Genomic DNA, 57,671 nt, shown 5'->3' on the forward strand with positions numbered 1-57,671 from the left:
AGGGCGTCCCTAAGTCCCTAACATACCGCGCAAGCGTAATTCGAAGATTGGTAATGGCGATATTGACTGGTGTCTGTACAAATATCGCCATCTGGTTGAGAACGTGTTTGCCAGGCTAAAACATTACCGCTCAGTAGCAACAAGGTATGATAAATTAGCCCGGAATTATGCAAGTACACTGGCCTTGGCTTGCTGCCTTATATGGCTGCCAATGTGGGTTGGCTAAATTATGAACAGCAAAGATCAACAGGCCCTAAGCGAACACAGTAGCCGCGGAATACATTTCCCCTTGGAGTTGCCGCAGGGCGAATAGGCAAATTGCGTGAGTCTCGCCATGGATGGCGAGCTAGCTTTCGCAGGTGCAGGGACGCATCCTTCGGAAGCGATAGCAAATTTGCCAATGAGCACAAGGGGCTTTCAACTCCGTTGGGGGCGGCAAGGGAGATCCAAGAGGGAATTGCTGTTGATCCCCTCTTGGTCGGGTGTGGGTTGAAGACCCACGACCTTGATTCACCTCGGCCGTTAGGCCGCACTAACTCAACGAACTCAACGAACTCAACGCGAAACGGTTAACCCATAACACTCAGTACAGTGCTACAAACACAGAGCAACAAGAAAATAAGTGCCAAAGCATATTCACCAATTTGCAGGAGGAGTTGGGTATCTAAGAAAGAGAAAAGACACATCGTCCTGATGCAAGTGACTCGAATCGCGGGTACGCGATTAAAGCTCATCCTTGTTAAAAACCTAAGATAGCGACATAGTGTACACTTGTCTATAACTTTAGCATTACAAATCAAGTAATTAAGCAAGCACTGATTTAACAATGTTGATATGAATGCATGTGACTAAACCAATCGCCATCAAATAACACTATCTCTTGATCTTGCAGTGGCATGAAGTCTTGCCGTGACGGGCGGTTTGGTTTTGGCAAGCGAGCCAATTTCGACATGCAAATAAGCCCCAATTGAGCGCATTGCTCAAGGGCTCAGCGCAAAGAGCACTGAACAAAATTCAGCCATAACGTAACTGAGTTGAATCACAGTACGAACATCACTGCAGATGCCTGATAACACTGGGTTTACACTCTGATTTAGCTTGGTCAAAACTGCAACGATTAACCGCCTAAATTTGCATTTTCGGCCCTACATGCTAACGTGGCTAATGTAAATTTACATTCAGTGTTTATCAAAGCTATGTCGCAACAATCAATAAAAAGTCGATCGACAACAAGCTTATATCGGGCGATACCATGCAGCGCGGCTGATATTACACGGAAGCACAACTGAGGTTGAGATATGGAACCATCTAATACGTCACGCCGGACCTTTATTAAGCAATGTGTGATTGGCGGGGTTGCCGTATATTCGGCCCCTTTGTTGTGGGAAATGAGTCGCGCTAATGCGGCGATTGTCTCACCTGAACTGGCAGCCCAATGGCAAACTCAGGTTAATGGTCAATCCAAACCTAAGTTTCGTAACGACGGCATAGCGAAGGTCACAGGCCAAAAGGTCTATGGCCGTGATTACCGTGCTATGGACATGGAGGGCTGGCCCAAGCAGCAAGGTTACGCTTTTATTCTTCGCGCCGCCGATGCCTCCCATGTTTATCAAGGCTTTTCCCTCGACCACCTGCCCGCGTCGGCTAAGCCCTATAAAGTGATCACTGCGGCCGATCTGGCCCGTGATAAAATCAAGCTGCCCGATTTTTACGGTGACAACATGTTACTGGCCGAGGGTCAAACCGCCGACTACTTAGGTCATGCGGTGGCGATATTATTGTTCGACAGTTTTCCCGCCTTTAAGCAAGCTAAGTCCTTGCTGCAATTTGATCAAACCTTACTGCGTTTTGGTGAGCAAACGCCACTTGTGTCGGACACCAAAGACCCTTATGCCAGCTGGCGTTTGATTCGAGTAGAAGGTGAAAATGGCGCACGGGAAGATTTATATAGCCCGCTCCACGATGGGCTGTTTTTCCCTAGCGTAAAAGATCGCAAGCCTGAATGGTTAGGTAATCCGAATGCCAAAGGGACAGTGTCTGAGCGCGGGCTTTATTATGCGGGTGAGATAGATAAGCAGATTGCTAGCGCCCAAGCCAATCAACAATGGCAAGTGTTAGAGCGGGAATATCGCACCCAGATCATCGATCCTATGATGATGGAACCCGAAGCCTTTAACGGCTGGTATGACGCGGCTAGCCAAACCTTTCATACTGTGATTACCTCGCAGTCGCCGCAGGACTTTCAAGAGATGGCAGTGCACATGCTGTTATCTAGCCCACTGGCAGGCAAGGTAAAACATCTTGTGGTGCACTCGCCTTATATCGGCGGTGGATTTGGCGCGAAAGACCATTCGATATTTCCCTATTACGGCGTGATCGCGGCCGTTTATGCCAAAGGGCCAATCCGACTCGCCAATGACAGATTCGAGCAATTCCAGTCTGGCCTTAAGCGTCATCCGTTCATCATGAAAAGCCGCTTAGCGGTGGATAAATCGACCTTAAAAATCCAAGCCTTAACTTCGCAGATGACAGTCGATGGCGGCGGACGAGTCAACTTTACCCCGTCTGTCACTTCGGTTGGCGCAACAGCGATGCAAAGCATTTATTACACACCGCGCAACGATATTATCGCCACCGCCTATGCGTCGCGTAACCCAGATGCGGGCTCGATGCGCGGTTATGGCACGCTGCAATCGATGACGGCGATGGAATGCATGATCCACGAGATCGCCGACGAGTTAAAGGTTGATCCCTTTAAACTGCGCGCCGCCAACGTGATGGAGTCTGGCCAGCGCAATACTCAAGGTGCGATTCCTAACGGTACTTTACGTTACCGCGAAATGCTCGAGATGGCCGAGCAAGCTCCCGTGTGGCAAAACCGCGCGGTGAATAAAAAGGACTATGAGGCCAAACATCCGGGGATGCGTTACGGCGTCGGTTTTGGTATCGCCACCAAAGATTATGGTACGGGCGCAGCGGCGCCAAGTGCGGCGGTTCGCCTAGCTAAAGACGGTAAAATCACCCTAGAAATCGGCTTTATCGAAATGGGCACAGGCACGCAAACCTCGCAAGCCGTTGTGGTCAGCGATGCCCTTGGCAACTTTGCCGATGAAGTAAAACTCGCCGAAGTGGATATTTGGGATGCAATGCAATTAGTGCAAACCGATAATCCTTATATTATTTCGCAGCAACGCCAAGATGAAATGGCGGCTAATCCACGCTGGACGCCCGTTAAAGCCATGGCATCGTCGGCATCTATGTCGGCCTATTATCAAAGCCATGTCAGCCGCATCGCCGCCGATATTATCTATCGTCACGGCCTGTGGCCTGCGGCGGTATCAATTTGGAACGAGTTGTATTTTAACACTCCGATGGGCTCGACTAATTTGCATAACTCACGGGATGGTCGCTGGGTCGATGGCAAGCTAACTGCCTTGGGCTTTCCGCCATTGTCGCTGGATATTCTCGCTAAACGCGCCCACGACATGGGTTTAGTGGTCGGCGTGATGGGCCATGCCTTTAATCGCTGGGCTTGGGCTGAAGCCGATTTCGACATTCTTGGCACTAAAGAGCGTTTAGCACTCGATGCGCTGGCGCTGCAATACGGCGAAGGTAACGCGACGTTTGCGGCAACTTCCGATACGACTATGAGTATCAAAGCGCGTCAAGCCAGCATGAAGTCTAACGGCTATCACTTGATCGATCGTCAAGCCATGAGTTATCCCAGAGCCGAACTGAACAATGCCATGGTGACTTACTACGCCCCCTGCGCCACTTTGGTTGAAGTGGCCGTAAACGAAGGCAATGGCGAAGTCACGCTGCTGAGTTCTCATACTTGGTTAGAAGCGGGCAAAGTGATTGTTAAAGAGTTGGTCGAAGGGCAAATTCAAGGTGGCCTTGCGATGGGGATTGGCCATGCACTGCATGAAGGCTTACCGCCATTTGAAGCCGGCGCTGGCAATGGTACGTGGAACCTCAATCGCTATCAGGTGCCGTTAGCGCGGCATGTGGGCGTGTGGGATCAACGTCATACCATATTGCCACAGTTATCTGATAACGATCCCAGCCGTGGTATCGCCGAAGTGGTGATGATCCCTGTGGTCGCGGCGCTGATTGAAGCCGTGTATCAAGCAACCCATGTCCGCTTTTACGATTTACCTATGACAGCGAAAAAAATTAAGGAGGCCATGGCATGAGCCAGTCTATTAAACTGACCATTAATAACCAAGCCGTAGGCCCGATTGAAGTCGCCGATGGTGTGATGATGATTGAGTTTCTACATGAATACTTAAACCTCACAGGCACTAAGTTTGGTTGTGGCGCAGGCGTATGCCACGCCTGTACAGTGATCGTCGACGACGAGCAAGGCATGAGCGAAGTGGTGCGTACCTGCATCAATGGCGTCGAGCGTTTTAATGGTAAACGCGTCCGCACTGTTGAAGGTCATGCTAGACAAAACTCCCTTGGCGAAATCACCGCCCTGAGCCCAGTGCAAGAAGCTTTTTTGGAGCACTTCTCGTTTCAATGTGGCTGGTGTACCTCGGGCTTTGTCAACGAATCGACCGCACTGCTTGAGCGATTAGAGCGACAACCTATCGCTAAAGATCAAGTTGAAAAAGTCGTTGAAGATGCCTTGAGTGAACACGTATGCCGCTGTACTGGCTATGTAAAATACTATGCGGCGGTCAAAGATCTGATCCTCAAAACTAAGGGGCTAACCCTGTGATGACATCAGCCAATCTGCGCCATTTACCGCGCCATTTCTCGTATCTTAACAGGATAAAAAATCTGTTGAGTCACAATCTACTCCTGAGTTTAGGGCTAGGTTTGCTCGCCTGTTCCAGCAGCGTTGCCGATGAAGGCGGCAATACGAATAACGACATCGCACGCGGCGCGTATCTGATGAAGATAGGCGATTGCGTGGCATGCCATACTGCGGTGGGCGGGCGTGAACTCACGGGCGGTTTGCCGTTCGAAACCCCCTTTGGCGCTGTGTACTCGACCAATATCACCTCAGACAAAGAAACCGGGATTGGCAAATACAGTTACGAAGAGTTTTTTGACGCCATGCACCACGGTGTTGGCGTCAACGGCAACCTCTATCCTGCTATGCCTTACACGTCCTACAGCCTGCTGACGGACGACGACACTAAGGCGATTTATGCCTATTTGATGAGTACTAAACCCATCAAGCAGGCCAATCGCGACAATGATGTTTACTTTCCGTTTAACCTGCGTTTTGGCTTAAAAGCTTGGAACTTAGTCGCACACGATGCTAAGGAATTTACCCCGAGCAAGGAAAAAAGCGAACATTGGAACCGCGGCAATTACTTAGTCAATGCCCTTGGGCACTGCGGTGAATGCCACACCCCAAGAGACACGCTGTTTGCCATGGAGCAGGACAAGCACTTTGAGGGCGCGATTATCGAAGGGCTAGAGGCATCGGACATTCGCCCCGCTGAGCTTAACAGGCAGAACTGGACCCATGAGGATCTTAAGTCGCTGTTTACCGAAGGCTACTCCCGTAAAGGCACCGTCTTTGGCGGCATGTATCCCGTGGTGTATCACAGCTTTAGCCACTTAACCGATGATGATATGCGCGCGGTAAGCAGTTATCTGCTCGATAACGACGATGATCTTAAACCGGATCCGCTCACCTTTAACGGCCATAAACCTGAACTGCCAGGCTATACGCTCTACAAAGGTTACTGCGCCGGTTGCCATGGTCAAAATGGTGAAGGTCGCCCTAATGTCGCCCCCGCGATGGCAGGAAACGCCACCTTAGATAAAGCGAGTCCTCATAATATCGTCGCCGTAATACTAAAAGGCATTCAGAGCCAGCATTACAACGCTACCACCAGCTTTTATGCCATGCCGGGATATGCTGATGAGTTAAGCGACGAGCAGATTAAAGACTTAGCCAATTACCTAAGACTCACCTGGAGCACACAAGCTGGTAATCTCGATGTAAAAACCATCCAAAGCTTAAAAGAAGTGATCCTCGAGCACGACTAACCCACATAGGTATGTGGGAGATTTAAAATAAAAGCCGACTCTAGAGTCGGCTTTTGCTTGAATGATTTAGAGCACGAAAATCTGTCAGTCAACGGCGTTTATTCTCACTAACCACGCAGTCGAGTATCAAAAAAGGCTAAGCTGCGCGCCCAAGCGAGTTCGGCGGTGGCTTTATCGTATCGGCCAGTGGAGTCGTTATGAAAACCGTGATTCACATTCGGGTAAAGATAGGCGACGTAATCGGCTTTGTTGGCTTTTAGCTGGGTTTCGTACTCGGCCCAAGTGTCGTTTACCCGCTGATCGAGCCCAGCAAATTGCAACATAAGTGGCCCCTTTACTCGGCTACGCAGTTCTGCAGCCGCGGGTGTGCCATAGAAAGGTACGCCTGCATTGAGTTCATCGGGAATCGTGGCGGCCAGCATATTGACGATATAGCCGCCAAAGCAAAAACCTACGGCACCGAGTTTGCCATTGCTTTGGGGATGGGATTTTAAAAACTGCGCAGCGGCAATAAAGTCTTGCTCGATTTTGGCTCTGTCTAAACTGCTTTGCATGGCGCGGCCCGCATCATCATTACCCGGATAACCACCGAGGGAATAAAGCGCATCGGGGGCGAAGGCGATATACCCCTGCGCGGCTAATCGGCGAGCCACATCTTCGATATAGGGATTAAGGCCCCGATTCTCATGCACCACTAATACCACTGCGGCTTTTTTACTGAGATCTAAGGTTTTCGGCTCACCTGCTGCACTGCCCGCGAGCAATAACCCATCGGGCATGACTAAGTAGCCGCGCCCTTCACCGTAACCATTTGGCGAGGGAAACTTAACATAGCTGGCTTGAATACTGGGATCGTTAAAGGAGACTTGCTCGGCGACGGCATAGTTCGGCAAGAGTGCGCTCGTGAGCATCGTCATGGTGAAACCTAGCGCCACCAGCCCTGCGAGCCGCCCCATAAACTCACGGCGATCGATAATGCCATGGGCATATTCGTCATACCAGTCAAAGGCTTCCTGCGGTATCGGTTGTACTTTCTGGGCATGTATCTGACTTGTTTCTGCTAAGGCTTGCTTGTCTTGTTGTGTCATCGTTATTCCTCCATTGAACAAGCTAACCACAGGTAACACGTCTTCCCTAGCTTGTGGGTGTTAAGATTTAACTCAAGAGTAAAGTAAGAATCGCACTTAGGGCAACTGACTTTAACGTTTGCCGTTTGGTAAGTTTGTTTTGAAATAGCACACGATCGGCACAAACGGCTGTCGGTTAGGGCAAGGCTAGCTTAAAATAGCGATTTAGATTCTAGAGGGCCTAGCGTGATACAACATAGAGCTAGCCAGATGGTGATATTCCACACTCTGGTGACCAGTGGTAGTTTTACCCAAGCGGCGGCCAAGTTAAAAACCTCGACTTCCTATGTCAGCAAGCAGCTTGGCGCACTGGAAGCCGAGCTGAACTTGCTGTTAGTGCAGCGCACTACTCGCACCTTAGTGCTAACCGACGCGGGCCAACAGTTTGCCCATTACTGTGAGCAAGTGTTTGAAGCGACGCAAAATGCCGATGCGATTATGCTAGATGCCCGCGATGACATTAGCGGTACGATTCGTCTCGGTTCCTCCCAGTCCTTCGGCACCTTACACATCATCCCCGCACTGGAAGTGTTGCAGCAAAAATACCCCGAATTGCGATTTGAGCTAAGCCTGTTCGACCATAAAGCCGACATGCTAGAAGAAGGCCTGGATCTGTGGATCACTAACCATGAACAGCTGAACGAAGGTTATATCGCCCAGCACCTTGCCGAGACTAACTTTGTGGTGGTCGCCTCTCCCGATTATTTACTCAAGCATGGCGTGCCACACCATCCACAGGCGTTAGCGCAACATAATTGCGTTATCTATCAAAGCAAGAGCCGTAATTATGATCGCTGGAGTTTTGCTAAGGATGACCTAGAACAAACCGTGCATGTGGCGGGGAATTACCGTGTCGATTTAGCCGAAGCCGTGCGCAATGCGGTGATTGCCGGGCGCGGCATAGGCTATGTGGCCACGTATTTACTCAGTGATGAGTTTCAAAGCGGAAAACTGATCCAGCTCTTACCCGATTGGAAACCACTGCAACAGATGCCCGTCTATGTGGTTTACCCGAGGCGGCGCCATTTACCGACTAAGTACAAAGTGATTATCGAATGTTTAAAGTCCCATATCGGCCACCCGCCCTACTGGGATAAAAAGCTCAAACCTTGGTTAGGTAAGACAGTCACTTAAACTGCAGCCACTTAAGCTACTGTCATTTAAGCAACAGTCACTTAAGCTGCATTTCAAAAAAGTACTGACTACGACACCAGCCTAAAGTCGTCTGTGGCGTGATTTCGATTATTGCCACAGGCACAAATATTATTTCCTCTGGGCAACAGTAGCTAAAATAGCTTTTATTCTCCTGCATAAACAGCAACTTAAACTGTTGCTATTTTCGACTATTTTACCGTAACAGCCCAGTAACGCCCTCGACTTGCCCTTACTGCGACTCGGCCTACAATGCGCGGCTTCTTCCTTAACTCAAAAGAATAACCCCTTATGATCGCGATATTAGGCATGATTAGTATCTTGTTTTTTGCTTGGTTACTGTCAGTGAACCGCAAGAATATTCCCTACCGCACTGTGATTTTAGCCCTAGGCTTACAAATTATATTCGCCCTGTTAGTGCTCTACGTTCCTGCGGGTAAGGCCGTATTGCAGTCTGTTACGGCGGGCGTGTCGAGCGTGATAGCCTATGGCAACGAAGGAATTGGTTTCCTGTTTGGGGATCTCGCCACGGGTAAAGTCGGCTTCGTATTTGCAATCAATGTGTTAGGTATCATCATCTTTTTCTCGGCACTGATTTCGGCCTTATACCATATTGGGTTAATGCCTAAGGTGATCAACATTATTGGTGGTGGTCTTCAGCGTTTACTGGGCACGGGCCGCGCCGAGTCTTTATCTGCCACGGCAAACATCTTCGTCGGCATGATTGAAGCGCCGCTGGTGATCAAACCCTATTTAAAGCACATGAGCGATTCGCAATTCTTCGCGGTCATGAGCTGTGGTTTAGCCTCTGTCGCGGGCGGTACCTTAGTCGGATATGCCGCTTTAGGTGTCGATCTCAACTATTTGATCGCCGCGGCCTTTATGTCCGCACCCGCGGGTCTGTTGATGGCAAAAATCCTCATGCCGCCTAGCGACAATGACAAAAATAGTGCCGATGAAATTACCTCAGTCGAACTGCCACGCGCCACCAATGTGGTTGAAGCCTTAGCCGATGGTGCTATGTCTGGCATGCGGATTTCTGTCGGGATTGGTGCCACTCTACTGGCCTTTGTCAGTGTTATCGCCCTACTGAATGGCATGTTAGGCGCTGTGGGTGAATGGTTCGGTTACCAGTTAAGCTTCGAATTTTTACTCGGTTATCTATTCGCCCCTATGGCGTGGCTGCTGGGTATTCCTTGGCATGAGGCCATTACTGCAGGCTCACTCATTGGCCAAAAAATCGTAGTGAATGAATTTGTAGCCTTCATCCAGTTAATGAAAGTCGAAGACCAACTGAGCGCCCATTCTCAGGCCGTTGTGACTTTTGCCCTGTGTGGTTTTGCGAACATTTCAACCATGGCGATTTTGATCGGTGGGCTGGGTAGCATGGTGCCAGAGCGCCGCGAATTTATCGCCCGTAATGGTTTTCGCGCCATTGCCGCTGGCGTATTCGCTAACCTCATGAGTGCGGCAATCGCCAGCGTGATCCTCTCGCTGTAATCCATCAGCTTGGGCTTTTTTAGGCACTCATCTCACCATTGAGTTAACCACTAAGTTAGCCACTCTCGCGCAGCAAAGCCGCGATCAACACAAACCCAAATCAAGCAAGCTTGGTTTGGGTTTTCTTTTATGCCTCAGATATTTTTTGTGTATAATGTCGCCAGAAAAAGATTAATGAGTTTACATTTCAATAACATGCGTAGCCAAAGGAGTACGAATGGCCATAGTGAAATACAAGGCAGTTAACGCCGCAATCACACTGACAATGGCAGGTATAACACTCTTGTTAACCGCCTGCGATAACTCAACGTCACCCTCCAATTCAGTTAATACCAACATACCCACAGAGCGTGAATATCAGATTATCTCCACAATAAACCTCAATGATGGCTTTGAAACCCGCAAAGTGCTGCAGGCACGACTGCTGCTGGATTACCAATTACAGAATGCAGAGGGTAAGGCGACCAGCTTAACAACGCCGTTAACCCATAACGCCCGTTTTTTTATCCAACCTAATATGCTGCAAATTAGCGATTATGGCATGCCGATTCCGGTGAGTAATATCGACCCTAAAGGTAACTCTAATGAAATCTTTCAGTTGGTTAAAGATGGCTTTAATGTGGAATTTAACAATGGTGAAGTCCGCCAACTGACTCCCATTGCCAAGATGGATCAAAAAGATATCAAAGAATTATTTGACCACTGGGTGAATCTTAATAGCTTGTTTAAACAGGCTCCAACCTTACCCGTGGCGCTAGAGCCTAAGGTCGGTTATAGCATTAGCGCCCCCATGGACGCACGCCTAACTTGGACGGTTGAGGGAGTGACCGAAGATAAGTTATTTGCGGTAGTACAAGGTGAGAAAGACAACTTTAAGGCCTATGGCAAGTTCGAGCTTAACCGCAAAACCGGTTGGTTAGAGAGCATGGCGTTTTTTCAACAAGAAGTGCAGCAAGGCAGTACTCTCACCCGCCGCATCGCCATGGCGCCCAAGGATAGCCCTTATATTATGAGCATGCTTTGGCATGCCGACGCTCGCTACGATGCGGAGCGTGATATAGATGATCTGCAAAAAGAGCTCTACCCGATTAGCGATGTTCCGCGGGAATATAAAGCCCATGATAAGGACTTTATAAAATCCTTATTAGCTGATCAGCAAGGTATTCTTGATAATATTGGCCCATGGGGCGCTGACACGCCAGAAGTTCTGCAATTGCGCTTTGTGCATAATATGAGCCCGCGATATGTGGTTGCTAATGTGAATTATGAAGACTTAGCCGCCTTTGATGCCAGCGGAAATCCGATAGACATTCACTTCTGGCAGCACAGCAGAGGTGTGGCGATGAATTTCAACCGCTCGATTGAGTCTTCGGTGGATCTTATCGCCACAGGCTGGGACAACACCGCCAATAAACTCAAACTGATAGACCATATCACCGCCAAGCTGACCCTTATCCCCGAAAGCAATAAGATAGTCGAAAAGTCGTGGGATGAACTGGTCGCGAATCCTTACGCCTTCGGCGATGCGAGCCTCACCATTCAGGTGCTCGACGCCAAGGCAAAGCTATTTAAAGTCGTAACAAAGCAGAGTAACACTCAAAACATTAACCTTCCTTTTCAGCAATTTAAAGGAAAGATGGCCGAAGCCCGTCGCGATGGTGATTATCCCCAATGGTTAACAGTGACGGATAAGGAACTACTGGGGGAATTAATCGGTGTCGATGATCCTCATCACCTTAGCACCCGCGCCCTGTTACTTAAGCTAGATGAAATCCCTAAAACCGTTGTAATCGTAGAGAACCAGCCACAGCCGGAGTTAAGCCAAACCAAGAACATCCGCTTTGTGACCTTTACCGACTACAACCAAAATCTGGCCAATCCCTTAAGCGAGTTTGGCGATTCGAGCCTCAATAACTTCCTCTATCAAGATCTTGAGCCATCAAACGCCGAAATCAGTGCGATCCAAGGGATAAAACCTGAGACTGAAAATGGCCATAATCTGTATATTCCTATGTCAGCCGCATTAGCGAGTGCCTGTAAACCTGAAATAGAACAAGGTTTTAAAGAGGGGAAACACGAAGTCACTTGGCTGTTTGAGCATAATGCCCCAAACGGACCAGCCTATACCCTGATGACGCCCGACCGCGAGCGGCAGTTTTTCTACGATAAACACATCCAAGGAAAAATCCATTGCCAAGGTGATATCAGTTGGCAACCCTTAGAGCAGGCCGCGAATCCACGTCCTTGGTTAATCGATTTACAAGCTTGGCTAACAAAAACCGGTTATGGTGACGAGCCGAGTAAAGATCTTAAGAACTACTTTAAAGTCGAAGATGCCCAAGGCAATCTGTTAACCATTCGACTCCCTGAAAATACTGAGCAGCGGATTAACGAGGCGCTGGTCGATGGCCGCTATTTGAGTGTTGCGGGCCCTGCCGCTAAGGTGAGTTATATGACGCTCTCTCAAAACCCCGTCGACATCCCCTATGAATTCGCCTTTAAACCTTTGCCATAAGGAGCAGTTATGCGTCTATTTATATTAAAACTGCTCCTTGGAGCATTCGTACTTATCAGTGCTAATGCTAGTGCAGACAGTGTGCTACTCGATGCCCATTGGAAGGTTGTCAAAGATGAAAAACAGGCTCAATACTATCTAAAACAATCGACCGAAGTGATCGACGGCAATTATAAGGCTGAGGTTTATTACAAAAACAACGATATGCTTTTTTGCGCCAGTGCCCTCGCCGATAACAAAATCGGTAAAACCCTCACAAGCGAACAATTCCGCGGTGCTTATCAATGTTACTTTGAGGATGGCAAGCCGTACGAGCAAGGCTTTCGCAATGGGCAAGGTCAACTTCATGGCTTGCTAAAAAAATACATTGCCACCGGCCAATTGTATGTTGAATCCCACTATGAAAATGGTGTGAAGCAAGGCCTAGAAACTGCTTATTGGAATGGCGGCAATATCCGTTACAAAGTGAACTTTCAAAAAGGCAAAGAAGTCGGCATCAGCGAACATTTTAGTCCTGAGGGCGAAGTTACCGCAAAAATCTGCAATGACCCGACCTGTGTGAGCCAATATTTTAATCTTGGCAAACTCAACCGCGAAACACATCGCGTTGATGGCCTATTGCATGGCACTGAGACAACTTGGGGCCTGAATGGGCAAGTCATCTCGACCCAAGAGTTCGTTAAAGACAAAAGGCAAGGTGACTATTTTGAATATTTTGACAATGGCAAAGTCGAGCGTCACTACCAATATCAAGCTGACTATCAGGTCGGTGAGCAACTGACTTATTATGAAAATGGTCAGATCAAATTAAAGGAAGTGACCAACGATAAAGGGGATGCCCTCCAATCCATCGAATACGATGAGCAAGGGCAAATAAAAAAAACCACCGACAGCAAATACCAAGGTAATCGCTGGGTTTATCGTAAGCAGCAGCGCTTTAGCAAGGGCCAACTGATTGAGAGCACAGAAAACGACATACTCAAAAACTGGTCACTCAGCGAAGACTACCAGCAAGGCGAGTTAGTGAGTCGCAGCGAGGAACTCGATAAAAAATTGACTGGCTTACATATTAAATCCTTCGACCAAACTGATGTAAACACCGTTTCCCGCGAGTATTTTAACGAGGGCAAGCGTGAAGGCCCCTATGAAATGGTGAAAATCGACCATAAAACCGGTAAGCGTTGGGTGGCCGAGCAAGGTCAATATTCCAATGACAAGCCCACAGGCAAATGGAAGAAGCAGCAAGAGGATACCAGCCTCACCTTTAGCTATGATGACAATGGTGAACTCCATGGCGAGTTTCGTAATGAGACAAGTTCAGGGCAATTACTTGAATTAATCAACTTTAACCATGGCAACCCCGAAGGATTAGTACAACGCTACGCCACGAACGGCCAATTGTATGAAAAGGGCGAATACCGCAATGGGCAGCAGGATGGCGACTGGGTGTACACCCATGGTGAGTTCGGTTTTAACCCAAGGCCAAATCCTGAGAGACACTATTGGTACGGCCGCTTCGACCAAGGTAAACAAGTCGGCCACTGGGAACTGCGTAATACCGAAGACTATGTGCTTGAAATAGCTAATTATGACGAGCAGGGCAGGCTTCATGGTAAACAATACGAATTTAGGGATAATGGCTGGATAGAAGTGATCAATAGCTTCCATCATGGCGAGTTTTTAAATCGGGAAATACCGCCGCCGGTGATTACCTCGGACCATGTTTTCCCTATTTTTTAGCCTAAGCATATTCGCTTAATCGATTAACTTAACCCTTGGCGCTGTGCACTGTATATAAGTGCACAGCCCGATAAATAAACTCAACAGCAAAAAATTAGGATTCTTGTATAGGCTGCAAACCGCGCGGCCTTAAGACCCAGAACAGAGCAAGGAATCAGCATGTTCAATACGTCATTTCACTTTATCAGCCTCGCGATTGCGGGAGCCAGCTTAACCAGTGTCCATGTACAAGCAGCGCAAAATCTCTCCTCCATGATGGTAGAAATCCGCCAACAGGACGGAATTCCTAGCTATTACAATCTCGCCACTGGCATGCCCTTAAATGGCGATATCGCCATAGTGCGCGACAACCAAGGCTATACCTTAGGGCAGTTTTCCGAGGGGATCCCTAATGGTAAATGGCAAGTATTTCATACCAATAACAGCAAGCTAGTCGAAGGAAACTATCAGCAGGGTTATCAAGATGGCACTTGGCATATGTTCGATTTGAGCGGCGCCGTTACTGAGGAACAGCAATTTGCCAAAGGCGTGCCCACGGGCGAATGGAAGGAATACAACAGCAGCGGCCATCTCAGCCAAACGACGCGCTATAAAGACGGTAAAAAGGAGCAAGTAAAACGTTTCTATAACAGTGGCAAACTGCAAGCCCAAGAAAGCTACCTCGATAACCTGCGCCACGGGAAATGGGAAAGTTTCTATGAAAACGGTACCTTGTCCCAAAGCCAGAGCTATGCGAACAACCAACTCTCAGGTTCTTATTTAGAACAAAATCCCAATGGACAAGCCACAGTGACGGGCCGCTTCGATGCAGAAGGCCGTCGCCAAGGAGCATGGGAAACCTTTTTCGATGACGGGACTAAATCGAGCAGCAGCCAGTTTAATCTCAATCTGCTCGAGGGTGAAGAACGGACATTTTACCCCAATGGTGAACTCGCCAGCCGCTGTCAATATAGCGCTGGGCAACGCCAAGGGAAATGCCAGCAATATAATGATGCAGGTAAATTACAAGTTGAAGAACAGTATGTTAATGGTGCATTAGACGGGCCACAGCAATATTTTAATGCCGAGGGCATTCTCACCAGTGCTCTCAACTATAAACAGGATCAACTCGCCGGTACGCAAAAATATTTCCACAACAACGGCCAACTTAAAGAATTACGTAACTACCAAGACTCAAAGCAGGCTGACAATGGCCAATACCCGCTTCATGGACCATCGGAGCGTTATGATGCCGAAGGTCATCTGCTCGAAAAAAGCCACTACGACATGGGAATTAAGGATGGCCAATTTGAGCGCTATCACGCTGGCAAGCTGCAATCCTCCGAGCAATGGCGACAAGGGCAGCGTCACGGTGAATCACGCCGTTACCACAACAATGGCAAGCTGCGGACGCTAGATCAATACGTTGAAGGTAAACCAACAGGGAAATCAGAAACCTATTTTGACGACGGCACAGTGAGTGAGCGCGGCGAACGTATCGATGGCCAATGGGTCGGAAAATATGAGTCATTTTACGATAACGGTAAACCTCGGGAAATATCTCACTACGCACGGGATAAAAAAGACAATGCCAGTCGTTACCCTCTTGATGGCCATTTCGCCCGCTGGTATGCCAATGGTGATCCCAATGAAGAAGGCACATATCAAAACGGCAATAAAGAAGGCCTATGGATACAGTACAGCGAAGGCCTGAAACAACGGGAGCAAACCTTCGCCAATGGCAAACTTAATGGTAACTATGCAGAGTATTACCACGGACGCCGCCGTGTGACAGGGGAGTATCTGGACGACCAAAAAACCGGTCTATGGACGGATTATCGCTACGAAGAAAAAGACCCTACCTATGGCACAATCCCCGAGGGAAATATCCAGCAAAAAAGCCATTGGCAGGAAAACAAGCGCCATGGAATTCGAGAGTTTTACAGCTTTAAGCAAGTGGTTTACCGCTCAGAAACCTATGATAACAATGATAAAACTGGCCCGTATGCCGAGTACTATCCCAACAATGGCCAGCTAAAACTTAGCGGTGCTATGGATAAAGGTAATCAAACTGGATTGTGGGAAAGCTGGTTTGAGGATGGGATGCAAGCTGCTAGCACTGAGTTTTTAGAGGGTCAAAGCCATGGCCAAACGAAAGAATATTACAGTAACGGCCAACTCAAATTAGAGGCAATTTATGCTAAGGGTTCGCTTGATGGTCAAGTTAAGCAATATCACCAGAACGGTAAGCCAGAACTCGTTGAAACCTGGGTGAAAGGCCAAAAAGAAGGCGATGCCAGCTATTACCACAACAATGGCAAGTTAGCCGAACAAGGCACTTATCTTAGGGATCGCAGGGAAGGCCTATGGCAAAGTTTTTGGCCTAATGGTGAAAAACGCACTGAAGGCAGTTATCTCAGCGATCGAGAATCAGGGGATTGGAATCATTATGATCAACTCGGCAAGCTGATTAAAACAGAACACCATGGCTAGCTTAAAAATGGGGTTTTAGATTAAAAAGCGATCTAGTTCAAACATTTATCCTTAACTCCAAATCTAAAGGAAGTTTCATGCAAAGTGTGCCATAACCAGTGTCTATACTAACGGCCTTTTTTTTCGTTTAGGACAAATTGCCTATGAAGACATTTATGAAAGACGAGTTAGCCCTGCTACTGGGAATACTGACCTTAGTATTCTTTAAAACCGGTGGCGATAGCTTACTCGCCGATGGCACCGCCCTCTCGACCTATATTCCCGTTTCACTCGCCCTATTGGGTGTAGTGACTTGGGCCATTTTCTCTGTGGTACGCCACTCAGATGCACTAGCGATTAAGCTTGGCGATCCCTATGGCACCTTAATCTTAACTTTATCGGTCATTTCACTCGAAGTAGTGATGATCTCCTCCGTGATGCTGACCGGAGAACCCAACCCTGTCATGGCACGCGACACTATGTTCGCCGTCGTCATGTTGATCATCAATGGCTTAGTGGGCTTTACATTATTACTTGGCGGCTGGCGTTACCATACCCAGCATTTCAATTTAGATGGCGTAAAATCCTATCTCGTGGCGATTATTCCCCTCGCCCTACTCTGTTTAGTACTGCCCAATTTTACCGAAGGTGGCACTATTGGCGGCATGTCTAAAGCCATGTCTTGGATGCTGATCATTATTTCGATTCTGCTCTATGGCGTCTTTTTAGTGGTACAGACGAAGAGCCACAGCCATTTCTTTGTCGATGCCGATCATGAAGACCATGAGGAACACCACGGCATACTGCGCAGTAATGCTTACCATACGATTCTATTAATTGGCTACTTACTCGTAGTCATTTTGCTGGCAAAAACCTTAGCTATGCCCATCAATTACAGCGTAGCAACCCTAGGCGCTCCACAGGCATTAGGGGGCTTTATTGTGGCCTGCTTGATTTTATCCCCCGAAGCTGTGGGAGGCTTTAAGGCCGCGTTAAACAATCAATTACAGCGGGCGATGAATCTGTATTTTGGCTCAGTGCTCGCGACGATTGCACTCACAGTCCCCGCGGTATTAATTATTGGCAGCGTGATAGATCAAGAAGTCCATTTAGGCCTGTCACCCGCCGACATGGTGCTGTTAATTACCAGTTTAATGGTCTGTAAGGTAAGCTTTAGCAGCGGTCGCACCAATGCATTGCACGGCGCGACTCATATAGTCTTGTTTATCGTTTACTTGTTCTTAATGTTTGAACATGCCTAAACTTTATTAAATCCAAGGCCGAGCGTGATTTATTTGCGTCTCGGCTTTACGCTTTTCTCATCCAGATTGACCCGCAGTAAGAGTACAAACCAGACTAAAGCGCCAACAACAAACCAGATAAAAATCCACACTAACTTATAGCCATTACGAGCCTCAAATGGTTCAAATTTGGGCATAAAAATCGTTTGATGTTCAGCTTGATAAAGCGGACTTTTTTGTGCGGCGCTGAGCAACTCTGAACGAAGAGAGGATGGGGCTAATCGTTCAAGGTAAACAAAACTCTGGGGATCCAACTCATTGAACTCATTTAGGGATTTAGCCAAAAACGCTTTGAATTGCGCTTCTTTCTCATTGGGTTCAAGTCGATTACTGATCTCCTGCTGATAAACTTTACCATACCAAGCGAGGGCCTTAGCATGCCAACTGTCTGCACGCTCTGCAAAAATAGGCATAGCGATATACAGCGCCATATTTAAGTGACTACTATGTTTACCTGTAACCTCTAGGCTTCGCTGCAAACCAATTTGCGTCTTATCAATATAAGATTGCTGAAACTGATAATACTGAGTATTTTTATGGAGATACAATTCTTGTATCGATGCTAATTGCGTTAACTTCCCCGTGGTAGTCTTGAGATATTCCTGCGCAACGATGCAAGGAACAGCCATTAATTGCACCGCGATCAATAAATAGAAAAAGCGCGAATTATCTTTAACAAACTTGAGTCGTTTTAGCCTAGGCCTGATATAAATGATCGACAATAGCCAAGACAGTATCTGCGGCAGCCACAAATTAACGATATCTTCATCTAGGCTAAAAAACTCAAGGTTAACCAACAACAGCCAATGGACAAAACTGTAACCAGAAACAAATAACAGGCTGAGAAATAAGAAGGGAAAATAGATAAGTTGAATTTTTTTTAAAAATACATCCACACAAATGTCATCCTTGAGAACATAAAATAACGACTATGGTACGCTCAAATCCATCATAAATTTATCAAAATTGAGTAGAAACTCAAAGCGTTAAAACATAAAGGCCAGATTGATTGCTCATCTGGCCTTTATGTTTGTACTTTTATAGAGCTGCAACCGAGAAACTAGGTCTCACTCAACTTAGCTAATTGCTGCTGGCTACGTTGTTTCTTGTATTGCTTAGCTTCAGCAGGAATAGGAGTGACTTTGCCAGTCTCTAGCCAGTTACGTAAACGGTTAGCATCCGCAATATGAGTATATTTGCCGTAAGCATCGAGCACGACAAATGCCACTTGGCGTTTTGCCATTTCAGTACGCATCACAAGGCAGTGCCCTGCTGCATTCGTAAAGCCTGTTTTGGTTAGATGAATATCCCAGTTATCTTTATAAACCAAACGATTGGTATTACGAAAATCTAAACTGTATCTTGGGTTGGCAAAGGTAACCGTCTTCTTCTCGGTCGAACTCAGCTGGCCTAGCATAGGGTACTTTTCACTGGCCTTAAGTAATACAATCAGATCACTGGCACTCGAAACGTTTTTATAGGATAAACCTGTAGGTTCAACATAGCGGGTATTTTTCATTCCCAGCGCTTTTGCTTTGGCATTCATCGCCTTAATAAAAGCTTTATGACCACCGGGATAATGATGTGCAAGACTTGCAGCGGCACGGTTTTCTGATGACATCAAGGTCAGTAATAACATTTCTTTACGGCTGATTTCACTGCCGATACGAACTCGAGAATAAACACCTTTCATTTCTTTGGTATCACGGATGTTTACCGCAAGCTTTTGCTCCATAGGTAACTTTGCATCCAGCACCACCATAGCTGTCATCAACTTAGTGACAGATGCAATTGACATTACTGCATTAGGATTATTGGAATAAAGCACTTCATTGGTTTTTAAGTCCACGACTATCGCACTACGTCCTGCAATTTCTTGCTTTAATGGTGCTTGCTTCGTTTTTGCTGTCGATTGAGTTTTGGTGCTTTTATATGCGACAGAGGCCGAATCGGCTGAATGCGCTGTCGTGGCAACGGTGAGACTGCTGCACGCAAGAATAAAACTACTGAGCAGAAAACGGATCTTCATATAGATTTCACTGAATAGATAAGGGATCGATTGTGCTATGGCACAGGTTTTGGCTAAGTATAGGAGTTCTACAGTGAAAGAAATAGAATGCAATTAGACTTTTATCAGTAAGATCAGCACTTTCTTCTCAATTTTTTTATGTAACACCAGCTTAACCTGTTACCAATCAGGAACAATAAAGCATCTAGGCCTAGGCTCTTCAATTACAGTAGAGACAAAGTCTTAGAAATAGGCTTTTTTCAGTAGAATAATTTGAAATAAAAATAATGGGCGACTTTTTGCACTTTTAACAAAAGTCCCTGTACAACAGTGGTTTCAAGCATCTAAATACGTCATTTTAGCCGAATGAAAGCGTTAACATACGCCCTAAAATGTCACGTTATAGCATCTTATCCGCTAGCGTAAGACAAATTCGAGTAAAGCTTCAGTATCTTCACACTCTTGTATCAGTTGGTCTGTCAGCACAAAACCGTGTCTGAGCAGCACTCGCTGTGAAGCTAAATTATGTTTAGCCACATGGGCAAAGAGGGGTCTTAAACTGACTAAAGGCAAAAATTGCGCTAAGGTCTGTGTCGCGATACCTTTGCCCCAATATTCACGGTCAATCCAATACCCTATAAGCGCTTGTCCATCACTTTGCCAATGCCCAATATTGCCCACAAACTTGCCATCGACCACTATCGCCCTTGGCAATACATTTACTTGTCCCAGAATATTTTGATGCCAATGTTTAAAAAAATGCTTCTCGATCCCGAGGAGGAAATTGAGCAAGCTGGTTAGCAATGGGATCGCTTTGATGCACAAAAATAGCTTCAAGATCACTTTCAATAATCTGGCGTAAACTCACGCTGTATTGCGTGTTTGGCTGTTTATCTGACTTACTAGACATAGGTATCACCATTAATACTATGTATTTCAACTTGGTACAGCATGCCACATTTTATGAAGGTAAGCTCAAAAAAAAAGCGCATAACCGAGAAGGAGTTAGCGCTCGAAGAGGCAAATTCGCCGAAATTGAGGTGTGTAAATTCAAGCCATAAAACTCACACGATAGCATTCAAAGCCTAGATAAAAATCAATGCAAAAACGGGTGCGCCTAACACCATAGCGATACCAATAAAAATCATAGTCAAACTGGCGATAACGCCCTCTTGCTTGCCGATTTCATTGGCTTTTGCTGCGCCCGCACCATGGGCAGATGCGCCTAGAGCAACACCTTTACCTAACGAAGTACGAATACGCATAAATTTAAATAAGGGATCACACACCAAGATGCCAATGACGCCTGTAATTAACACCATCATGGCAGTCAACTCAGGCACGCCGCCAAAGGCACTGGTCGCCTCCATCGCAAAAGGAGTCGACACCGAACGTACCAGCAAACTCTTAGACAATTCCACCGGCAAGGGCACAAACTTCACCAACAGCCAAGAAGACATCATCCCCAGAAACAATCCGGCCGTTACACCTAACCCTATCGTCAGCGGATACTGGCGGATCAAGTTACGCTCACGATAAATCGGCAAAGCAAAGGCGATAGTTGCTGGCGCTAACATGGCCATTAACCAATGGGTGTATTCAAAATAGGTTGGCAGCGGGATTTTAAGATTAAACACCAATAAGGTAATCACTATTGGCGCTAACACTATGGGCGCTAACCACCAGACTCTATGGTACTTATAGAGACGCTTGGCGCCGAAGTAACAGAATATGGTCAGCAATAAGCTGAATAAGGCTAATCCCGTCTGCGACAACACAAAATCCACCACTCTTGAGTCAGTCATCATTAAGCCGCCTTAGCGTGGCGACGGGCTTGCTTTTTGATGTTCAGTTGGCGCTCAAAACGAAACACTCTATCGACCACAAAGCCTGTACCAAACATCACACACACACTGCCCATCACTAAAGTGAACAATATATTGGTGCCGTATTGCTCAAACAAACCTTCGTACTTAATAACGGATATCACTGGCGGGATGAAAAACAGCAATAACTCACCAATCAACCAAGCGGCGCCCAGTTGCACTGCATTTTCAGGAATGAGTTTAAAACCTAATAAAAATAAGAGTATGCCTAAGCCAATCACACTCCCTGGAATAGGAGAATGTGCCCAAGTGGCGAACCAGTGACATGCGAAGGACAGTAAACAGAAGAGGCCGATTTGGCTTAATAACAAAGCCCAATGTCGACACTGACGTATTGCGGCTTGTGGGAATGACATGATTTTCTCGGTTAGAACAAAGTTTTCTATAGGGCTATTCTAGGCTTGCCTATTTGATAAAAAAAATGAATATTAAGAATGTAATGCATGAATTTTAAGAATACATTTTAAGGTGAACCTTAATGGACCTCAAAGTTATCCGCTATTTTATCGAAATCGTCGATGCTGGAGGCTTCGGTAAAGCCAGCGAAAAAGTCCATCTCACCCAACCTGCACTATCAAAAGCCGTACGCCAATTGGAAGAGGAGCTAGACCTCATCTTACTCGAACGCGGTAAACGCGGCACCCAAGTCAAACTCACGCCCGCGGGCGAAGTTGTTTATCGACATGGCAAAGAGTTACTCGCTGGCCGACAACGCATGCTCGCTGAACTCACGGCCCAACGCAGTTTAACCGCGGGCGAACTCAATCTCGGATTGGCTCCTCTAGGTAGTGCCGAAATTTTTGCCCCGATTATTGCCAAATATCGCCAGCAATATCCGCAGATAGAGATGCACTTACTCGTCCGTGGCGGTGTAGAGCAAACCGCGGCAATCCAAAAGGGCGAAATTGAACTGGCCACTGGGATTATTGATTTTGATGAGGGTTATGACGGCATACGTGTGTTTAACGATCCTATGGTAGTAGTGCTGCCTAAGGAAAATCCGTTATCCACCCGACAGATATTGTCGTTTAGCGATCTCAGCGCCGATCCTCAAGTGATGTTCGAAACCGAATACACTCTCTACCAATTAGTGCTCAATGCCTGCCGACACGCCGGATTTGTCCCTAAAAACATTACCCGCGTTAGCCAAGCCGATTTCGGGATTGCCTTAGTCGCCGCGGGCACAGGGGTTATGGTATTACCGCGCTCCATCGCGCGGCGCTACAGCGTGTCAGGCGTCGTAAATATCCCGCTGGCGAGTGACGAGCTGCGCTGGGAGTTATCCCTCTTTTGGCGCAAAGACCAAGTATTGTCCTTCGCGGCTCAAGCCATGATCGCCTTAGTCGAGAAGCACTTAACCCATAAATAACCCTATTCTTACCAAGGAACCACTAAGCTTAAACGCACTAGCGTATCGCTATCCCATGGCAGAATAGGCAAATACTCAGCCGAGTTAACATCGACTTTGGCATAGTGGTCTAAATTGTATTGCGTGTGCTCAGCACTCAGCATTAACACGCTATTAGGCCGCCAAAAATCGGTTTGGTAACTCAGCTCAAAGCGATATTGATTCTCTAACCATTGGTCTTCGTCTTGCCAGGTTTGTGCGGCCACTTGCATATGTAGCTTAGGCGTCACATTAGCCCCTACACTTCCCATAAAGGTATAAGCAAACATACCATTCCCAAAATCGCCACGATCGTAACCTCGAGTTCTAGGCACATCGTCATCGATTTCGAGATAGTAATAACCCGCACCCGCCTTGAACTGAGCCTGTAATTGTTGCCCATCAAAGTTAGCTGTCAGCCCAGGAAATACCTTAGCTTGTTTCTCAACCGAGCTAACGGTATTACGCTTTCCCTGTAAATCGAACTGCCAACCGAATGAAAACGCGGGATTAACACGATAAAGTTCACCGCTCGCGGCATAGGCAGACTTAAACCACACAGGGATGTGGTCAGGGTCGAGTTTATCGACATCTACGTCTATATAGGCATCCAGCGCCGCCGTCAGCAAAATATCGCTTTGGGTTTTATGTTCTAACAATAGACTCGCATTCACCCCTAAGGTGTGAGAATCCTCGACCACAAAATCATGGCTGCCTAAGCTGTAATGCCACTGAGTTTGCTCTTCGGCCTGCAGTGCACTCGATAAGCACAGGGCTAAGCACACTAATGCTGAGTTGAGATAGTTCACTTTTGACTCCTGAAACATCGTTTCTAGCTTGATAATCAAATCAGCCAGAGGATTAAACTGCATAAAATAGGAATAACACCAACTAAGGTTGCCGTTAAAGAGCGGCTAAACTAGCCAATTTAATCAAAAAATAATAGGCGATAGTTCAAATTATGACACTCTCATTGAGAAGCCGCTAATAAACACCACAGAAGTATAGATAGCCAAAAAACTAACAGTAACAATAGTTACAGACCAAAGCACAATAATTCAACCCAGAAAAAACAACTTACACACAAATTTGTACAGGAAAGCAGCGCCCCTCAATCTTGCGACTGAAAACTGCAAAATAGAAATGAATTTTTAATCAAATTAACAGCATAATTATTGACACTTAATGCTCATCTGCCTATAGTCGCCACACTGATAGTGAAATCGAACAAGAGAGTCTTAAATGAAAAAGTCCATGTTATTAGGCGGCCTGACCTTAACTGCCACCTTGTTGTTAGCTGGATGCGGAAAAAGCGATGACGTGTTAGTCGTTGGCACCAATGCCGCCTTCCCTCCTTTTGAATATGTTGGCGGCCAAAGTGGCGATGAAATCAAAGGCTTTGATATCGATCTGGCCAAGCAAATCGCTAAAGATGCGGGCAAGACGCTGAAAGTCGAAAACATGAAATTCGATTCACTGATCGTCGCGCTTAATTCAGGCAAGATTGATTTTATCGCCTCAGGTATGACGATTACCGCTGAACGTCAAGCAAACGTAAACTTCTCTGAGCCTTACTACGAAGCGACTCAAGTCGTACTAGTCAACAAAGATAACGATAGTATTCATACGCTTGAAGATATTAAAGGCAAACACTTTGCGGTGCAGTTAGGCACCACCGCTGACATTATGTCGAAAAAATACACCCAAAATATCACCGCCTTTAATACGGGTTTCGAAGCCATTATGGAGCTTAAAAATTCAAAGGTAGATTTAGTGTTATTCGACAGCGAACCTGCCGCTAACTATCTGGCTAAAAATCCTGAATTAAAGATGATCAAACTGGATTTTCCTGCTGAGTTTTATGGTTTCGCCGTGTCGAAAGAGCAGCCTGAACTGTTGGCGAGCATCAATAAAACACTGGCTAACATGAAAGCTGACGGCCAATATCAGACGCTCGTTTCTGCCCATATAAAGTGATATCAGCATGATAGACGCAATTAATACCTCGCTGTTTAGCCCGATTGGCGAAGATGGCATGATAGGCATACTGCTGATATTAAATGGTTTGAAAGTGACATTAATCGTCACTTTCTTCGCCATGTTATTAGGCGCAGTGTTAGGCATTGGCACCACCTTTATGAAGATGTCGTCTAGGTGGTATATCCGCTTCCCCGCCAATCTTTATGTCGGTGTGATCCGTGGCACCCCAGTAGTTGTGCAATTAGTGATCCTTTACTTCATCGTGCTTTCAGCCTTAGATGTCGATAAGATCACCGCCGCTATTATCGCTTTTGGTCTCAATAGCGGCGCGTATATTTCTGAGATAATCCGCGCGGGGATTCAAGCCGTTGATAAAGGTCAAACCGAAGCGGCACGTTCACTTGGCTTGTCCCAAGCAATGACCATGAAGTCGATTATTCTGCCCCAAGCGATTAAGAATATTCTGCCCGCACTTGGTAATGAATTTATCGTGCTCCTCAAGGAAACCGCCGTCATTGGCTTTATCGGTGGTGTTGACCTTATGCGCGCCGGTGAAATCATCCGTAGCCGTACCTTCGAGGACAGTGTGCCCTTATTTACCTGCGCCCTTATTTACCTATTCCTGACCTACAGCTTCACATTTGTGCTGTCGAAATTTGAAAAGAGGTTGAAACAAAGTGATTAAAATAACCAACCTGCATAAAAACTTCGGCGATAACCAAGTGCTCAAGGGCATTAGCGAGCATATTCGTCAGGGTGAAGTGGTGAGCGTGATCGGCCCAAGTGGCAGTGGCAAGAGTACCTTTTTACGTTGTATTAATCTGTTAGAGCAGCCAAGCCAAGGCGATATCGAGATTGAAGGTCAATTGATCACAGCGCCAAACGCCTGCGTAGATAAACTGCGGCAAAAAGTGGGCATGGTGTTCCAAAACTTTAACTTGTTCCCCCATAAAACCGTCATCCAAAACATCACCTTAGCGCCCATCAGCCTAAAACTGATGACGCCAGCTCAAGCCGAGACCAAAGCCCTCGACCTACTGGCACAGGTTGGTTTAAGTGACAAAGCCAATGCCTACCCCGCCAGTTTATCAGGCGGCCAAAAGCAAAGGGTCGCCATTGCCCGCGCATTGGCCATGGAACCAGACTTGATGCTGTTCGATGAGCCAACATCGGCACTCGATCCTGAAATGGTCGGTGATGTATTAGACGTGATGAAAGATTTAGCGCTAAAGGGCATGACCATGGTCATTGTCACCCACGAAATGGGGTTCGCACGGGATGTATCCGATCGAGTGATCTTTATGGACGGCGGTTATGTGGTCGAATCTAGCCCACCCGATGAGCTATTCACTCACCCGAAAGAAGCCCGTACCCAAGCGTTTTTAAGCAAGGTACTGCGCTAGCTTAAGCAGCTTAAGTCCTTTCCCTCATGCTCACTGCAGTGACTTTAATAAGTGCCTGCAGTGAGTAAATGATTCAAATTAGGATCCTAACATTCAACGTTTATGACAAAGACTAAATTAAACAAGTCAGGATACAATCATCTTTCACAACACCATAAAAATTATGCCTTTGAATTAATAGGTATTGAACAAAAGCTAAATAGCCGTTTATCTGTTCAGGGAGTTTATTGTCATTGTGTCTCCAGCGACACGCCGTGAATATGTCCTTATAGGCTCGACGGCGACATCCATGTCGCCAACGGTCACTGGTGCCCCAATGCCAATTTTAACTACCAGTTTTGCTATATATACGTAAAAAGCTAGTAGACATAAATGGGTTAGAATTCTTGCTCTAATCTATGATTTTCGGATTAAATTTTCTATGGATTAACGCCGCGCTCTAGGACAAACCGAAGCGCAGCGTAGATTTGTCACAGAGCGCCTTGTTATGCGCTTGCCGCTTCACTTAAATCAATCTCCATTGGAATCTGATATGAATTTGTGTAAAGGCTAGCTTTAAATGATGCCCTCGGCGTGATCAAGACTTTTCCATCTTTTACTGAAATTGTACCGACCAGAGGAAATATATCCGATGGTCCCTTAAGATCAACAAACCTTTTAGTGAAAGTAGTACCTGTTTTGTGGTTAATGTATTTTACAAGCCCATGAGATGCTTCGCCATTTGGGCGCAATTTATATGAAACCAGAACCGAATATGACTTAGTATGTTTTGCCTTAACCGGAAGCTCGACCGCAGAACCAAATCTTTCCACCTCGTTTGAAGCAAGCTTGATTTTTTCGGTTTTTTCTATGCTCAACTTACAAAGGTGCTCAAGACACTCAAAGGTACTGCGAATTACAAATTGTTCAAGTTCGGACTCATTTAATGATTTTAATTTCTCAAAATTTACACCACAGTCTATATACCTAAGCCACTTTTCTGGTGTTCTATCGGAAAAAACCATCGTGCCTTCTGGAATAGCATTTGTGTAGTTTACATATAGGTGATCGAATTCTCCGAGGGATAATCCATTTTCACCAAGTATTGTGGCTATGCGAGCACCCCAGTAATGAAGCAGCTTAGGAAATTTGAAAAATCTAGAACAACTCGAAGGTAGACTCTTACCTGTCTCATATAGGGAGTCGCTAGCGTAATACCTAATATCTATTAATGCTTTTTCCATTTATATATCCGCTCTCTCTTCACGCATAGCCGCAAACAGCTGCTTTGTATTGGATTGTTTTGCGGTAGCGTAGCAAAACAAGGAACGAAAAAGCCATCAGGCTGGTTTGCATTGTTATGTGTTACTCACAGAATGGACAAAATAAGTTGTTCATGAAGTCTAGTGGATCAATATTGGAGCTAGGTAGTAGAACCGTAACTCTACCGTGCTTTTGACATTCTATTTCTTGGAAGCCACCTTCTGCTTTTAAAGTACTTATTTCCAGATCGCTCCAGCCGCACCAAGGGCAACATTTTATCTCAGCTTCAGTGATAGCAGCTATTTCCTGCTCCCAGTTACACTCTCCGCAATGGACTTTGCGAATCGTTCTGGCTTCTGTGAGGTTTATTACTTTGGGTCTTTCGATCATTAAGATTCCCTTACACATAACGTTGGGTATAAGCGGATCCGCGTTAGCGAATAATAAATCAAGCCATCCATTTTAAACCAACAACATAATGCACTTTTGGTTTGCCTTCAACCAGCGATGACTTTGTTAAGTAACTGAAATCATTAAGCTGTGTGCTAGGCTATATGCAGGGTGAACACTGGAAGCGAGATATTCCGATAATACCTATTCTTACTCCCAATTATCCCCTTCTCGGCGACAAACATAGTCATAGTAAAGGGTGGAACCAAAGGGCTGAAATTCCATCTCAATGCCGTTTTCGTAATACTGACCATTTTCGCAGTCCATTCTGTCATTAAGTCGTACTAAGGCATCATGAATACCACCATGTCTAGCATTAATAAGCATCTTGACGAGAGTCTCTCTTTGCTGGACAGTTAGTGACGTTAAGAACTCATTTATTTCTGAATTTTCCTGCCTGTTTGGATAGCTCCCTTCTTGCAAGACCCATTTTTCAAATACTCCATCATGTAACTGAGCAAACTCGTCAACAAAGCTTTTCCACAATTCAACTGAACTCATTTTTTCTCCTGAAAGCATAACGCAGTGCCCATGCGCGTAAACTTGTAAATGCCGCAGGCCTCGAATGCCTCACTCTGTTATATATCTGCTGCTTCATTAAACAAAATCCTGTTTGAAAACGGATCTGTTACAGTAAAGCAACGATCGCCCCAAGGCGCATCTTCAATACTAGGTTTGTTGTATTTATATGGCTTAGAAGTCACATGAGCAAATAATTTATCAAGTTCACTCACATTCACAAAAACCTTACAGCCAGGAGTACAGTCGCCTGAATGTTCACTCAAGTGCAAAACAAAATTGCCAAGTGAAACTTGTATATAAATCGGGTAGCCATCCTCAAAGCGATGTTCCCAATCTAATTCCATCCCCAGAAAGCCAAGGTAAAACTCTTTGGCTTTATCTTCATCAAAGATCCGCATAATTGGGATTGTCTGAAACTTCATGCCATCTACTCCATCACACATAAGCTTTGTCTAGTACGCATAAGCACCCAGTTTCAAATTTTTTTTGAAACTAATACCTGCCTTGATCACATTGTTTTTTACTTAAACCTGCTTAAAATGCTGCCATTGAATTTGTATTCCTTAATGATTTGGAGCCGTTACATGAGTGATTTAAGTTTCTTCGCCAAAAAGCGCTACACCACTAAGGCCTTTGATCCAACTAAGACGATTCCTGCGGATAAAATAGCAGAAATCAAAACCTTATTGCAGTACAGCCCATCATCGACTAACTCACAGCCTTGGCATTTTGTGTTAGCGAGTACGGCGGAAGGTAAAGCGTTAGTTGCCCAAGCGACCGAAAACTATGCGTTTAATACCCAAAAAATTCTCGATGCTTCCCATGTACTCGTACTCTGTGCTCGTGCTCAATTAGATGAAGCACACTTACTGCAAGTACTCGAGCAAGAAGCAAAGGATGGCCGTTTTGCTAATGAAGAAGCCAAGCAAGGCCAACATAATGGCCGCTCTTTCTTCGCTAATATGCATAAATTTGAGCTGAAAGATGCCCAGCATTGGATGGAAAAACAAGTCTACTTAGCACTTGGCACTTTAATGCTCGGTGCAAGTGTATTAGATATTGATGCGTGTCCGATCGAAGGTTTTGATGCCACTAAAATGAATCAAGTCCTAGGCTTAAGAGAGCAAGGTCTATGTGCCTGCGTGGTTGTCGCCTTGGGTTATCACTCAGAAAATGATTTCAACGCTAAATTGCCTAAGTCTCGCTTAGATCAAGAAGTGATCTTCACCGAAATCTAGTCCTTCACTCTATGTAAAAATAAGCATGCCCTTGATTTTATGTGATATAAACAAGGGCATCATGTCTAAAGCTAGCCCTCTCTTAACTACCTTCCCCTAAAACCTAACTGCTGTTAACGGCTTATTTACGCCGAGAAACCATCTAAAGTAGGAGTCAACCATCACGGTATTGCTCTAAAATTCATCTTTGCCTACACTTTGGCTCTGTGGCATAGTTTGCGGCTCAACTTAGTGAATGATCATTTATCATCGCCTTTCGAGTCATCTTTGTTGCAGCACAGCGGTTTTATCGGCGCATTGGTAACACTCACAATTTAGGATGGGACAGTCAGTATGTTATTTGCCAAACCCTCACTCACTGAAGAATCTCAATCGATTCGAGTTGCAAACACTAAGGGCGATAACCCACTGATTTGGCCGTTGCTTACGGTTTTACAAGCTTCAAATCAAAGTTGGAAAATCCATCACTTAGCCACTGAATTACAAACCCAAGGGCTGATCCACCAGCTTGATGAAAATCCGGGTAACGATTTATTCAAACGTAACTTCCTACTGATGAACGCCCTGTTTGAGCTACAAGAAATATTACTGCCCAAGCAATGGCTGCAAGTCAAAGCCATGGAAATTCAAATCTTCCGCTTAGTACCATCAAACGTTAACCTGCTGATAATGCAAGATACTTCCCTGCGTGAGTATTACCTCGATTGGAATAACTACGACACCAGCGAAAACGTAGTACGAGAATTACTTGAGGCATTCTGGAGCAATTATAAGAGCTATATTGGCTTAAATATCAATCTGATGAACAAAGGTAACGCGCTGCGAGTTTTCGAATTAGACGAGAGTGCTACCGCCCGTGATATCCGCAAGCAATGGCGTCGTTTAGCACTCAAATGGCACCCAGACAGACCCGATGGCGATGCGGCGCGTTTTCGCGAGGTGTGCGAAGCTTGGCAGTCGCTTAGGGATATTGCGTAAGAATTTAGCCAGTGATGATGCAGAACGGGGCTTTAATCAACATGCACCGACTTAGCGATGCGATCCTATCTACAGTCCTGCCAAATCTAAGGTAAAACTTCCATTGAGATCACAGATTTAGCCTACTAGCTTCATGCCAATTCAGTCATAATTAAGCCTTTCCATTTAACCTGAACCTATGTGTCAACGCTGCCATTTTGGCTAGCTTAACTCCTAGGTTGAAGCTCACTCTATCTCTTATGTTGACCGTTGAATATCAACGATAACAACGACTGACATTGTGAATTCAATCCCACCGAATTTGAGGAAACTATGATTAAACAATTAGCCTTGGCTGTAACCTTTGCGATTGCACCATTGAGCACCTTTGCCGCCAATTTTGTTGAAGGCACACATTACACTCAAATCTCGACCAAAGCGCCTAGCAGCGAACCAAAACTCACTGAATTCTATTCATTTTATTGCCATAACTGCTTCAATATGGAAACCAACTATTTGCCTGATATCAAGGCGAACCTCAACAAACAGATAAGTTTCGACAATAAGCATGTCGACTTTATGAATAGCGACATTGGCACCGAAGTGATGCGTTCATTAGCCGTGATCCAAAGCGTTGATAACAAAGACGCCTTAACCCATGCCATGTTTACCGCAATCCAAGGTGCAGAGGGCGCAAACGGCCACGATCATAGTGCACCTGGCCATCAGCACGAGCCGCAAATTAACAGCCGTGATGACATCAAAAAAGTCTTCGCCCAATTTGGTGTCGATGCTGCTAAATACGATGAATTAGCCAATAGCAAAAGCACTAATGAAAAGCTTTCCCTGTGGCGCACCCAGCAGAATGAATTCAAAATCGACAGCGTACCCGCCTTTATCGTGAACGATAAATATGCAGTAAATTTAAACAGTATCAAAACCTTAGATGAGTTAATTGGGTTAATTAACTACCTTGCAGTTGAGAAAGATGCCGCCCCCGCTAAAACCTCATCGGGTGGCAGTCTAGGCTGGTTATTTCTAGTCTTCACCGCCGCAATTGGTGTGACCCGTCAGCAACGTCTTAGCTAATTCAAAACAATCGTTGAAATAAAAAATGGCCACCAAATTAGGAGGCCATTTTTATACGTGTTCAATCCAAGTGATTGGTATAAGCGCTCGATATGGGTTCTGAAGTTTATTGCCGAATAAAATCAATAATATGGCTCGCAGCCAAGACGAGATGTAGGATCAAGAAACCAATAAAAGCCTGCGCAAAGACTTGATGATAACCACGCCATGCCAGTGTTGTTGGCGTCCCTTGAACGATAAACCAAACGAGGCCCGTAACCCCTGTAGCCACCAGCAACAGCATGCCAAGACCTTCTATGGCACTAAACAGCCCTTTGCCACCAGCGACGGGGAATTTGCCTTTAGCAAGTCCAACAATATCTTGCTTTAACTGTGCCCAATCGCCCGCCAACCAGCCAAAGTATTGGTGCCACTTGCCACGCAAGGTATTGCTGAGTAAGAAAAGAATCCCAAGCACAGTGCACACTAAACCTAAATATACATGCAAATAATCCCAAAAACTGGCGTTATCGGGTATCCGTCGGCCCATAAAAATCCACGGACTGGAACACACGAGTAAGATAGTCGACACGACAATCCACACATGCAGTTGCGCCATAATGACTCGGCACAAGGAGCGAAGTTTAGTCATCATACTGATCATATTTAATGCTCCTTTGCCCTTGTGACTAAGGCATACATACAGCTTGCAGGGCGCGAATAGAATAGGGCTAAATGAAGCACCGAAATTTGATATCAAGCTTAAGCGCTGTGGATCTGCTCACCAAACTCAGTCACTTTCTGCCAATCCGTGTATTCAACATTGGTAACAGGGTCAGTAGGTCCTTTAGTTAACCACATGATGAAACGGATAATATTTCTATCTAAAGCGTTATAGCCTTGGTAATTCAAGTTCCCCCCAAAAACGCGCAACAATTGTGGCCGCCAAGTGGTTTTACTTAAAAATGCCTGCATGTAAGGATTGGTCTCTGGGGTGTTTTTCTCGGGTTTACGTGCCACTAAGCTGACAGAGAAAAAACCACTGACCTTATCCGTCAATACGGCTTGATGCTTTTCAATAAACTCGTACAAACTTGGGTTATGTTTACCATGGCGAATACTGGCACCTATGATGATTTTGTCGAACTCAGTGAGCACTGGAGCGGCCTTGATATCGGCAGTAACCACTTCATTACCCAAAGCCATTAACTGCTGTGCGAGCTTTTTAGCAATCTTTTGGGTTTGGCCGTGAACACTAGAGTAAATGATAAGAATTCTTTTCAATTTAGCCTCGATTAATCCCAAGCAAAATAACAATAAGCAGCCTAGAAAAGACGGTGCAGGCGACTTAATTTCGACTCTCTATGCCCGTTTGGCATATCAAATGACATCACAACGCTCAGACTAAATGCGCTAAAAGTAGCAATGGACACCCAGAGTCATTGGCATTCCAGTGGAATTTAACTTGGTATGCAAAAGTAAAATGACAATTATGATATTTCATACTAGGTGATTTACCCGCCAATTTACATGAAATAGATCACAGGCTTAGCGCCAAACACCCCAAGTATATGCGGTAGTTTTAACTGCCTCACAAAAATAACGCCTTAGGTATATTCTCGCTTTAGCGTCTTTGTAACCGAGGGAGTTAATTCGCCTAAACATTGTTACAAAATTGAAAGGGATAAGTCACACCTTATATAGCCAACCTAAGAAAAAAGCATTAGCATTTGAACACTTATCGCCTGAGTCCCTTATCCATGAAAGCTATTCAAGCAAAAGATCCTAAAACACTCTTGCTGTGGATGACCTTTGTTATGTCACTCGTGTTTGCCGTTTGGCAGGCATTGCTCAACAACTTCGTGATTGAGAAAGCCCAATTCACTGGTGCTGAAATCGGCATGTTACAAAGCCTGCGCGAAATCCCCGGCTTCTTGGCTTTTACGGCAATTTTTGTGCTGCTGCTCATTCGAGAACAAGCCTTCGCCCTGCTCTCGCTCGCCATTTTATGTATCGGCGTAGCGGTAACAGGTTTCTTTCCTCAGGTCATAGGCCTGTATCTAACGACTGTGTTGATGTCTGTCGGGTTTCACTATTTTGAAACCATCAACCAATCGCTAACGCTGCAATGGGTCGATAAAAAAGACGCGGCTGGATTTATGGGGAAAGCACTGGCGTGGCGTTCGGCGGCCGCTTTAGTCGGTTATGCCAGCATTTGGCTAGTAATGACTTGGTTGAAGCTAGACTACCTGCATATGTATTTGATTATAGGCGTATTAGGTCTCATCATTGTGCTAACCATAACATGGTATTACCCCAAGTTTGAGACAACGGAAATACAACACAAAAAAATCATACTGCGTAAACGCTATTGGCTCTATTACCTGCTCACCTTTTTTTCAGGTGCGAGGCGGCAAATCTTTATGGTATTTGCGGGCTTTATGATGGTTGAAAAGTTTGGTTATAGCGTCAGTGAAATCACTGCGCTGTTCTTAATCAACTATGCCGTTAATCTACTGTTTGCGCCTGCTATTGGTCGTTTGATTGGACGTATTGGTGAGCGTAATGCGCTTACTGTGGAATATATTGGACTCATCTTAGTCTTTATCAGCTATGCCCTAGTCGAACAAGCCCATATGGCGGCAGCACTCTACGTCATCGATCATTTACTGTTTGCGATGGCAATTGCGATGAAAACCTATTTTCAAAAAATCGCCGACAGCAAAGACATTGCCGCCACTATGTCAGTCAGTTTCACCATAAACCACATAGCCGCAGTGATTATTCCTGTACTTTTGGGCTTATTATGGTTAACCGATCCCGCCTTTGTATTTTACATAGGGGCGGGCTTTGCCGTATGTTCGTTACTGCTAGCGCTGAATGTTCCGCGCCATCCTGAACCGGGTAATGAAACCTTATGGTCTTGGCCAACTAAAAGTGCGAAATCAATCGCTAAAGTCGTTAAATAAAACGGCATAATAACGAACCAAAGAATTGGCTTAACGAGATGCTCAAACTAAAGAGATGATCATCTAAAGTAAGCTACAACCGAATGTAAGAGTTCACTAAACCCTCACCTCAACCACAGTGTAGGCTCAAGGATTAATAACGCGATGAAGGATTCAGATATTTTACTGTTGGCAGAAGAAGGCGAGTCAGCATCCGAGGTATCCGCTCGCAAAAAAGCCCTGCTACTTGGTCGCCAATTAGGGCTCGCCAGTGAGCAAGAATATCGCCCTGCGAACGCCTCAATTGCCGAGCGAGCTCAACATAGAGCACGAAAGTTATCGAGCGAATATCAGGCCAATGTGGAAACCATTTTTGCCTTAGCCCTCAGTTATACCCACTCAGATGTCACTGGGGTCGATCTTGATCCCGATTGGAGCCATCAATTTTTCTTGATGGCGGAACAAATCCATAACCGTAAGATGCAAGATTTGTGGGCTCGGATATTGTCGAGCGAAATAGTGAATCCGGGAAACTTCAGTCTACGTACCCTAGCGCTGCTCAAGCAACTGACTCACAGAGAAGCACAAATTCTTGAAAAAGCCCTTGGCATGGCGGCTAAGGTAAATAACGAGCAGCGCCTAAAACTCATCAGTGGCTACCGCTTGTCAGGTGGGATTGGCCAGTATTTCCGTAAAAGCACCTCAGTCAATTTAGGCTTATCCCAGTTTGGGCTACCTTATTCCAGTATTTTGACCTTAGTCGATGCGGGAATACTTCACAGCAGTGAGTTCGAAACCGGCCTACTCAATAACAAAACACCGATTCAATTTGCCCTACAAGGCATACAAATGAAGCTTACGCCCAAGAGCGGTAATCTGCTTTTTAGCTATTATCGCTTAACACCGATTGGTGATGAACTCGCCCAACTCGTGCAACCTAAGCCGGATCAAGAATACTTGAAGGCTCTGCAGCTCTTATTTGCTAAAGACTTTAAAATAGAATAATGCTCACGCCATAAAAAATTATGAATCAATGGTATAGGCGGTAAAGCCCGGGAATAACAAAGGAGCCTAAAGGCTCCTTTTAAGCAAGATAAGGGCTAAATGTTAAGCTAGCGCTTTTGCCTTATCGGCATTGATAACATTGATTGCCGTCAGATAATCAATTAAGGCGCGTACTTGAGTCACTAAATCGCCTTTGCTGGTATCTATGGTTAACTCGGCGGCCAATGGCGCTTCATAGGGTGATGAAATACCAGTGAAATTGCTAATCTCGCCACTGCGCGCTTTCACATATAACCCCTTAGGGTCACGCTGCTCGCACACACTCAAAGGCGTAGCTACATGCACTTCAATAAACTGCCCCGCAGGAAAACGGGCACGAATACCATCACGTTCTTCACGGGTCGGTGATATAAATGCCGATAACACCACAAGCCCCGCATCCACCATCAATTTAGCCACTTCACCCACACGACGCAGGTTCTCATCACGGTCTTCAACCGTAAACCCTAAATCTTTACACAGGCCATGGCGCACATTATCACCATCGAGTAAATAAGTGTGGAATCCCGCCTCAAATAACGCCCGCTCTAATGCACCCGCCAGTGTTGACTTGCCCGCGCCAGAAAGTCCGGTAAACCAAAGTAGTACCGGGTTTTGGCCTTTCTGCTCGGCTCTGGCGGCTTGGTCTACAGGATGTTGATGCCACACGATATTTGTCATAAAAACTCCTCAATCCCCATGTTGACTAACCGCTAACATAAGGGCAATAAACTCAAGCTAATCACTAAAATGGAAAGATGATCGGCACCATAAATATCACTATCAGGGAATAAAGCACAGATAACGGCAATCCAAGGCGGACAAAGTCACTGAAGCGATAATTACCCGCATTAAATACCATCAAATTGGTCTGATAGCCGTAGGGTGAAATAAAGCTCGCGCTGGCACCAAAGACAACGGCCATAATAAAGGGCCTTGCATCGACACCGTAATTAAGCGCAATCGCGTAAGCGATAGGAAACGCCAGCGCCGCCGCTGCGTTATTGGTCACCAGTTCAGTCAGCAATAAAGTCATTAAATACACGCCGACAAAAGCGCCAAATACCCCATAACCGTTAATAACTGAGAGTAATCCTTGGGCTAAACTGTTCGCAAGGCCTGTACTCATCATCAAGTTGGCAAGCCCTAATGCACTCCCCACGATCACCACTAATTCCAATGGGAAACGGCGTTTAAGCTCAGCCAGTGTGACTGCGCCTATGGCAAAATAACTGAGCAGCAATATCACTAAACCCTTAGCCAAGGGTAATATGCCAGTGACACTCAGGATGATCGTTGCCGCAAAGCCCAGCAATACCCAACGACCACGACGACTGTCCAGACGCACATTCAAATCTAAGCCGCTAATCGCCGCAAATTCTGAACTTAATTTTGCGCTATTGCTAAAACCATCACCTGGCGTCAATAACAACACATCACCGGGTTGCAGAATAATGTCACCGAGTCCGCCCTTCAGCGGATGATTTCCGCGGCGAATGGCCATCACAGCCGCATCAAATTGCTCACGAAAACGCGATGCTTTCAACGAACTGCCCACTAAACTGGATGACGGTGCGAGTACAGCTTCAACTAAATTTTGTCCTTTGGCTTGATGTTTACCAAACCAATCTAAACCATCGAATTGGTGCAATAACTCAACCGATTCCACCGCGCCACTAAAGCGCAGCACGTCGTCCGCTTGCAACACTAACTGGGGCGGCACAGGGCAAATACAAATGCCACTGCGTTCTAATTCAACCAGATATAACTTTTTCAGCGCCCTAAGTTTATTATCCACCACACTGCGACCGACCAAGGACGAACCTTTCGCCACATGGGCTTCGAGCAAATATGGCAGCGCTTCTTCACCTGATTCTTCCCGTCTGTCGGGCAGAATGTTCGCCAGTAAGGTCAGTAACAAGATGCCTGCGACGACGATCACCACTGCAACTGGTGTAAACTCGAAGAACCCTAAGGCGGGTAAGCCGGCGTTTTCCACAAAGGAGTTCACAATCAAGTTGGTCGAGGTACCAATCAGGGTCAGTGTGCCACCTAAAATTGCCGCATAATTTAACGGCAATAATAACTTAGCCGGCGCGTGTGCCTGATTGCGGCGCACAACACCAATCAGTGATGCCACAACTGCAGTGTTATTGGTAAATGACGACAGTAAAGCCGTCGAAAAACCGAGCTTTGCGATTGTCATAGGCAAAGAACTATTGCCTATGACTTGACTCAACTTTCCCAGCAGGGACGTTTTTTCTAATGCTGTCGCGGCCAACACCAACAGGACAAGCGTGACTAAGCCAATATTGGTAAAGCTTGTTAATGCGGTATCGAGCGCAACCATGCCAAGCAAATAACAGAGCAAAAATGCAAATAAAAACAATACCGCTGGATTGATACGGCCACTAATTAAGCCAGCCACAAGCCCTATCAAAATAATCGCTAATAGCCACAAGTCACTCACAAATTAAGCTCCAAGCTTAGTGATATCTATCGCTTGCCAATGGGGGAAGTGTTTACGCACTAAGGCATTAAACTCGACTTCAAAGGCACTAAATTGTGATGCTGTTTGCTTGTTAACATGTTGACCCGACACCACCATAACCGCGGCAACCGTCGCATTACTCAGGCGGTCGATTAAGATCATTCCGCCGGTATCGCGTACTAACGAATATGCATCAAACACTATGTCTTCGGTCAGTTCTAAGGTCACACGCGCAATGGCGTTTAACCCAAGAGTGTCCGTCGCACTGCGTGCTAAGGTATTAACGTCAACCACATAATCGATAGCAGTCACAGAGGCTTGCGTCTTCTTACCGGCCACTTTGATGTCGTATAACTGACCAAGTTGTAATGGCTTTTCATCCATCCACACTATGTCAGCGCTGATCACGTTAGCGACGGCTGGCGCAGAATCGGGTTTTGCCAGTAAATCGCCACGGGAAATATCAATTTCATCTTCCAGCGTGATAGTCACAGCTTGGCCTGCAACCGCTTCTTGTATGTCACCATCGAAGGTCACAATACGTTCAACCTTGCTGCGTTTGCCCGATGGCAAAGCGACTAACTCGTCGCCGACATTAATGATGCCAGAGGCTAAAGTGCCCGCAAAACCGCGAAAATCTAAGTGAGGGCGCGACACATATTGCACAGGGAAACGCACAGGCAATGAGCTGAGTTCACGCTGAGTATCAATGGTTTCTAACAGTTCAAGCAGTGTACCGCCTTGATACCAAGGGCTTTGGGTGCTGCGCTCAACCACGTTGTCACCATTAAGCGCCGATAACGGCACAAAGTGGATATCGAGATTACCGAAATCTTTAACAAAATCCGTAAAATCGGCACGAATACGGTTGAATACTTGCTCGTCAAACCCAAGCAAATCCATCTTATTCACGGCCACAACAAAGTGACGAATACCCAGTAATGACGCGATAAACGCATGGCGCTTAGTCTGAGTCTGCACGCCGTAGCGGGCATCGACTAAAATCACCGCTAAATCACAGGTTGATGCACCCGTTGCCATGTTGCGAGTGTACTGCTCATGCCCTGGCGTATCGGCGATGATGAACTTGCGCTTATCACTTGAAAAATAACGATAAGCCACATCGATAGTGATGCCCTGCTCGCGCTCAGCTTGTAGGCCATCCACCAGTAAGGCTAAGTCAATGGCTTCACCTGTGGTGCCCATCTTAGCGCTGTCGCTCTTTAGGCTCGCTAATTGATCTTCATAGATCTGGGCGCTGTCGTGTAACAGACGGCCGATTAAGGTACTTTTACCATCGTCAACACTGCCACAGGTTAAAAAACGCAGTAAGCCTTTGTGTTGCTGCAGGGCTAGATATTCTTTCACACCATGGAGGGTAATTTCTGCCGCCATGAGATTGGTTTTATTGACCGCTTTGTCCATCATATTCTCACTCTTGATCTGCTTGGCTGAAGATCGCGCTGATTAGCGCCACCTTCGCGAAATAGGGTTAACCCTGTAGAGATTAGAAGTAGCCTTGACGCTTCTTCTGCTCCATAGAGGCGCTTTGATCTGAGTCGATCAATCGGCCCTGACGTTCGCTCGAACGGGTTAACAGCATTTCTTCAATAATCTTTTCTAGACTGTCGGCCTCAGAATACATGGCGGCCGTGAGTGGGTAGCAACCTAAGGTTCTAAAACGCACCACTGCTTCTTTAATCTGCTCGCCCTCGGCTAACTTCATCCGCTCGTCATCGGCCATGATTAACTGACCACCGCGCTCAACCACTTTACGTTTAGCAGCAAAGTACAAAGGCACTAACTCAATGTTTTCTTGATAAATATATTGCCAAATATCCAGCTCAGTCCAGTTAGATAATGGGAACACGCGAATACTTTCGCCCTTGTTCACTGCGCCGTTATAGGTGCGCCATAATTCTGGACGTTGGTTTTTAGGGTCCCATCTGTGGTGACGGTCGCGGAAGGAATACACGCGCTCTTTGGCGCGGGATTTTTCTTCATCGCGGCGAGCCCCACCGAAAGCCGCATCGAAACCATATTGGTTAAGTGCTTGCTTTAAACCTTGGGTTTTCATGATGTCAGTGTGTTTCGCACTACCATGGTCGAAGGGGTTAATTCCCTGCGCCAAACCTTCTGAGTTGATGTGCGTCAGTAACTCGAAGCCAAATTTCTTTGCCTGCACATCACGAAACGCGATCATCTCTTTGAATTTCCAACCTGTATCGACATGCAGTAGCGGGAATGGGATCTTGCCTGGATAAAAGGCTTTACGTGCTAAATGCAACATAACGGAAGAATCTTTCCCGATGGAATACAACATCACAGGATTATCGAATTCGGCTGCAACTTCACGAATGATCTGGATGCTCTCAGCTTCCAGTTGTTGTAAGTGGCTTAGTTCACGCCCGGCCATACTATTCTCCGTTACCTTAAATTCGCCGTGTTACCACAGCATGGATTAGCTTAATTTGTTTAACTGCTTAATAGCTTTAACTGTTTACGGCTTAGCTTATCGACGCGCCCGAGACTCTAACCGATTGAGTCTGTTCATCGCTGACCTGAGTCGATTCAATCGCTTCAGGTTTGAACCAATGCAAGGTGTCACTCAGCGTGACAACTTCACCTATGATCATCAAAGCTGGCATTTGTAATTCTGGATCGGCGGCAAGCTGTTCAAGCTCACCTAAACGGCCGATAAAACGACGTTGCTCTTTAGTGGTTGCCTTTGACACTATCGCCACGGGCGTTTCAGGGCTTCGGCCCGCATCGACTAGACCTTGACGAATAATGCCTGCGTTCAGAATCCCCATATACACGACTAAGGTATTGTTAGGATTAGCATAACCTTGCCAATCCATAGGACGACTCTCTAACTGACAATGGCCAGTGATAAAAGTGACGCCTTGGGCATGGTCTCTGTGGGTTAGGGGTATTCCCGCATAGGCTGACGTGCCGCTGGCAGCGGTAATGCCGGGAACGACTTCAAACTCAACCCCAGCTTCAACTAAAGTTTGTAACTCTTCGCCCCCGCGACCGAAAATAAAAGGATCGCCACCTTTAAGGCGCACCACATTTTTACGGGTGTAGGCTTTAGTGACAAGTAACTGATTAATCTCGTCCTGTGCGGCGCTATGCTTGCCCGCACGTTTACCTACGGCAATCTTCTCAGCGTCTTTGGGAATAAGATCGAGGATATCTTGGCTGACTAAAGCATCGTATAGCACTGCATCAGCGGTTTTAAGGATGCGCCATGCCTTTAACGTCAATAACTCAACGTCGCCGGGACCGGCACCCACCAGCCAGACTTTGCCTTTGGCCGCTTGGCCCGGTAAAGAGAAAATTTCCATCAGAATCCCCAAGATCACTTTAGTCTGTAGAAATATAGCGCGTCTTATATTCCATAATAAATAGATAATTATTAGTTTTTATATCATTTAGATATAAAAGAATGAGTAACCACTCACTTAAAGTGGGGAAAACCTTGGGTTTCAAAATCAAAAATGCCCTAAATCCAAGTTAACCCATTGAAATAAAAATGACTTAATAAGATTAAGCGAATTGCATCAAAATAATTTCTGTCCGCTAAGTGCATGATTTTGGCACTATGTTATTGCCAAAAATTCTACCTAAACATGTCTCTATGGGACTAAAAATGGCTGACTACAAGATTTGTCATTAAGTGACACCGGATTTTTCCATAACCATAAATTCACTTTCTAATGTTAAGCTGGAAATAACTATCTTTGTTGAGTACGACTGACAAATAAATAAACACATCAAGGAGGGCAGATGAAACCACTTTACTCAGGTATTGCATTGGCAGGGCTATTAGCCTGTACGGACATAAATGCCGAAGAATCATTAGTCAAAGGAAGAGTAAAAGATGAACTTGCCACGGCGGATCTACCTTTTGTGATTACGCCACATAAAGTGAATTACCTTTTACCAGTCACCTACAGCCCAGATCCCAACATGGCACCTTTCACCGAAGATGCAATACTCAACCCCTATTCATTAGATGAGTTTGAGGCTAAGTTCCAAATCAGTTTTAAATTTCCTATTTGGTACAATGTGTTTGGTGATAATGGCCATTTATTTTTTGCTTACACCAATCAATCCTATTGGCAGGTTTATAACAAAGACACTTCATCGCCTTTTAGGGAAACCAATCACGAACCTGAAGTTTTTATGCTGTTTAATAACGATTGGAAAATTGGCAGTGTGACCAATTCCTTTTGGGGATTTGGTGCCGTACATCAATCGAATGGTAAAGCAGGGCCACTTTCCCGCAGTTGGAATCGACTCTATGCCACTATGATTTTTGATGCAGGCCCACTCGCCTTCTCCACCAAAGTGTGGTGGCGTATTCCTGAAGATGAAAAGACAGATCCATATAAAGCCAGCGGCGACGATAACCCTAATATTGATGACTATATAGGTAAAGCAGAGTTTATTGGCGTTTATGGTATCGATGAACATAGATTCACTTTAACCGTTAAAACGAATCTAGAAGATATCGACAGAGGCTCAGCAGAACTGACTTGGAGTCATCCTATCGTCGGCAACTTACGCTTTTATACTCAATACTTTAATGGTTATGGCGAAAGCCTAATCGATTACAACTATCACAATCAACGTATTGGTATCGGAATTTCACTCAACGATATTCTTTAAGAAAGATATACCCACTTGATCCCGCTATTTAAGATTGTTTGGGTATATAAAGTGACTAAGTACAAAAATCGACCATAATTTGCTGCTAATCTACCAAACCTGCTGCTAAATTGCTCAGATGGACCTGAGTTTATGGCTCAGCGGGACGATTTACATTGATCCGAATGGCATTTAAGCCGATAGTCGCACACCTTTTTGTGCCCTGAAGCAGAGCCTTAACATCATGGAGGAATATGAGTTTTAGCTACCGCAGCATAGTCATGCTACTCAGTGTCATTATTTTCGCGAGCTTACTTAAGCTCGCGTTTTTCGCTGTGCCAAAAGATAGCGCTGCACCAGTGCTGAATGCACAAGAGGTACGCCAAGATCTCTATGCCTTATTGGATCAAATCGAGCAACACTCAGCGTTTTATGCCTTAACGGCCGACAAAGCCAACCCGCAGCTTAAATTTATGGCTAGCCTTATTGTTGAACAGTATCAAGATATTACTCCCAATGATCGCTTTGCTGCTGAAGTCACTAAATTACTCAATACCCTCAAAGATCCAGGCGCTCAAGTGCATAACTTCGATGATCAAAGCGGCGATCTCCCGTTAACGCTAAGGCCAGTCAACGACCAATGGTTAGCCTTGGATAACGGTAATAATCCAGTCAACAACGACTTCCCCTTTATCACTCATATCGATGGTTTACCTATGAGCAAATGGGTAGCGACCAGCCAAGCCTACTTACCTGAGCCGGCAAAACAGAGCCAAGAAATGCAGTTACCTTGGCTGAAAAAACTTAACCTACTGCGCGAAGACTTAGGACTCAGCATAAAGCCCTATGTAGTCATTACGCTAATTAATGATGACCTGCAAAGCCAGCAGGTGACTCTCGCCCTGCCAAGCCATAAACCGCAAGTTCAATTAGCAACTATCAGTGAAAAAGACGAGACTCAAGATATTAATGTGCTCGAGTTTATTAACCAATTATCTCAATTTGAACGCACCGAATTTCAAGACATGCCAAATCAATTAGAGACGGTCAACAATACGACGGTCAAACTTAAGATCAGCGATCTCTACGCCTTTGAATTAGATAAAGAACAACAGCAAGAACTGCTCAAAGGCATGACACATCCATTACTGATCATTGATTTACGTGATGCCAGTGGCTTTAGTCCGAAATTATTGACTATGCTGTCGCGATATCAAGATGCGGATTTAAATAACACTTTAGCACCTAACGTGATGGGATTTGCGCACTATCGCCGCTCACCAGAGCTGAGAAATGACTATCTACAGCCGCTCAATTTTATGCCTCTGGATGCGTTAGAGTACAGTCAACCTAAGCTCAAATCTCTCACCCGTAACTTACCCTCTGTCGATAAAGAGAAATTCAGCCCTTGGTATGTTCGCACTAAGCCTGCGGTGGCTCCTGAAGGGCGAAATCGCTTAGCTCTACTCGTGAGTCCCCATTGTCGCCAAGAATGCGAGTGGATTGCCTATCGTACTAAATCTTGGTCTAGGGCAAATTTGATTGGTGAAAAAACCTCAGGCGACTTTGCACGTCAGTATCATTTCAAACTGCCAAACAGTGGATTAAACATAAGATTCAGCAGTTCGTTAACCTATGATGCACAGGGGCAACTCCTGTCCGGTATCGGGACTGAACCGGATATTTTGCTCCCTCAGAACAGTGATATTCAATGGCAAGGGCTCGTTAGTTTAATGCGCTCCGCCAAGCCAAAAGCACAACTTGTACTGCCAGCACAGCACACTAAGTTGGCTCAAGCTAAGCTAAATTAAGCCAAAAAAAGAGCCAGCAATCTGCAGGCTCTTTTAAAGCAAATATGAGTTTACTAACGCATTACTTCTTTTCAGTCGCTTTAGAATTGGCGACTGAACCTATGACCAAGCCTTGCTTATTCACATCAAAGCTCATTTGAACTCGCATGTTGTAATCTTTAAGCATTTGCATTTCTTCAGGGATCGGCTCACCGCTCATTTCTAACAGTGTAAGCACTGGCGTAAACATCTTGCCGTAATCAGCAGACAAGCTGTACATGCCATTCGCTGACAGTTTCTCGCCTGCTAATTTGTTGGCTAAAGCTAAGCCTTTATCACCGCTATACACCACTAAATGTTGACCTTTAATCGCCAGCATTGGCTTAACACCTAACTCTGGAGGCAACATCAATATTGGAGATAAATCAGTAGCATCGCCGTTATCGGCTAATTGCACTTCAGCCAGCATAGGGGCGAAAGGTTTGACCATATTGAACAACATGGATGGGTTTTCGGCGCTAAGGCTGACTAAAGCATCTAAGCTTTCTAACTTAGGCTCTTGATCTTGTGTGCTCATTTTAAAATCGAGCAATGAAACGCTCATGCCTTTCACACCGTTAGCCATGCCAGTAAACATGCCTAGCATAGCAGGGCTCTGTTGGCTCAACTCAGCCTGCAACTCTGCCAATGGTGTACAGGTCAGTTGTGGCTTTTGCAGATCATCCCAAATAGCCGTTAATGAAGGGGTAATTTCATTGATATCTAGACCTATTCCCATGGAGAAGATAGTGCTGTCGATATCCGCCAGATGCGATGGAATAAAACCACGCATCTTTTGCATTGCCGCAAGAATAGGTTGATTCTTCGTTTCGACAACAAATGAAGCCGCCATATGGCTTTCTTTTTCAGTCACAGAAAACGCCGTTAAACCAGCAACGGTACGCGGCCAGTTAGCGGCAATCGCAGTCAGTTCGGTACGACATTCTGGTGTTCTGATTTGAGCTAATGGATCTTCACCCTCACTTTCATCAGCAAAAAATTGAGTCAGTTGCTTAGCTAGCATATTGCTATCTGCAGAGGTCAATGCCTTTACAATTTCCACATGGTTAATAAAGCTAATGCTGTCATCTTTAAAACCATGGGTCTTAATAATATCTTCTAATATGCCAGAAGCGGCTAATGACTGCGGCGCCTTCTTAATACCAAATGCCATTTCTAATAACTCAGGCTCGGTAATAGAGGTGCTGAAAGTCATCGTTAATATGCCATCTTTCTGGGCAAATAACAGTTCAGCTTTCTCTGCTGAGCTTTCATCCGATAGTGCATAAGCGCGATAATCAACATCGCCCACTTTACGCATTTCGTGGGTTACACCACTGTCTTTTTCGGCTTTATCTAATACAGCCCAAAATGCTTCAGCCTGATTAACATCAATCTTTAATACTGGCAAAGCACCTAAAGTATAAATATAAGGTTTAACTTCATCGGGGAAACCGAAGGTTTTTAACAGTAAGGCAGGATCTTTCATCCCATCCATATACTGCTGATAAATACTAACGAAGAACTTGCCCATAGGGCTATCCTGCACACCGAGTTCATCAAGCGTGTTACTTGGATATTGCTGATAATTTCCAGAAATAGACTGTAAATACGCTTTTAACGGGAAGGGTTTTAACTGGCCCGAAAATATCGGCGTATCGGCAGGCACATAGTCGAGCAAAGGATTAGCAGAGGCACTAGAACCCGCGCCATTCTGCATATACCAATAACCACCAGCACCTGCTGCAATAATTGCCGCGGCAATCACAATCTTTTTCATTTAAGAAACTCCATTTAATGACATTCAATTTTATGAAAACAATACCTAAAGAACTCACCTTAGGTATTTAAATATTTATCCGCTCTTACATATCCCTTACGCAGATAATGCAAAATCAGAAAACACAACAACTCAGCCCTACGCAATACAAACCCAGTTTAAAATGCTTAGGCTAAGCGAAACTAAGGTATAAAATTTTCCCGATAATTTAACATTAAACCGACACAGAAGCGAACAGGATAGGAGTTCGCAGCATTAAAAACGCATTAGAATTAACGTTTATTAAACATAACTCCAATCTTATTTCAATTCGGTAATAAAACATCTCAAAGTCATCGACGATTAAGCAAAGAACTCAATGACAAATTAAGCTCATCTCACTCAAACTACCTCACCAGAGCGTCATCGTGCTTCGTGGACTTTTTTAAGCGTGACGTCACCTAGCTGACGCATTTGCTTACGGATCCAAGCAGAGCGCTGCTGCACATACGATGACGGTGGAGACACCTTATAGCGCCAAGGATTGGGTAAAATGGCTGCGAGTAATGAGGCCTCGTATTGGGTAAGTTTTGCCGCTGACTTTCCAAAATAATGCTTTGATGCCGCTTCGGCGCCGTAAATGCCTGGGCCAAATTCTACAATATTTAAATACACTTCAAGAATACGCGACTTATCCCAAGTCAACTCCATCAATAACGTAAACCAAGCTTCCAATCCCTTACGAAAGAAACTGCGACTCGACCACATAAAAAGGTTTTTCGCCGCCTGCTGACTTAAGGTACTTGCCCCGCGGACTTTGGTACCTTTTTGGTTGTATTTCAGTGCCGAACTTATCGCGGCTAAATCGAATCCAGTATGCTCAACAAAACGTTGATCTTCCGCAGCAATCACAGCCAATTGTAATTCGGGAGAAATTTGCGCTAAATCGCGCCATTGATGCCTGATCTCACCGATAGGAGCAGGTGGAAATAAGGCACGTTCGATACGCCAAGTCCACATAAGAGGATCGACGAATCGTAGTAGGATCACTAATAAAATTGAGCAAATAAATACCCAAACTAATCCCTTAAATAACCAAGACAATAAACGACGAAAACCACGCTTTCGTCTCTGAGGTGCTGGGTCACTCGACTTATTGACACTTGGACGCCTGACATGATCTCGCATCGCATATAAAGGGGCCGTCATTTATACCATCTCATCCACACACTCTCATTTCTTGTTTCTCATCTATCCAGTCAATCCCATTACAAGGATTCTTTGGGGCAACCTAGGCTTACAGAAAATATTCTAAAGCTTTACGCGAGTTGCAAGCTGATCATGCTACGAGAGTAAAGGAAACACCAAGGATATCTTACTCGATAATCAAAGATAGGTTGAGAAATAACCATAACAAGAACAAATCACTATTGGAGATTGACTGGGGGTCGACTTAACTTGACCTCGGCAGCTTTGACGACAGCTGACCGAGGTAATGATGGCTGATTAACGAGAGCTAGCAAGTCAATCAAACTGCTTGATACTCGCAGGTGCGAGTCAGGTTTTCAACGCTTTCACTGCATCCAATCAAGCCATATCGATACACAGCAAACCCAGCCCATAAATACCGATATACAACAACTTAACCTCATAAAAGACATGAATCATGTCAATTAACGCAGTAAAACGCTTCAAAACCATCTACGGGAACTTCAAAATATAGCGCAGGCTTAACCAATGTGCATAACTCTGTGAGTAAAAATGTACAACATTTTTAGCATTTAAAAATGAATGCAAACTAACTCTATGAATATCAATCTATCTTAGTTAAATGACGCTTAAATGACATCACTTAACTTCCTCGACAATCCAGAGTATTAAATTCAATCCCACTTATCTTAAAATGATAAAAAAACGCCCCAAACTAAGTTGAGGCGTTTAATATTTAAAATCAATAAAATGACTAGATTTCGTAGTGCAGACCACACTCACGTTGTAGGCCATTAAAGCGAGTTTCTTCCTCTGTCATACCTAATTCGAGTGGTTTACTCGAATGGGTATCCCCCACAGAAACATAGCCTTGGTCCCAAAGTGGATGGTACGGCAAGTCAAATTGAGTCAGATAGAGGTGCACATCTTTATTCGACCACTCGATAATCGGCAGTAACTTAAAGCGAGTACCATGAATCGCCAGTATCGGCAACGCCTCACGGGTACTGGCTTGACTGCGTCTAAGCCCAGCAAACCAAGTGCCGACTTCAAGCTCGGCTAAAGCGCGTTGCATAGGCTCAACTTTGTTGAGACGGTTGTATTGCTCTAGCCCGTCTACCCCTTGCTCCCACAACTGACCAAAGCGTGCCTCTTGCCATGCAGATGTCATCACTGCTTGATACACTTTTAAATTCAGCGATAAACGCTCTGTCAGTTCATCGATAAACTGATAAGTCTCAGGGAATAAATAACCCGTATCCGTGAGGATAACCGGAATATTCGCCTGTGCCTGACTCACCATATGCAGCATCACTGCGGCTTGAATCCCAAAGCTTGAGGACAGCGCATGATTACCGGGCAAATAAGTTAAGCCCCATAGCACCCGCTCTTGTGCGCTTAATCCACCTAAGAACTGATTAATACGTTCAAGCTCTATCGCTTGCTCTGCCTTAGGCGCACTCAATAATGCCTTGAGTTCGGCAGCGCTGACCACAGTCGGCACTTTATCACTGGTTTTTTGCTCAATATCAGCCATGAAAATCCTTAGCGGCATCGATCACCGCCTTCACTACACCCACGCGGACGGTGAAGTTACCAAAGGTTTCGCCTGCATCACGCTCTACGGCGTAGCGGCCAAACAGGGCATCCAATTCGGCGAGAATGTCCGCCTCTTGGATATTTTCTCTGTGCATTTTGTTCAAACGAGTCCCTTCAAAACTTGCACCTAAGTACAAGTTATAACGACCCGGCGCCTTACCCACAAGCCCAATTTCAGCGGCAAATGGGCGGGCACAGCCGTTAGGACAACCCGTCATACGCACGACAATCGCTTGCTCGCTGATGCCGTGTTTTGCCTGTAGCGCATCGATATGATCGATAAACTCAGGGAAATAACGCTCGGCTTCCGCCATCGCTAATGGACATGTCGGCAACGCCACACAGGCAATCGAGTGACCGCGGGTTTGCGTCAACACTTGGCCCAGCAGACCATGTTTACGGGCTAAACCTTCAATCGTGGCTTTATCTTCTGCCGCTACACCTGCGATGATCATGTTTTGATTCGAGGTCATGCGGAAATCGCCCTTGTGGATCTTAGCAATTTCACGCAGCCCCGTTTGCAGGGTCTGGCCCGGTAAATCCTTAATGCGGCCGCTTTCGATAAATAGGGTTAAATGCCACTTACCGTCAACGCCTTCGACCCAACCATAACGGTCGCCGCGATCGCCAATCACGACATCACGCTTAGGTTCAAATTTTACTCCTGCACGCAGTTCAACTTCGGCTTTGAACTTTTCATAGCCGTGGTCAACGATTGTGTACTTAAGGCGCGAACGCTTACGATTAGAGCGATTGCCCCAGTCGCGTTGCACTGTCATGACAGCTTCAGCAAACTTCATCACGTCTTCAGTTTTGATAAAACCAAAGTCGTCAGCCAGGCGTGGAAAGGTTTCTACTTCGCCATGGGTCGAGCCCATGCCGCCGCCCGCCGTTAAGTTAAAGCCAACTAGCTCGCCGTTTTCGGCAACAGCAATAAAGCCTAAATCGTTAGTGTAAACGTCAACATCGTTATCGGGAGGAACCGCAACCGCCATTTTGAACTTACGTGGCAGATAGGTTTTGCCATACACAGGTTCGACGGTTTCATCTTCGGTCGAAAGTAACTTTTCTTCATCTAACCAGATTTCAGCGTAGGCGCGAGTGTGTGGTAATAGATGATCTGACAGTTGTTTCGCCACCGCATAGGCCTGCGCGTGCAGTTTCGATTCCACCGGATTGGGGTTACACATGACGTTACGGTTAACGTCACCACAGGCAGCAATCGAATCCAGCGCTTCGCGATCTAAGTCTTGAATAATGGTCTTCAAGTTACGCTTAGGAATACCGTGGTATTGGAAGGTTTGGCGGGTCGTCAAACGAATACTGTTCGAGCTGGTGAGCGTCGAGGCAATTTTATCTACGCCTAACCATTGCTGTGGAGAACAAATACCGCCAGGTACACGGGCACGCAACATAAAGCTATATAGAGGCTCAAGTTTTTGCTCTTTACGTTCGTTACGTAAATCGCGATCATCTTGCTGATAGAAGCCGTGGAATTTGATCAACTGCTGATCGCCATCACTGAAACTGCCGGTTACCGCAGAATCTAAGCCTTCTTTAATCGTACCGCGCAGGTAATCACTGTCGGTCTTTAGATATTCGTTTAACGCTAACTTTTGCTCACTCATGGCAACTGCCTCTTCAAATTCGGTTCGCTGACTGCACAGCTCATCATGTGTGCAGCTTTGGCTATTCTTATGCGTTTCTTATCTGCGCAACGGTTGAGATTAATACACGTCTTTTTGGTAACGTTTATCGCTGCGCAGGGTTTCAAAATAGGCTTCGGCAGCTTCGGTATTCAAACCACCGACTTCGACTGCCACCTCAATCAAGGCTTGGTGAACATCTTTGGCCATACGCTCAGCATCACCGCAAATATAAAGATGCGCGCCATTTTGCAACCATTGCCACAGGGCTTGGCCTTGTTCTTTAATGCGGTGCTGCACATAAATCTTATGGGCTTGATCGCGTGAGAACGCCACGTCGATACGGCTGAGATCGCCATTTTTCAAATACTGTTGCCACTCTGTTTGATACAAGAAATCCTGCTCAAAGTGAGGATTGCCGAAGAATAACCAGCTATCACCTTGGATCCCTTGTGCTACGCGCTCCTGCATAAAGGCACGGAAGGGCGCAACACCGGTACCAGGGCCCACCATGATCACCGGTGTTTCTGGATTTTCGGGTAAACGGAAATGCTTGTTCGACTCAACATAAACCTTAACTTGCGTGCCTTCCTGCGCAGACGCTAAGAAGTGTGACGCGCCGCCAAAACGTGCTGAGCCGTGGCGCTCATCTTCCACTAAGGCCACAGTTAAGTGGACTTCTGTTTCGACTTCGCTTTGACTTGAGGCGATAGAGTAAAGTCTTGGCGTTAATGGACGCAGTAGCTCAAGCAGTTTTGCTGCATTTAAGGTTACTGAGTTATTTGATAACGGATACTGAGTGACTAAATCGGCAAATTGATGCTTAAGGATAAAGTGGCGCACTTGTTCTTTATCTTCGCTCAATGCCAGCAGTTCTGCGCTGCCGCTCAATTCGGCCCATGCTTTGACTAATCCAGGGTATAACTGAGTCAATTCTTTCTTATCAACCAAAGCTTGCTTAAGGGACAAGGATTCAGTACCAAGGGTCACTAACTCATCGGCGGCTAATGACAGACCCGCTAAGACTTCATCGACTAAGACTTCGTTATTACTAAACCACACACCAAGGGCATCACCCGCTTGATAGGTTAACCCTGAGTCGCCAAGGTCGATTTCAACATGGCGCACGTCTCGGTCTGATCCACGGCCGGTAATTTTCTGGCTCACAAGCACTTCGGCGCTATATGGGTTTTGCTTAGTAAATTCACTTTCGCCAATCGCTTTAGCGGTGCCGATGGATACCACACTGGCGGACGAGGTTTCGATTAGCGGCTTAACGGCCTCTAATACATCGGCGTGCCACTGGCCCGCGGCAGCTTCATAATCCACATCACATTCAATTAAAGGTAATAGTGATTTAGCACCGAGTGCCGCTAGGCGGGCATCGAAGTCTTTACCGGTTTGGCAGAAAAATTCATAGCTAGAATCCCCCAGCGCAAGCACAGAGTAATGTAGATTGTCTAACTTAGGGGCTCGTTTCGATGCTAAAAACTTGTGTAATTCAATCGCATCATCCGGCGCTTCACCTTCACCATGGGTGCTGACCACCAATAAAAGCACAGCTTCTTGCTTTAATTGGCGAACATTGTATTCGCCCATTGAAGCCAAATTGACCGCATAACCTTGCGCCTGCGCCTTATCGGCGAGCGCTTTAGCGACACCACGGCCATTACCCGTTTGGCTGCCATAGAGAATCGTCACAGTTTGAGCCGTTTGCGCCTGTGCGGCAGGCGCTAATTGGCCCGCATTGGCTGTGGCGGCAAGATAGCCACTCACCCAGGCCAATTGCACAGCACTTAACTCAGAAGTGAGTTGTTTTAGCTTCTCGACTTGTCCTTGAGACAATGGCGAAGCCAGCGATGAAAGTTCTTTTAACAACATGAGACGGCCCTATGACAGTGTAATGTCCACAAGCTTATCGCGGTTTAAGAAAAGCAAAAAAGAATAAAATAGGATTTTTAATTCCATTTTGGAATATACAAAGTGCAAAATTTAAGCTACAAAAGTGTGCACTGGTTAAAAGTTTTTGATCCGACCAGTGCAGAAACGGCCTGCTTGAGAAATATGCACTTGTGCCAAGCTAAAGTATTGCCACAATGGTCATGAGCCTGTCGAACAATAATTTCTGTTGCCCACAGAATAGTTTGTTTTAAAAACAAAAAGTGTCCATCCTAGATTGAATGCCCTAACTGACTCGAATCACCCGCCGAATAAACGCTGGTGACGACAGATTTTGCAGTTGAGTACGATGAAGGAAGAACAGCAGGCGGAACGATTATATAAACCATCAGGGAGTAGTCATGCAGATTGGAATACCGAGAGAAAGTCTCGCCGGTGAAACTAGGGTCGCCGCGACCCCAGCCACCGTTGAGCAGCTTAAAAAACTCGGCTTTGAAGTTGTTATTGAGGCCAATGCGGGTCAACTGTCAAGTTTCGATGATGCAGCTTTTGAAGCTGCGGGCGCGAAGGTGACAACAAACGTTTGGCAAGCCGATCTGATCTTTAAGGTCAATGCGCCAAGCGACGCCGAAATTGAACAAATCAAAGACGGGGCGACTATCGTCAGCTTTATTTGGCCCGCACAAAACCCTGAGCTGGTTGCGAAGTTATCTAAACGTAAGATCAACGTGATGGCAATGGACATGGTGCCACGCATCTCCCGCGCCCAGTCACTTGATGCCCTCTCCTCTATGGCAAACATTGGTGGATATCGCGCCGTTGTTGAAGCCGCACATCAATTTGGCCGTTTCTTTACTGGCCAAATTACCGCTGCTGGTAAAGTACCGCCCGCCAAAGTGTTAGTCATTGGTGCTGGTGTAGCTGGCCTTGCCGCCATTGGTACAGCAGGATCGCTTGGCGCCATAGTGCGCGCCTTCGATACCCGCTTAGAAGTGGCCGAGCAAATCGAATCTATGGGCGGCCAATTCCTTAAACTGGATTTTGGTAACGAGGAAGGTGGTTCATCGGACGGTTATGCTAAAACCATGTCGGATGAATTTATTGCCGCCGAAATGGCGCTGTTTGCTGAGCAAGCCAAAGAAGTCGATATCATCATCACTACGGCGCTGATCCCTGGTCGTCCTGCGCCTAAGCTCATCACCAAAACCATGGTCGATAGCATGAAGAGCGGCTCAGTGATCGTCGATTTAGCCGCTGCGACGGGTGGTAACTGCGAATACACGCAATCGGGTGAGCTGTTTGTTACTCCTAACGGCGTAAAAGTGATTGGTTATACCGACCTTCCAGGTCGTCTACCGGCGCAATCCTCACAGCTTTACGGCACTAACTTAGTCAACCTGATGAAGTTAATGTGTAAAGAAAAGGACGGCACAGCCAGCATCAACTTTGATGATGTAGTCATGCGCAATATGACAGTGATTAAAGAAGGTGAAGTGACCTTCCCGCCACCACCGATTTCTGTTTCTGCGGCGCCAGCAAAACCAGCGGCGAAAATCGAGCCGAAAAATACCACTCCGAAGGCACCATCTAAGCTCAAATACGTGCTCGCCGCCTTAGGCGTTGCAGGGTTTGCTGCCGTGGCATCGGTAGCACCACCAGAGTTCCTGTCGCATTTCACAGTATTCTTGCTGTCCTGCGTTGTTGGCTATTACGTGGTATGGAACGTATCCCACTCACTGCATACACCTTTAATGTCAGTCACTAACGCGATTTCGGGCATTATCGTGGTCGGCGCCCTACTGCAAATCGGTCAGGGTTCAACTTTGGTCACTGTACTGGCGTTTATCGCCGTGCTGATCGCCAGTATTAACATCTTCGGTGGCTTTACCGTCACTCAGCGCATGCTGAAGATGTTCCGTAAGGATTAAGGGGGTTTAACGTGTCTCAAGGACTGGTAACAGCAGCTTACATTATTGCCGCCATTCTCTTCATCTTCAGTCTCGCGGGACTGTCGAAGCAAGAGACGGCAAAACACGGCAATTTATTCGGTATCTTAGGTATGGCAATCGCCCTACTGGCTACCATTTTCAACCCCGATACTAACGGAATTGCGTGGATCTTAATCGCTATGGTGATTGGCGGCGCGATTGGTATCCGTTTAGCACTAAAAGTCGAAATGACTGAAATGCCAGAACTGGTTGCTATATTGCACAGCTTTGTGGGTATGGCCGCGGTATTAGTGGGTTTCAACAGCTTTATCGACTTACACCCACAGGAAGTATCACAAGTCGTGGTGGCAGTCGGTGGTGATATCAATACGACCCTCGCCGCAGTACAAGATGCGTTGAGTGAAGCGGTGAAGACCGCCAGCAAAGAGCACCTCACTGGCGCTATGCTTAAAATTCACTTGGTCGAAGTCTTCCTCGGGATCTTCATCGGTGCGGTGACCTTTACGGGTTCTATCGTTGCCTTTTGTAAGTTACGCGGACTGATTTCATCTAAACCTCTGATGCTGCCACATCGCCACAAGCTAAACCTAGTCGCAGTGCTAGTGTCTTTCGCCCTGTTGGTATACTTCGTACAGACAGGCGGCACTATGCCAGCACTGCTGTTGATGACCTTGATTGCCTTCGCCTTTGGCTGGCATTTAGTCGCATCCATTGGCGGCGCGGATATGCCAGTGGTGGTGTCTATGCTGAACTCCTACTCAGGTTGGGCAGCGGCAGCAGCAGGCTTTATGTTGTCGAACGACCTCTTGATTGTGGTCGGCGCGTTAGTGGGTTCATCGGGTGCTATTCTGTCTTACATCATGTGTAAGGCCATGAATCGCTCATTTATTTCAGTTATCGCGGGTGGCTTTGGCACAGATGGAGTGGCCTCGACTGCCGATGAAGAAATGGGTGAATACCGTGAAACCAACGCCGAAGATGTGGCGGATATGCTGAAAAATGCCACTTCAGTCATCATCACTCCGGGTTACGGTATGGCAGTGGCGCAAGCGCAATATCCTGTTGCGGAAATCACTCAAAAACTACGTGATCGCGGCGTGAAAGTGCGTTTTGGTATCCATCCAGTTGCTGGTCGATTACCAGGCCATATGAACGTACTGCTCGCTGAAGCGAAAGTCCCCTACGATATCGTGCTCGAAATGGACGAAATCAATGAAGACTTTAAAGACACAGATGTCGTGCTCGTTATCGGCGCCAACGACACGGTTAACCCCGCGGCAATGGAAGATCCAGGCAGTCCAATCGCAGGTATGCCAGTGCTGGAAGTGTGGAAAGCACAAAACGTGATTGGCTTTAAACGTTCGATGAACACAGGTTATGCCGGCGTGCAAAACCCACTGTTCTTCAAAGAAAATACCCAAATGCTGTTTGGGGATGCTAAGGCCAGTGTTGAAGCCATTTTAAAGGCACTTTGAGTTTGATTTAATATCAACAGAGTAGAAATCGTTTAGGCGATAAACACTATTCTAAAGAAATGAAGGGAGCCAATGGCTCCCTTTCTTTTCACATTTTTTTAAGCCTATTAAGCTAGTCTCTGCGCCAATATGATGCGAGGCTTATCTGCCCACAATGCTGATATGCTTAATGTAAACTAAAACACTAAGTTAAATCTAAAGCTGGTTTAAGGAAATAATAAATGTTGCTTGGGCTGTTTATCCTGTCTGCCGTATTAATCAAAACCTCATTACTCGGGCTTGGCTGGATATCGATTACCATCGGCCTGAGTGGGTACCTATTTTGTCGATGGTTTAATATCAAGTTAGATATCAAACTGACTGATAAATTTAAACGACTCTTTATCACTGGCGCGGCTCTACATCTTCTCGTCTATATCGGCTTAATCACTAAGCTTTTCCTTATCGACAGCTTTGAAGACTTGCCCACATTCCTAATAAGTCACTTAGTCTTCCACCACGCAATCTGTGCCGTGATTGCTGCCGCATTAACCTTCTTGGCTATTCGCATCTATCTACAACAGCAAAAATTAACTCAAGCCTATCGACAGGAATTAAGCTAACTCAAGCCTATCGACAGGAATTAAGCTAACTCAAGCCTATCGACAGGAATTAAGCTAACTCAACATGGTTTTGATGACAAATACCGACGGAGAAAATCTGACTAGATTCATCGTTAGCTTAAGTGCCATAAAATAATGGGGACTAAAGCAGATCATGCAGAAGTGTTGTCAGCAACACAGAATTCATCAATGGATTCAAACATCAGGGATAAGAATGACCCCTGATGTTTGGGGGGAGCTAAGCCAAGATACGTTAGTCGACGGCAATATCGTTATCTTTAAGCTCTTTTGACAGGGTTTCATAATTCGTTTTGAGTTTTGGCAAAGTATCTTCTTTGATTTTACTCAATACATTTTGCAACTGATCCTTACCGTAAGAAACGCTATAGTGACGGGTTTCAATATTACTAATGATCTTCTCAGACTCTAAATACAAACGACGAATATCAGACAAAATATCACTCGGTGTTTCTAGCGCATTGGCAGAATAGCGCATGTTATCCCAGACAAATAATCCCATCTGCGGATGCATTTTCACTAAACTATTACTACTCACAGTCTCAACTGTGTCAGCGTAATGACTCAAGATTTCAACATTGTCACTCACTTCGTCATATAGGGCA

Annotated in this window: 45 protein-coding genes and 2 pseudogenes (1 of these 47 running past the window's edge); 24 read left to right on the top strand and 23 right to left on the bottom strand. The window is 45.8% G+C overall.

The features are described from left to right. Positions 1-13: 13 nt before the first annotated feature. The 4 genes and pseudogenes from L5M17_RS07535 to L5M17_RS07550 form a co-directional block, all read left to right on the top strand. Positions 14-226, top strand: a pseudogene (locus L5M17_RS07535) (transposase); the annotation flags it as partial. A gap of 1,072 nt (positions 227-1,298) precedes the next feature. Then, the gene (locus L5M17_RS07540) at positions 1,299-4,196 is read left to right on the top strand and encodes a xanthine dehydrogenase family protein molybdopterin-binding subunit (protein WP_263146385.1); all 2,898 of its coding nucleotides are present in this window, start codon (positions 1,299-1,301) and stop codon (positions 4,194-4,196) included. After that, a complete protein-coding gene (locus L5M17_RS07545) occupies positions 4,193-4,726 on the top strand; it encodes a (2Fe-2S)-binding protein (RefSeq protein WP_006082848.1) in 534 nt (177 codons plus the stop codon). The genes L5M17_RS07540 and L5M17_RS07545 overlap by 4 nt, the downstream gene beginning before the upstream one ends. Beyond that, complete coding sequence (locus L5M17_RS07550; protein WP_263146387.1) at positions 4,726-6,015, top strand: cytochrome c; 1,290 nt, start codon at positions 4,726-4,728, stop codon at positions 6,013-6,015. The genes L5M17_RS07545 and L5M17_RS07550 overlap by 1 nt, the downstream gene beginning before the upstream one ends. 107 nt (positions 6,016-6,122) lie before the next feature. On the opposite strand, the gene L5M17_RS07555 is transcribed toward L5M17_RS07550, so the two are convergent. Beyond that, positions 6,123-7,103, bottom strand: coding sequence for a dienelactone hydrolase family protein (locus tag L5M17_RS07555; RefSeq protein WP_263146389.1), 981 nt, complete (start codon positions 7,101-7,103; stop codon positions 6,123-6,125). Between the two features lie 225 nt (positions 7,104-7,328). Between L5M17_RS07555 and L5M17_RS07560 the strand changes: the two genes are divergently transcribed. The 6 genes from L5M17_RS07560 to L5M17_RS07585 all read left to right on the top strand — a co-directional run bounded on the left by L5M17_RS07560 (position 7,329) and on the right by L5M17_RS07585 (position 17,762). Next, a complete protein-coding gene (locus tag L5M17_RS07560) occupies positions 7,329-8,276 on the top strand; it encodes a LysR family transcriptional regulator (protein ID WP_028761657.1) in 948 nt (315 codons plus the stop codon). A 309-nt stretch (positions 8,277-8,585) separates the two neighbouring features. After that, positions 8,586-9,794: a NupC/NupG family nucleoside CNT transporter gene (locus tag L5M17_RS07565; protein ID WP_219233794.1), complete on the top strand. Its 1,209-nt coding sequence runs from the start codon at positions 8,586-8,588 to the stop codon at positions 9,792-9,794. Between the two features lie 217 nt (positions 9,795-10,011). Further along, complete coding sequence (locus L5M17_RS07570) at positions 10,012-12,309, top strand: hypothetical protein (RefSeq protein ID WP_263146392.1); 2,298 nt, start codon at positions 10,012-10,014, stop codon at positions 12,307-12,309. Positions 12,310-12,318: 9 nt separating this feature from the next. Next, entirely contained in the window at positions 12,319-14,049 is a 1,731-nt protein-coding gene (locus L5M17_RS07575) for a toxin-antitoxin system YwqK family antitoxin (protein WP_263146395.1), read from the top strand. 159 nt (positions 14,050-14,208) lie between these two features. Next, the gene (locus L5M17_RS07580) at positions 14,209-16,521 is read left to right on the top strand and encodes a toxin-antitoxin system YwqK family antitoxin (protein ID WP_263146397.1); all 2,313 of its coding nucleotides are present in this window, start codon (positions 14,209-14,211) and stop codon (positions 16,519-16,521) included. Positions 16,522-16,664: 143 nt separating this feature from the next. Then, positions 16,665-17,762 (top strand): calcium:proton antiporter, encoded by a 1,098-nt coding sequence (locus tag L5M17_RS07585; protein WP_025008445.1) that lies wholly within the window; start codon positions 16,665-16,667, stop codon positions 17,760-17,762. A 29-nt stretch (positions 17,763-17,791) separates the two neighbouring features. Here L5M17_RS07585 and L5M17_RS07590 read toward each other — a convergent pair whose 3' ends face one another. From L5M17_RS07590 to L5M17_RS07610, 5 genes and pseudogenes are all read right to left on the bottom strand, one after another. Next, a complete protein-coding gene (locus tag L5M17_RS07590) occupies positions 17,792-18,697 on the bottom strand; it encodes a hypothetical protein (RefSeq protein WP_249195546.1) in 906 nt (301 codons plus the stop codon). A gap of 164 nt (positions 18,698-18,861) precedes the next feature. Next, positions 18,862-19,830: a D-alanyl-D-alanine endopeptidase gene (gene pbpG / locus L5M17_RS07595; RefSeq protein ID WP_105251600.1), complete on the bottom strand. Its 969-nt coding sequence runs from the start codon at positions 19,828-19,830 to the stop codon at positions 18,862-18,864. A gap of 396 nt (positions 19,831-20,226) precedes the next feature. After that, positions 20,227-20,719, bottom strand: a pseudogene (locus tag L5M17_RS07600) (GNAT family N-acetyltransferase). Between the two features lie 175 nt (positions 20,720-20,894). Then, positions 20,895-21,614 (bottom strand): LrgB family protein, encoded by a 720-nt coding sequence (locus tag L5M17_RS07605; protein ID WP_263146600.1) that lies wholly within the window; start codon positions 21,612-21,614, stop codon positions 20,895-20,897. Positions 21,615-21,616: 2 nt separating this feature from the next. Beyond that, the gene (locus L5M17_RS07610; protein WP_028761649.1) at positions 21,617-22,051 is read right to left on the bottom strand and encodes a CidA/LrgA family protein; all 435 of its coding nucleotides are present in this window, start codon (positions 22,049-22,051) and stop codon (positions 21,617-21,619) included. Positions 22,052-22,173: 122 nt separating this feature from the next. On the opposite strand from L5M17_RS07610, the gene L5M17_RS07615 reads away from it, so the two are divergent. After that, complete coding sequence (locus tag L5M17_RS07615) at positions 22,174-23,064, top strand: LysR family transcriptional regulator (RefSeq protein WP_113938996.1); 891 nt, start codon at positions 22,174-22,176, stop codon at positions 23,062-23,064. A gap of 8 nt (positions 23,065-23,072) precedes the next feature. Here the strand turns inward: L5M17_RS07615 and L5M17_RS07620 are convergent, their stop codons facing one another. Next, on the bottom strand, positions 23,073-23,891 hold the full coding sequence (locus L5M17_RS07620; protein WP_263146402.1) for a hypothetical protein: 819 nt from the start codon (positions 23,889-23,891) through the stop codon (positions 23,073-23,075). Positions 23,892-24,324: 433 nt separating this feature from the next. Here L5M17_RS07620 and L5M17_RS07625 point away from each other — a divergent pair, with 433 nt between their 5' ends. From L5M17_RS07625 to L5M17_RS07635, 3 genes are read left to right on the top strand one after another with little or no spacing between them, the layout of a single operon-like run. Continuing rightward, entirely contained in the window at positions 24,325-25,059 is a 735-nt protein-coding gene (locus L5M17_RS07625) for a basic amino acid ABC transporter substrate-binding protein (protein ID WP_011847627.1), read from the top strand. A 7-nt stretch (positions 25,060-25,066) separates the two neighbouring features. Then, a complete protein-coding gene (locus L5M17_RS07630) occupies positions 25,067-25,747 on the top strand; it encodes an amino acid ABC transporter permease (protein WP_263146404.1) in 681 nt (226 codons plus the stop codon). Then, positions 25,740-26,465 carry an amino acid ABC transporter ATP-binding protein gene (locus tag L5M17_RS07635; RefSeq protein ID WP_106649618.1) on the top strand — a complete coding sequence of 242 codons (726 nt, stop codon included), beginning with the start codon at positions 25,740-25,742 and terminating at the stop codon, positions 26,463-26,465. Before L5M17_RS07630 ends, L5M17_RS07635 begins: the two co-directional genes overlap by 8 nt. 485 nt (positions 26,466-26,950) lie before the next feature. Here L5M17_RS07635 and L5M17_RS07640 read toward each other — a convergent pair whose 3' ends face one another. The 3 genes from L5M17_RS07640 to L5M17_RS07650 form a co-directional block, all read right to left on the bottom strand. After that, complete coding sequence (locus tag L5M17_RS07640; protein WP_263146406.1) at positions 26,951-27,688, bottom strand: hypothetical protein; 738 nt, start codon at positions 27,686-27,688, stop codon at positions 26,951-26,953. Between the two features lie 619 nt (positions 27,689-28,307). Beyond that, on the bottom strand, positions 28,308-28,658 hold the full coding sequence (locus L5M17_RS07645) for a DUF6547 family protein (protein WP_263146409.1): 351 nt from the start codon (positions 28,656-28,658) through the stop codon (positions 28,308-28,310). A gap of 77 nt (positions 28,659-28,735) precedes the next feature. Next, positions 28,736-29,101: a VOC family protein gene (locus tag L5M17_RS07650; RefSeq protein WP_263146411.1), complete on the bottom strand. Its 366-nt coding sequence runs from the start codon at positions 29,099-29,101 to the stop codon at positions 28,736-28,738. A 162-nt stretch (positions 29,102-29,263) separates the two neighbouring features. Here L5M17_RS07650 and L5M17_RS07655 point away from each other — a divergent pair, with 162 nt between their 5' ends. From L5M17_RS07655 to L5M17_RS07665, 3 genes are all read left to right on the top strand, one after another. Further along, on the top strand, positions 29,264-29,917 hold the full coding sequence (locus tag L5M17_RS07655) for an oxygen-insensitive NAD(P)H-dependent nitroreductase NfsB (protein ID WP_028761757.1): 654 nt from the start codon (positions 29,264-29,266) through the stop codon (positions 29,915-29,917). Positions 29,918-30,250: 333 nt separating this feature from the next. After that, entirely contained in the window at positions 30,251-30,895 is a 645-nt protein-coding gene (locus tag L5M17_RS07660; RefSeq protein ID WP_131524261.1) for a DNA-J related domain-containing protein, read from the top strand. A 312-nt stretch (positions 30,896-31,207) separates the two neighbouring features. Next, a complete protein-coding gene (locus L5M17_RS07665; RefSeq protein WP_263146414.1) occupies positions 31,208-31,963 on the top strand; it encodes a thiol:disulfide interchange protein DsbA/DsbL in 756 nt (251 codons plus the stop codon). A gap of 106 nt (positions 31,964-32,069) precedes the next feature. Here the strand turns inward: L5M17_RS07665 and L5M17_RS07670 are convergent, their stop codons facing one another. Further along, on the bottom strand, positions 32,070-32,597 hold the full coding sequence (locus tag L5M17_RS07670) for a cytochrome b/b6 domain-containing protein (RefSeq protein ID WP_263146602.1): 528 nt from the start codon (positions 32,595-32,597) through the stop codon (positions 32,070-32,072). A 107-nt stretch (positions 32,598-32,704) separates the two neighbouring features. Next, positions 32,705-33,226, bottom strand: a complete 522-nt coding sequence (hemG, locus tag L5M17_RS07675) for a menaquinone-dependent protoporphyrinogen IX dehydrogenase (RefSeq protein WP_028761755.1) — start codon at positions 33,224-33,226, stop codon at positions 32,705-32,707. 476 nt (positions 33,227-33,702) lie between these two features. Here hemG and L5M17_RS07680 point away from each other — a divergent pair, with 476 nt between their 5' ends. Next, positions 33,703-34,911 carry an MFS transporter gene (locus tag L5M17_RS07680; protein WP_263146417.1) on the top strand — a complete coding sequence of 403 codons (1,209 nt, stop codon included), beginning with the start codon at positions 33,703-33,705 and terminating at the stop codon, positions 34,909-34,911. Between the two features lie 144 nt (positions 34,912-35,055). Then, positions 35,056-35,895 carry a TIGR03899 family protein gene (locus tag L5M17_RS07685; protein ID WP_198571838.1) on the top strand — a complete coding sequence of 280 codons (840 nt, stop codon included), beginning with the start codon at positions 35,056-35,058 and terminating at the stop codon, positions 35,893-35,895. Positions 35,896-35,997: 102 nt separating this feature from the next. Here the strand turns inward: L5M17_RS07685 and cysC are convergent, their stop codons facing one another. The 5 genes from cysC to cobA form a co-directional block, all read right to left on the bottom strand. After that, a complete protein-coding gene (gene cysC, locus L5M17_RS07690) occupies positions 35,998-36,615 on the bottom strand; it encodes an adenylyl-sulfate kinase (protein ID WP_105251589.1) in 618 nt (205 codons plus the stop codon). A 64-nt stretch (positions 36,616-36,679) separates the two neighbouring features. Beyond that, entirely contained in the window at positions 36,680-38,404 is a 1,725-nt protein-coding gene (locus L5M17_RS07695; RefSeq protein ID WP_263146420.1) for an SLC13 family permease, read from the bottom strand. 3 nt (positions 38,405-38,407) lie between these two features. After that, on the bottom strand, positions 38,408-39,850 hold the full coding sequence (gene cysN, locus L5M17_RS07700) for a sulfate adenylyltransferase subunit CysN (protein WP_219233805.1): 1,443 nt from the start codon (positions 39,848-39,850) through the stop codon (positions 38,408-38,410). Positions 39,851-39,932: 82 nt separating this feature from the next. Further along, positions 39,933-40,841: a sulfate adenylyltransferase subunit CysD gene (gene cysD, locus L5M17_RS07705; RefSeq protein WP_263146422.1), complete on the bottom strand. Its 909-nt coding sequence runs from the start codon at positions 40,839-40,841 to the stop codon at positions 39,933-39,935. A 91-nt stretch (positions 40,842-40,932) separates the two neighbouring features. Beyond that, positions 40,933-41,775, bottom strand: coding sequence for a uroporphyrinogen-III C-methyltransferase (gene cobA, locus L5M17_RS07710; RefSeq protein WP_173496781.1), 843 nt, complete (start codon positions 41,773-41,775; stop codon positions 40,933-40,935). A 442-nt stretch (positions 41,776-42,217) separates the two neighbouring features. On the opposite strand from cobA, the gene L5M17_RS07715 reads away from it, so the two are divergent. Continuing rightward, positions 42,218-43,102, top strand: a complete 885-nt coding sequence (locus L5M17_RS07715) for a phospholipase A (protein WP_113939007.1) — start codon at positions 42,218-42,220, stop codon at positions 43,100-43,102. Positions 43,103-43,335: 233 nt separating this feature from the next. Beyond that, complete coding sequence (locus L5M17_RS07720; protein ID WP_263146426.1) at positions 43,336-44,892, top strand: S41 family peptidase; 1,557 nt, start codon at positions 43,336-43,338, stop codon at positions 44,890-44,892. Positions 44,893-44,953: 61 nt separating this feature from the next. Here L5M17_RS07720 and L5M17_RS07725 read toward each other — a convergent pair whose 3' ends face one another. The 5 genes from L5M17_RS07725 to L5M17_RS07745 form a co-directional block, all read right to left on the bottom strand. After that, a complete protein-coding gene (locus L5M17_RS07725) occupies positions 44,954-46,690 on the bottom strand; it encodes a hypothetical protein (RefSeq protein WP_263146428.1) in 1,737 nt (578 codons plus the stop codon). Between the two features lie 402 nt (positions 46,691-47,092). Continuing rightward, positions 47,093-47,878, bottom strand: coding sequence for a monofunctional biosynthetic peptidoglycan transglycosylase (mtgA, locus tag L5M17_RS07730; RefSeq protein ID WP_263146432.1), 786 nt, complete (start codon positions 47,876-47,878; stop codon positions 47,093-47,095). Positions 47,879-48,632: 754 nt separating this feature from the next. Next, positions 48,633-49,415 (bottom strand): phosphoadenylyl-sulfate reductase, encoded by a 783-nt coding sequence (locus tag L5M17_RS07735; protein WP_263146435.1) that lies wholly within the window; start codon positions 49,413-49,415, stop codon positions 48,633-48,635. Next, positions 49,408-51,105: an assimilatory sulfite reductase (NADPH) hemoprotein subunit gene (gene cysI, locus L5M17_RS07740; protein ID WP_263146437.1), complete on the bottom strand. Its 1,698-nt coding sequence runs from the start codon at positions 51,103-51,105 to the stop codon at positions 49,408-49,410. Before cysI ends, L5M17_RS07735 begins: the two co-directional genes overlap by 8 nt. 99 nt (positions 51,106-51,204) lie before the next feature. Next, positions 51,205-53,004: an assimilatory sulfite reductase (NADPH) flavoprotein subunit gene (locus L5M17_RS07745; RefSeq protein ID WP_263146439.1), complete on the bottom strand. Its 1,800-nt coding sequence runs from the start codon at positions 53,002-53,004 to the stop codon at positions 51,205-51,207. A gap of 419 nt (positions 53,005-53,423) precedes the next feature. On the opposite strand from L5M17_RS07745, the gene L5M17_RS07750 reads away from it, so the two are divergent. The 3 genes from L5M17_RS07750 (at position 53,424) to L5M17_RS07760 (ending at position 57,048) form a co-directional block, all read left to right on the top strand. Continuing rightward, the gene (locus L5M17_RS07750; RefSeq protein ID WP_263146441.1) at positions 53,424-54,950 is read left to right on the top strand and encodes a Re/Si-specific NAD(P)(+) transhydrogenase subunit alpha; all 1,527 of its coding nucleotides are present in this window, start codon (positions 53,424-53,426) and stop codon (positions 54,948-54,950) included. An 11-nt stretch (positions 54,951-54,961) separates the two neighbouring features. After that, positions 54,962-56,446, top strand: a complete 1,485-nt coding sequence (gene pntB, locus L5M17_RS07755) for a Re/Si-specific NAD(P)(+) transhydrogenase subunit beta (protein ID WP_263146443.1) — start codon at positions 54,962-54,964, stop codon at positions 56,444-56,446. 221 nt (positions 56,447-56,667) lie between these two features. Further along, positions 56,668-57,048, top strand: a complete 381-nt coding sequence (locus L5M17_RS07760; RefSeq protein WP_263146445.1) for a hypothetical protein — start codon at positions 56,668-56,670, stop codon at positions 57,046-57,048. A gap of 253 nt (positions 57,049-57,301) precedes the next feature. Here the strand turns inward: L5M17_RS07760 and L5M17_RS07765 are convergent, their stop codons facing one another. Continuing rightward, on the bottom strand, positions 57,302-57,671 hold the 3' portion of the coding sequence (locus tag L5M17_RS07765; protein WP_105251573.1) for a hypothetical protein. It continues 215 nt past the right edge of the window; only the last 370 of its 585 coding nucleotides appear in the window; its start codon lies beyond the right edge, outside the window; the stop codon is at positions 57,302-57,304.

Origin of the sequence: Shewanella sp. SW24 (genome assembly GCF_025653395.1) — a bacterium.
GTDB classification, from domain to species: Bacteria; Pseudomonadota; Gammaproteobacteria; order Enterobacterales; family Shewanellaceae; genus Shewanella; species Shewanella oncorhynchi.

Excerpts from the sequence above, each read along its gene's own strand:
- L5M17_RS07540 (WP_263146385.1), top strand. The coding sequence starts at position 1,299 with ATGGAACCATCTAATACGTCACGCCGGACCTTTATTAAGCAATGTGTG.
- L5M17_RS07545 (WP_006082848.1), top strand. The coding sequence starts at position 4,193 with ATGAGCCAGTCTATTAAACTGACCATTAATAACCAAGCCGTAGGCCCG.
- L5M17_RS07550 (WP_263146387.1), top strand. The coding sequence starts at position 4,726 with ATGACATCAGCCAATCTGCGCCATTTACCGCGCCATTTCTCGTATCTT.
- L5M17_RS07555 (WP_263146389.1), bottom strand. The coding sequence starts at position 7,103 with ATGACACAACAAGACAAGCAAGCCTTAGCAGAAACAAGTCAGATACAT.
- L5M17_RS07565 (WP_219233794.1), top strand. The coding sequence starts at position 8,586 with ATGATCGCGATATTAGGCATGATTAGTATCTTGTTTTTTGCTTGGTTA.
- L5M17_RS07570 (WP_263146392.1), top strand. The coding sequence starts at position 10,012 with ATGGCCATAGTGAAATACAAGGCAGTTAACGCCGCAATCACACTGACA.
- L5M17_RS07575 (WP_263146395.1), top strand. The coding sequence starts at position 12,319 with ATGCGTCTATTTATATTAAAACTGCTCCTTGGAGCATTCGTACTTATC.
- L5M17_RS07580 (WP_263146397.1), top strand. The coding sequence starts at position 14,209 with ATGTTCAATACGTCATTTCACTTTATCAGCCTCGCGATTGCGGGAGCC.
- L5M17_RS07585 (WP_025008445.1), top strand. The coding sequence starts at position 16,665 with ATGAAGACATTTATGAAAGACGAGTTAGCCCTGCTACTGGGAATACTG.
- pbpG (WP_105251600.1), bottom strand. The coding sequence starts at position 19,830 with ATGAAGATCCGTTTTCTGCTCAGTAGTTTTATTCTTGCGTGCAGCAGT.
- L5M17_RS07605 (WP_263146600.1), bottom strand. The coding sequence starts at position 21,614 with ATGACTGACTCAAGAGTGGTGGATTTTGTGTTGTCGCAGACGGGATTA.
- L5M17_RS07610 (WP_028761649.1), bottom strand. The coding sequence starts at position 22,051 with ATGTCATTCCCACAAGCCGCAATACGTCAGTGTCGACATTGGGCTTTG.
- L5M17_RS07615 (WP_113938996.1), top strand. The coding sequence starts at position 22,174 with ATGGACCTCAAAGTTATCCGCTATTTTATCGAAATCGTCGATGCTGGA.
- L5M17_RS07625 (WP_011847627.1), top strand. The coding sequence starts at position 24,325 with ATGAAAAAGTCCATGTTATTAGGCGGCCTGACCTTAACTGCCACCTTG.
- L5M17_RS07630 (WP_263146404.1), top strand. The coding sequence starts at position 25,067 with ATGATAGACGCAATTAATACCTCGCTGTTTAGCCCGATTGGCGAAGAT.
- L5M17_RS07640 (WP_263146406.1), bottom strand. The coding sequence starts at position 27,688 with ATGGAAAAAGCATTAATAGATATTAGGTATTACGCTAGCGACTCCCTA.
- L5M17_RS07645 (WP_263146409.1), bottom strand. The coding sequence starts at position 28,658 with ATGAGTTCAGTTGAATTGTGGAAAAGCTTTGTTGACGAGTTTGCTCAG.
- L5M17_RS07650 (WP_263146411.1), bottom strand. The coding sequence starts at position 29,101 with ATGAAGTTTCAGACAATCCCAATTATGCGGATCTTTGATGAAGATAAA.
- L5M17_RS07655 (WP_028761757.1), top strand. The coding sequence starts at position 29,264 with ATGAGTGATTTAAGTTTCTTCGCCAAAAAGCGCTACACCACTAAGGCC.
- L5M17_RS07660 (WP_131524261.1), top strand. The coding sequence starts at position 30,251 with ATGTTATTTGCCAAACCCTCACTCACTGAAGAATCTCAATCGATTCGA.
- L5M17_RS07665 (WP_263146414.1), top strand. The coding sequence starts at position 31,208 with ATGATTAAACAATTAGCCTTGGCTGTAACCTTTGCGATTGCACCATTG.
- L5M17_RS07670 (WP_263146602.1), bottom strand. The coding sequence starts at position 32,597 with ATGATGACTAAACTTCGCTCCTTGTGCCGAGTCATTATGGCGCAACTG.
- L5M17_RS07680 (WP_263146417.1), top strand. The coding sequence starts at position 33,703 with ATGAAAGCTATTCAAGCAAAAGATCCTAAAACACTCTTGCTGTGGATG.
- L5M17_RS07685 (WP_198571838.1), top strand. The coding sequence starts at position 35,056 with ATGAAGGATTCAGATATTTTACTGTTGGCAGAAGAAGGCGAGTCAGCA.
- cysC (WP_105251589.1), bottom strand. The coding sequence starts at position 36,615 with ATGACAAATATCGTGTGGCATCAACATCCTGTAGACCAAGCCGCCAGA.
- cysN (WP_219233805.1), bottom strand. The coding sequence starts at position 39,850 with ATGGACAAAGCGGTCAATAAAACCAATCTCATGGCGGCAGAAATTACC.
- cysD (WP_263146422.1), bottom strand. The coding sequence starts at position 40,841 with ATGGCCGGGCGTGAACTAAGCCACTTACAACAACTGGAAGCTGAGAGC.
- cobA (WP_173496781.1), bottom strand. The coding sequence starts at position 41,775 with ATGGAAATTTTCTCTTTACCGGGCCAAGCGGCCAAAGGCAAAGTCTGG.
- L5M17_RS07715 (WP_113939007.1), top strand. The coding sequence starts at position 42,218 with ATGAAACCACTTTACTCAGGTATTGCATTGGCAGGGCTATTAGCCTGT.
- L5M17_RS07720 (WP_263146426.1), top strand. The coding sequence starts at position 43,336 with ATGAGTTTTAGCTACCGCAGCATAGTCATGCTACTCAGTGTCATTATT.
- L5M17_RS07725 (WP_263146428.1), bottom strand. The coding sequence starts at position 46,690 with ATGAAAAAGATTGTGATTGCCGCGGCAATTATTGCAGCAGGTGCTGGT.
- mtgA (WP_263146432.1), bottom strand. The coding sequence starts at position 47,878 with ATGACGGCCCCTTTATATGCGATGCGAGATCATGTCAGGCGTCCAAGT.
- L5M17_RS07735 (WP_263146435.1), bottom strand. The coding sequence starts at position 49,415 with ATGGCTGATATTGAGCAAAAAACCAGTGATAAAGTGCCGACTGTGGTC.
- cysI (WP_263146437.1), bottom strand. The coding sequence starts at position 51,105 with ATGAGTGAGCAAAAGTTAGCGTTAAACGAATATCTAAAGACCGACAGT.
- L5M17_RS07745 (WP_263146439.1), bottom strand. The coding sequence starts at position 53,004 with ATGTTGTTAAAAGAACTTTCATCGCTGGCTTCGCCATTGTCTCAAGGA.
- L5M17_RS07750 (WP_263146441.1), top strand. The coding sequence starts at position 53,424 with ATGCAGATTGGAATACCGAGAGAAAGTCTCGCCGGTGAAACTAGGGTC.
- L5M17_RS07760 (WP_263146445.1), top strand. The coding sequence starts at position 56,668 with ATGTTGCTTGGGCTGTTTATCCTGTCTGCCGTATTAATCAAAACCTCA.